The sequence below is a fragment of the Mesorhizobium sp. WSM3860 genome, assembly GCF_002294995.1.
In the GTDB taxonomy this organism is placed as follows: Bacteria; Pseudomonadota; Alphaproteobacteria; order Rhizobiales; family Rhizobiaceae; genus Mesorhizobium.
The window spans coordinates 1-57,056 of record NZ_NSGF01000027.1; the positions used below are offsets into that span (position 1 = coordinate 1).

Consider the following 57,056-nt stretch of genomic DNA (forward strand, 5'->3'; position numbering starts at 1 on the left):
TTCCCAGCCAGCATCTTGAATCTGATTTGCAGACCCTTGGGAATCCCTTCGATTCAATCCAAATTCATCCCGCTCTAGTCTTAGCGCCGCGCCGAAAACACCTTGAACATGCCATCGCGCGCGACCTCGGCGTGGCTGGAGAAGGCTCCCGCCAGCACCTGTTCGTAGGGCAATTGCCGGTTCGCCACCATGAACAGGCGTCCGCCTGGTTTCAGTGCCTTCGACGCCGCACGGATCATGCCGGCGCCGATGCCCGGGTCGGCAGCCCTGCCGCTGTGGAAGGGCGGGTTCATGACGATCGCGTCGTAACCTCGCTCGACCGTTTCGGTCAGAAGATCGGTCCAGAAGAAGCGCGGCTCGACAGCGGTTGCGCGGATATTGACCTTTGCCGCCTCCAGGGCCTCGAAATCCGCTTCGTAGAGGTCGAGACGGGAAAGCCCTGTCGAGCGCTCCATCAGTTCCGCCGCCAGATAGCCCCAGCCGGCACAGAAATCGGCGACATTGCCCGCAAGCCCCTGCGGCAGGCTGTCCAGCAGAAGCTTCGACCCTGCGTCGACGCGATCGAAGGAGAACATGCCGGGCGCGGTGCGGAAGCGGCCTTCGACGGCCAGATCGGGGCTGGCGGCGCGAAGCGCCCGAGCCGCATCCATGCCGGCCTGGCGGAACCAGAAGGCGACGCCGTGATGCTTCGGCAGGTGGGCTTCGAGCGACGCCAACGCGTCCACGCGCTTGCGCAGGCTGTCGATGCCGTCGTCCTTGCCGCCGGCGACGACGATCAGCCCGCCCGGCGCAACGCGCTCGATGGCTTCGGCGATGCACAGCTCGTTATGGCCGCGATGCCGGCCGGCCAGCACAAGGGCAGCATCAAAGGCCGAGCCTTGCACCCGCGGCGTGACCGCATAGCCGGCTGCCTGCAGGGCACGAAAATGCGGCCGAAAGCCTTGCACGAGATGCAGCGCCGCAGCGAAGCCGCCGGGCAAACGGAAACCAGGCTCAGCGCCAAGGAACAGAACGCGAGCGTCCCTTCGCGGCAAAGGCAGCGCTTCGGCCTCGAACGGATAGAACAGCGTCTTCAGCGGCTCAGCGGCCATTCACCTACCCTTGAAGGGCGCTTGAAATAGAAACGGGCGCGACCTTGCGGCGCGCCCGTTTCAATCATGCAGTCAGGCCGATCAGGCGGCGTCTTCCTCGCCTTCCGGCTTCTTCTTCTCCTGAACGATTTCCTTGCCGGTCGCCTGGTCGACGACCTTCATCGACAGGCGCACCTTGCCGCGCTCGTCGAAGCCCATCAGCTTGACCCAAACCTTGTCGCCTTCCTTGACGACGTCGGAGGTCTTGGCGACGCGCTCATTGGCGAGCTGCGAGATGTGGACGAGACCGTCGCGTGGGCCGAAGAAGTTGACGAAGGCGCCGAAGTCGGCCGTCTTGACGACCGTTCCTTCGTAGATCTCGCCGACTTCCGGCTCGGCGACGATGGTGTGGATCCACTTCTTCGCCGCCTCGATCTCCTTGGCGTTGGCCGATGCGATCTTGACCGTGCCGTCGTCCTCGATGTTGATCTTGGCGCCGGTCTTCTCGACGATCTCGCGGATCACCTTGCCGCCGGAGCCGATGACGTCGCGGATCTTGTCGGTCGGAATGTGCATGACCTCGATGCGCGGCGCGAACTCGCCAAGCTCGGCGCGCGAAGAAGAGATCGCATTCGCCATCTCGCCGAGGATGTGCAGGCGGCCGTCCTTGGCCTGCGCGAGCGCGATGCCCATGATCTCCTCGGTGATGCCGTCGATCTTGATGTCCATCTGCAGCGAGGTGACGCCATTGGCGGTGCCGGCGACCTTGAAGTCCATGTCGCCGAGATGATCCTCGTCGCCGAGGATGTCGGAGAGCACGGCGAAGCGTTCGCCTTCCTTGATCAGGCCCATGGCGATGCCGGCCACGGGCTTGGCGATCGGCACGCCGGCATCCATCAGCGCCAGCGAGGTGCCGCAGACGGTCGCCATCGATGACGAGCCGTTGGACTCGGTGATCTCCGAGACGACGCGCAGCGTGTACGGAAACTGGTCGGCGGAGGGCAGCATCGGGCGGATCGCGCGCCAGGCAAGCTTGCCGTGGCCGATCTCGCGGCGGCCCGGCGAGCCCATGCGGCCGGTTTCACCGACCGAATAGGGCGGGAAGTTGTAGTGGAGAAGGAACTTCTCCTTGTACATGCCGGTCAGCGAGTCGACATACTGCTCATCCTCGCCGGTGCCGAGCGTGGCCACGACCAGCGCCTGAGTCTCGCCGCGGGTGAACAGCGCCGACCCATGAGTGCGCGGCAGGACGCCGACCTCGGAGACGATCTTGCGGACGGTCTTCAGGTCGCGGCCGTCGATGCGCGCGCCGGTGTCGAGGATGTTCCAGCGCACCACCTTGGCCTGGAGTTCCTTGAAGACACTGCCGATCTGCTCGCTGGTGTACTTGGCCTCCTCGCCTTCTGCCGGCGCGAACGCAGCCTTGACCTTGGCCTTGACGGCGTCGACGGCGGCGTAACGCGACTGCTTGTCGGTGATCTTGTAGGCCTCGCGCAGCTCGTCGCCGACGATCTTCAGCATCTCGCCTTCGAGCGCGGAATAATCCGGAGCGGTGAAGTCGCGCGGCTCCTTGGCGGCGACCTCGGCCAGCTTGATGATCGCTTCGATCACCGGCTGGAAGCTCTTGTGGCCGAACACGACGGCGCCGAGCATCAGGTCCTCCGAGAGCTCCTTGGCCTCGGATTCGACCATCAGCACGGCGTCGGCGGTGCCAGCGACGACGAGGTCGAGCTTCGATTCCTCCATCTCGTCGATATGCGGGTTGAGCACATACTCGCCGTTGATGTAGCCGACGCGGGCGCCACCGATCGGGCCCATGAAGGGCACGCCAGAAAGCGTGAGCGCGGCTGAGGTGGCGACGATCGACAGGATGTCCGGATCGTTCTCGAGATCGTGCTGGACGACGGTGACGACGATCTGGGTGTCGTTCTTGTAGCCGTCAGCAAACAGCGGGCGGATCGGGCGGTCGATCAGGCGGGAAACCAGCGTTTCCTTCTCGCTCGGACGGCCCTCGCGCTTGAAGTAGCCGCCCGGAATCTTGCCGGCGGCATAGGTCTTTTCCTGGTAGTTGACGGTGAGCGGGAAGAAATCGAGGCCGGGCTTCGGCTCCTTCATCGAAACGACGGTGGCGAGAACCACGGTCTCGCCGTAGGTGGCGAGCACCGCGCCGTCGGCCTGGCGGGCGACCTTGCCGGTTTCCAGGATGAGCGGACGGCCGCCCCATTCGATTTCCACTTTGTGTTGATTGAACATATCTTGTCCTTCATGTGCGGAAAGGGCCGCGCCGTTCCAACGGTCGCGGAGCATCCCTTCCCTGGCTTCCTTCGGGCAGCCACGGGCAAGACAACGGGAAGCTCGACAGGTGGCGATTGCCGAGCGAGCATCCTGCAATCCTGCCCCATGACCGTCCATGGGCGGTTCCGAACGGCCCTTTGCGCTTCCGGAACCGGGTCTGGCCGACCGGTCGGCCGACCTTGCGCACGACGCCGGAAACCCCTGTTTCCGAGACGCGCCATGCGCGAATGCGAATTTCGAGAGCGCGTCGCGCTCCACTGCGGCATCGGGCATCGGAGCGACCGATGCGCCAATGCGAGACCGGCGGGCTCTCCGCAGAGAGCCCGCCGGTCAATTCGTCAGCGACGGAGACCGAGCTTGTCGATCAGCGTCTGATAGCGCGTGTCATCCTTGCGCTTGAGATAATCAAGCAGGCTGCGGCGCTGGGAAACGAGAGCAAGCAAACCACGGCGGGAATGGTTATCCTTCTTGTGGTCCTTGAAGTGCTCCGTCAGGTTCTTGATGCGCTCGGAAAGGATGGCAACCTGGACTTCCGGGGACCCGGTATCGCCCTTCGCGGTCGCGAATTCGGCCATCAGTTCTTGTTTGCGATCGGCAGTAATCGACATCGTGTTTTTCCTTATCTGTTCGAGGAAACGGGACGCCCTCAGCCGGGATGTCGTCCAGCAGGGGCCGGTGCAAGCAACGCGTCAGGGCGCGAAGCTGCCGCGCATATAGTGCAATTTCCCACAAAACACCAGCCTAATTGTCAAGCCGGCTTGTCGCAGGTCTTGCCGCAAAAACAGAGGGTTCTGCTGCTACAGCCACTTCTTCCATCTGAAGAAGGCGACAAGCCCGACAGCAACGACCAGCATGAACAAAAGTGCCGCCGGGTAGCCGTAATAGGCCTTGAGCTCCGGCATGTTCCAGGGCGAGCTATCCGGGTCGAAGTTCATGCCCCAGACACCGACGAGGAAGGTGAGCGGCATGAAGATCACCGAGACGATCGTCAGATAGGAGATGACGTCGTTGGTGCGTCCCTGGGTCAGCGACAGATGCATTTCGATCAAGCCGGTCAGCATGTCGCGCTGGGTCTCGACCAGCTCGATCAGCCGCAGCGCATGGTCGAGCGTGTCGTTGAAGAATATCTTGGTCTCGGCCTTCACGAAGGGCACGTCGTTGCGGATCAGCGTCGCCAGTGCGTCGCGCATCGGCCACAGCACGCCCTTCAGCACATTGGCGTCGCGCCGTAATTCGTGCAGCTGCCGCATCTGGTGCTTGTGGGGCGTGTTGAGCATCTGGTCTTCGATGCCGTCGACCAATTCGCTCACCGTCTCGATCGGCGGGAAATAGCTGTCGACGATGGCGTCGATCAGGGCATAGGCGAGATAGTCGGCGCCGCGCGAGCGCAGCCGGTTGGGCATGGGAGCCGCGATGCGCTTGCGCACTGGATCGAACGGGTCGCCCTCGCGCTCCTGAAAAGTGACGACGAAATTCTCGCCGAAGAACACCGCGATCTGCTCGTAGCGATGCGCGGCGACATCGTCGATCATGCGCATGACGACGAAGGCATGGTCCTCGAAGAAATCCACCTTCGGCCGCTGGCCGGTGTTGACGACATCCTCCAGCGCCAGCGGATGGAGGTCGAAAATCCGCCCGATCTCTTCGATCAGCGGGATGTTCGCAAGCCCCGTGCAATCAAGCCAGACGATCGGCCAGCGGTCGCAATGGGTGTTGAGCTCGTCGATGCTCGCATTGTCGATGGTTTTGTATTTCTCCGGCGAGATCAACGTCAGCCGAAGCTCGCTGCGCCGCGCCGCCGGATCGGCGATCAACGTGCCGGGCGAAGCGCCGACCGGCGGCCGGCGGATTTTCGGCGGCGCCCGCTTTCCGACGGTCTCAGCCATTGCCATGATTCCTCTGGGCCATGAGCTCCCCCTGGGGCGCGACGTCATAGCAGTTCGGGGATCGCTGAACTGCTCTAACCGTCTGTTTTCATGCAATTCCGGCGGGAACCGTTACACGCTTTCCTGGAACTGCGGGCCGAAACTAGCCGAGTGCCGTCAACCGGCAAAGACCCGCTTGGGCTTGAACATGCCCTGTTCGATGGCGCCGATGGCGACGAGCTTGCCGCGCGCAGTGGCACAGGCCTCGTCGGCCTCGACCGGCGCGTCGCGCCCACGAATGATGACGGGATTGCCGAGGCGAATCTTGGTCGCGGCGTCGTCGCTGACGGCGACCTGCGGCAGGCAGTCAAGTGCTGCGGCGGTCTCGACCAGCAGCGCATCGATGGCGCTGAAATCGACCGGCACCTCGGCTTCTTCGTCCGAATTCTCATCGTTCTTGCCGCCAAAGCGCGCCGCTTCGAGCTCGGCGACGGTGACGAAATCGTCCGCCGTGAACGGCTCGACCTCGACGCGGCGCAACTCGGAGATGTGGCCGAAGCAGCTCAGATCGCGACCCATGTCGCGCGCCAGCGAGCGCACATAGGTGCCCTTGCCGCACTCGACCTCGAAGACGGTTTTATCGACGCCATGCTCGACGATGTCCAAACGGCCGATTTCGATCTCCCGGGCTAGAATGTCCACCGTCTCGCCGTCGCGGGCAAGATCGTAGGCGCGCTCGCCGGCAATCTTGATGGCCGAGAATTGCGGCGGCGTCTGCATGATAACGCCGGTGTATTTCGGCAGCAGCGCCCGCACCTCGACCTCGGCCGGGCGCCGGTCGCAACTGTTCGTCACCGGGCCTTCGAGGTCGTCCGTCGAGCGCTCCTCGCCCCAGGCGACGGTGAAGCGGTAGACCTTGGCGCCATCCTGCACGTAAGGCACGGTCTTGGTCGCCTCGCCGAGCGCGATCGGCAGCATGCCGGAGGCCAACGGATCGAGCGTGCCAGCGTGACCGGCCTTCTCGGCCTGGAACAGCCATTTGATCTTGGAGACCGCTTCGGTCGAGCCCATGCCGACCGGCTTGTCCAGCACCACCCAGCCGGAGACCGGCCGGCCCTTCTTCTTGCCGCGGCGCGCCACTTATTCCTCGTCCCTGTCGTTTTTATTCTGGTCGTCGAGATCGCGCGCGACCTCGGGCGATTTCAGCAATTCGTTGATCTTGGCGAAATTGTCGAATGACGTATCGAGCCGGAAGCGGAACTCCGGCATGTACTTCATCTGCCTGAGCGCACCGGAGACGCGGCCGCGAATGAATTTCGCATGCCTGTTGAGCGCCTCGACCACGGCACCTGCATCGCCGGCACCAAGCGGCGAGACGAAGGCGGTGGCGATCTTGAGGTCCGGCGACATGCGCACCTCGGAGACCGAGACGACGGTGTTCTCGATCACCGGGTCGATGATCTCGCCGCGCTGCAGGGCTTCGGATAGGGCGTGACGCACCTGCTCGCCGACGCGCAGCATGCGCTGGGAGGGGCCTGATGTTGTCGAACGGGACATTTTTCTTCAGTCCTGAAATCGTGAAGCGCGGGATGGGACCGCGCCACATGTCTCAACTACGAAACGAGGATCTCGAGCGGCAGCCTTGCGGCCGCCGCCCGGTGAATTCCGGCAGCATATCCGAATTTAGAGCGTCCGGCTCACCATCTCGACGCGGAAGCACTCGATGACGTCGCCGACGCGCATGTCCTCGTAGTTCTGGAAGGCCATGCCGCATTCCTGACCGCCCGGCACTTCCGAAACCTCGTCCTTAAAGCGCTTCAGCGTCTTCAGCGTGCCTTCGTGGACGACGACGTTGTCGCGGATCAGGCGAACGCCCGCGCCACGCTCGACCTTGCCTTCGGTGACGCGGCAGCCGGCGATCTTGCCGACCTTCGAGATATCGAAGATCTCGAGGATCTCGGCATTGCCGATGAAGGTCTCGCGCCGCTCGGGCGAGAGCATGCCGGAAAGAGCTGCCTTCACATCATCGACGAGGTTGTAGATGATCGAATAGTAGCGGATCTCGATGCCGGCAGCGGCAGCAGCCGTGCGCGCCTGCGCATTGGCGCGGACGTTGAAACCGATGATCGCAGCGCCCGAGGTCTCGGCAAGCGAGACGTCGGTTTCTGTGATGCCGCCGGCGCCCGAATGGACGATCCGTACCCTGACCTCGTCGTTGCCGAGCTTTTCGAGCGCAGCGTTGATCGCCTCGATCGAGCCCTGCACGTCGCCCTTGATGACCAGCGGAAACTCCTTCAGCCCGCTCGCCTGCAACTGCGACATCATCTGTTCGAGCGAGCCGCGCTGGCCGGCATGCTTGGCCACCGCCTTCTCGCGCGCCAGGCGCTGGCGATACTCGGTGATCTCACGCGCACGCGCCTCGTTGTTGACGACGGCGAAGCGGTCGCCTGCCTGCGGCGTGCCCTGGAGGCCGAGCACCTCGACCGGCATTGCCGGCGGCGCCTCCGGCACATGCTCGCCGCGATCGTTGACGAGCGCGCGCACACGGCCCCACTCGTTGCCGGCGACGATGATGTCGCCCGGCATCAGCGTGCCGGTCTGCACCAGCACGGTGGCGACCGGACCGCGGCCCTTGTCCAGCTGCGCCTCGATGACGGCGCCTTCGGCGGTGCGGTCGGGATTGGCCTTGAGGTCGAGGACTTCGGCCTGCAGCAGGATCGCTTCCAGCAGCTTGTCGAGATTGGTGCCCTTGGTCGCCGAAACCTCGACGTCCAGCACCTCACCGCCCATCGATTCCACGAACACTTCGTGGCGCAGCAGTTCAGTGCGCACCTTCTGCGGGTCGGCGTCACGCTTGTCGATCTTGTTGATCGCCACAATGATCGGCACGCCGGCCGCCTTGGCGTGATTGATCGATTCGATCGTCTGCGGCATCACGCTGTCGTCGGCCGCCACCACCAGCACGGCAATGTCGGTCACCTGGGCGCCGCGGGCGCGCATCGCCGTGAAGGCGGCGTGGCCGGGCGTGTCGATGAAGGTGATCTTCTGACCGTTCTTCTCGATCTGGTAGGCGCCGATATGCTGGGTGATGCCGCCGGCCTCGCCGGAGACGACATTGGCGTTGCGGATTGCGTCGAGCAGCGAGGTCTTGCCGTGGTCGACATGGCCCATGATGGTCACCACCGGCGGACGCGACACCAGGTCTTCCGGGCGATCGGCGATGTTGAACAGGCCTTCCTCGATGTCGGACTCGGCGACGCGGCGGACCGTGTGGCCGAATTCGGAAGCGACCAGCTCGGCCGTGTCGGCGTCGATGACGTCGCCCGGCTTCAGGATCTGGCCCTGCTTCATGAAAAACTTGACCACGTCCACGGCGCGCTCGGACATGCGCTGCGCCAGTTCCTGGATGGTGATGGTTTCGGGCAGGATCACTTCGCGCATAACTTTCTCGCGCGGCTCGTTGTGCATCGCGCGCTTGAATTTTTCCTGGCGGCGGCGCATCGACGATAGCGAGCGGCCGCGCGCATCTTCATCCGACAGCGCGGTGTTCAGCGTCAGCTTGCCGCGGCGACGGTCTTCCTCGCCCTTGGTCGGCTTGGCTGGCCGCGCAACTTCCGGCGTGGCCAGACGGCGCACAGGCGCTCCGGCGCCGGCACCACCAGGGCGCCGCGGCTTGACCTCCTCTTCCTCGTCGACCGTGGCCAGCTCGGCGGCTTGCGGGGCGCGGCGTCGCGCTTCTTCCTCGGCGCGGCGGCGGGACTCGGCCTCGGTTTGCAAACGCGCCTCTTCTTCGGCCTGACGGCGGGCGGACTCCTCACGCTCGCGCTTGCGGCGCTCTTCCTCCTCGGCGCGGCGCTTGGCCTCTTCCTGGGCGCGCTGACGGTCCTCGACCTCACGCGCCTTGGAGCCTTCGAGCGCCCTGCGGCGCGCTTCCATCTCGCCCCGCGACAATTCGTTCAGCACCATGCCGGAGCGTTCCGGCTGCGACGGCGCCTTCGGCGCTTCCTGCACGGCGGGCGCGGGTGCCGCGGCTGCGGGCTTCGGCGTGAAGACGGACGGCGCCACCGGCTCCGGCTTGTCGCCGGGCAGCGAGAACTTGCGCTTCTTGGTCTCGACCACGACCGACTTGGTGCGTCCGTGCGAGAAATTCTGGCGCACGGTGCCCTGCTCGAGGCCAGGGCGCTTCAGCGTCAAGGTCTTCTTCGGCGTAACGCTCAACGTCTTGTCGTCGCCCGATTTCGTATCGCTCATTCCATATCCTCTGCGGCATCATCATCGTCAGCAACGGCCGCAAGCATTGCCAAATCGTCCGGGGTTCCGCCCCGATAACGGTCCAGCGCAACCATGCGCTTCTCAACCGCCTTACCCGCATCCTGCGCGAGGACGGCAGCATGTATCACATTTGTACCCCCCAATGCCAAGCTCAACTCGGCTTCGGGGAAAAGTTTGTAGGCCGGTGTAGCGGGGCCGCCGAGATGAACGGTTGCCCGCCGCGCCTGACTGATCTTGCGCACACCATCGTCCGAGGCTTCCCTCGCGTGCAGCACGAAGAGCGCCTGCCCGTCGCGCACAGCAGCCTCTACCTTGGCGGCGCCCAGAACGACCGCTCCGGCCTTGCGAGCAAGACCCAACATGCCCAGGGCGGATCTGGAAAGCAGCCCGTCGACCATGTCGCCGAGTTCGGCGGGAACGGTGACCTGCGCCTTGAAGGCGCGGGCAAACAGGTTCTTCGCCGCTGCCTTGTCGATATGTAGGCGATCGGCGGTGACCCAGCAACCGCGGCCGGGCAGATTTCTCTTGATGTCCGGAACGACGGCCGAATCCGGGCCGACGACGAAGCGGATCAGCTCATCCGCTTCGGCCTGCCTGCGCGTGACGATGCAAGTGCGATCGTTCATCTCGTCCACGGGCCTTGCGATTGGTGGTCACCTCACGCACCGACGGTTTCACCGGCCGCGGCTTCATCCGCGGCCAGTTCGTCCTCGGAAATCCAGCCGGCCTTCCTGCGAGCGGTCAGCACCATCTGCTCGGCATCGGCGCGCGAGACGCCGTGATCGGCGAGCACACCGGGATAGACCTTGGTCTCGCCGTCCTTGCGTTCCTTCCAGCCGATCAGGTCATCGGCGGCATAGCCGGCGAAGTCCTCGATCGTCTTCACGCCGTCCTCGCCGAGGGTCACCATCATGGCCGTGGTGATGCCGGAAATCTCGCGCAGCTCGTCCTCGACGCCGAGCGCCTTGCGCTTCTCATCGTGCTCGGCCTCGATCTTCTCGAGATATTCGCGGGCGCGCGACTGGATTTCCGAAGCGGTGTCCTCGTCGAAGCCGTCGATCGACGAGATTTCGCCAGAATCGACATAGGCGACTTCCTCGACGCTGGTGAAGCCCTCCGAGGCAAGCACCTGGCCGACCATCTCGTCGACATCGAGGGCTTCCATGAAGAGGGCCGAACGCTCGACGAATTCCTTCTGGCGGCGCTCGCTCTCTTCCTGCTCGGTCAGGATGTCGATGTCCCAGCCGGTGAGCTGCGAGGCAAGACGAACATTTTGGCCGCGGCGGCCAATGGCCAGCGACAGCTGGTCGTCCGGCACCACCACCTCGATGCGCTCGGCATCCTCGTCGAGCACCACCTTGGCGACTTCCGCCGGCTGCAGCGCGTTCACGATGAAGGAAGCGGCCGAAGGCGACCACGGAATGATGTCGATCTTCTCGCCTTGCAATTCGCCGACCACCGCCTGGACGCGGCTGCCGCGCATGCCGACGCAGGCACCGACCGGATCGATGGAGGAATCGCGCGAGATCACGGCGATCTTGGCGCGCGAGCCCGGATCGCGGGCGACCGACTTGATCTCGATGATGCCGTCGTAGATTTCCGGCACTTCCATGGTGAAGAGCTTGGCCATGAACTGCGGATGCGTGCGCGACAGGAAGATCTGCGGGCCGCGCTGCTCGCGGCGCACGTCGTAGACATAGGCGCGGACGCGGTCGCCATATTTGTAGTTCTCGCGCGGGATCAGCTCGTCGCGGCGGATGATTGCCTCGCCGCGGCCGAGGTCGACGATGACGTTGCCATATTCGACGCGTTTGACGGTGCCGTTGACGATCTCGCCAATACGGTCCTTGTACTCGTCATACTGACGATCGCGCTCGGCCTCGCGCACCTTCTGGACGATGACCTGCTTGGCCGACTGCGCGGCGATGCGGCCGAAATCCATCGGCGGCAGCTGTTCGGCGATGAAGTCGCCGAGCTGGGCGTCGGGATTGCGCTCGCGCGCCGTGGAAAGGGCGATCTGCGTCGCGTAATCCTCGACCTTCTCGACCACTTCCATCAGCCGCTGCAGCTTCATCTCGCCCGTATTGGGATTGATGTCGGCACGGATATTGGTTTCCTGCCCATAACGCGAACGCGCCGCCTTCTGGATCGCATCGGCCATCGCGGCGATGACGATCTGCTTGTCGATCGACTTTTCACGCGCGACCGCATCGGCGATCTGCAGCAGTTCGAGCCTGTTGGCGCTTACAACCATTGTCTTTCTCCCGACTTCGCTCCGGGCATCGGCCCTGAAGCTCGATCAACTTTCCTGTTCGGTTTCGTTTTCTTCGCCGGCGACCGCATCTTCTTCCGCTTCGCCTCGGCGTTTTTTTGCTTCCTTGCGCGCCCTGTTGTCCTTCGACAGGGCCTCGCGGATAAGATCGTCGGTCAGCACCAGGCGCGCCTCGGCAATCGCGTCATAGGGCACGCGTAGCGTCGGCTCTTCGCCATAGGCCGCCTTGTCGCGCTCCAGCAGGATGCCGTCGGAGTCCGCGTCGGCGATCTTGCCCTTGAAGCGCTTGCGGTCGCCAATGAGAACCGATGTCTCCATCTTGACCAGATGGCCGGTCCAGGTGGTGAAATCCGACTTGCGCACCAGCGGCCGGTCAATGCCCGGCGACGACACTTCGAGATGATACGCCTTTTCGATCGGATCTTCGACATCGAGCGCGGGCGAAACCGCGCGGCTGACCTCTTCGCAATCCTCGACGGTCATGGTGCCGTCCTCGCGCTCGGCCATGATCTGCAGCGTCAGCCCGTTCTGGCCGGTCAGTTGCACCCGCACGAGGCGGAAGCCGATGGCCTTCAGCACCGGCTGTATGATCAGCGCAATGCGCGCATCGATGCCGCTTTCGCGGATGATACGGTCGTCGGCTTCGCTTGCCGCTGCGGTCATAAGTTTCCTGTCGCCTTGTCGCTCCGGCCGGCAGGTAACAAAAAAGAGCGGGACCGGGTGGACCCACTCTTCGTCATACCGACCAAGAATTTGAGGCTGATATAAACGATCCCGGCCGGGGTTTCAAGCCTGACGATGCCATCGACCAAGCCGCGTAGCAGCGTTGCGTGCCGAGCATGGCGGCCATGCGCCGGTGCCCCTGTAATCTCCGCCTGCCAGAACCCATCTATGTTGCAGCGCAGAAAGAAAGGTCGCGCGTTCGCGCGCGAAGGTATTTGTCATGGACCGTGGATTGTTTTTTGTGATTGGCGATTTTCTTGGCACGTTTGGCAGCGCGGCTGCCGCATCGCGGGCCGTCGAGGCGAACCGCAAGCCGCGCCGCATCGACCTGAAGAAACTCGGCATTGACCCGACCGCCTTCGATAAGATCGGGCGCTTTTAGACGGCCCACGGACGAAACGGACAATAACTGAGTCCGAGCTTTGGCGGCGATAAGGCTCAAGGCCCGGAACGCCTTGACCGTCGCGGCTTCTCCGCGGGAGAAAACAGCCCAGGCCGTCCGAAGCCGGGTTCTCTGCGACCGGAAAGATCACTTTGGCAAGATCACCCGCTGCTGAGCGGCTGATTTACCGGTGCTCAGGAACTTAGTGCTCGATAGCGTCCGGCCTACTTCCGGATGAAGGTCAGATAGGCGGGCCGCCTCCCCTCGCGGATGGCCTTGGCCTCGTAGCGCGTGCCGGGCCAGCCCGCATAGGCCCGATGCCAGTCGGCGGCCTCGCTCGCCTGCCAGGCGAAACTGCCATTGGCGCGGCAGGCGAGCAGCGTCCAGTTCACATAGCTGTCGATATCGGAGGCGAAGCGGAATCTCCCGCCCGGCTTCAGCACCCGGGCGAACCGATCGAGATTGGCGGGGCTGACAAAGCGCCGCTTCCAGTGCCTCTTCTTCGGCCAGGGATCGGGATAAAGCAGGTCGATGCCGTCGAGCGAGGCTGGCGGCAGCCAGTCGAGCAGACGCGTGGCGTCGTCGTCATAGACTCTCAGATTGGCGAGCGGGCGCTTGTCGAGCGCCGTCATCATCTTGGCCATGCCGTTGACGAAGGGCTCGACGCCGATGAAACCAGTCGCCGGAGCCTCCGTCGCGCGATGCAACAGATGTTCGCCGCCGCCGAAGCCGATCTCGAGCCGACAGGCTGAAACCTGCGCCTTGAACAGCGTTCCAAGGTCCGCGGGTGCCTCCGCCGTCAGGTCGAGGCGATAGGCGCGCAGGCCACGTTCAAGCGCCGCGGCCTGCTGCGGACGAATGGTCTTGCCGTGCCGGCGGCCGAAGAATCCTTCGGTCGCGCGGCTTGGCCTGTCGTTTGGCTCCATGAACAGGTTTGGCGACGCCGTCAGGCGGCAATCGCATCGGCAACCGCGTCCTTGAGCGCCTTGGCGAGATCCGTCTTCTCCCAGGAGAAGGAACCGTCGCGGCCGGCCTTGCGGCCGAAATGGCCATAGGACGAGGTTTTCGCGTAGATCGGCTTGTTGAGATCGAGATGACGGCGGATGCCGGAAGGCGAGAGGTCCATCACCTTGCGCAGCGCCTCCTCGAGCCTTGCCTCGTCGACCTTGCCGGTGCCGTGCAGATCGACATAGACCGACAGCGGCTGGGCGACGCCGATGGCGTAGGAAAGCTGGATGGTGCAGCGGTCGGCCAGCTTGGCCGCTACCACATTCTTGGCGAGATAGCGCGCCGCATAAGCAGCCGAACGGTCGACCTTCGTGGTGTCCTTGCCGGAGAAGGCGCCGCCGCCATGGGGCGCCGCACCGCCATAGGTATCGACGATGATCTTGCGGCCGGTGAGGCCGGCATCGCCGTCGGGCCCGCCGATCACGAACTTGCCGGTCGGGTTGATGTACCAGTTGCAGTCGTCGGCGACCCTGAGTTCGCCAAGCGCCTCGCGGACGTAAGGCTCGACGACATTGCGGACCTTCTTGGAATCCCAGCTCGAGTCGAGATGCTGGGTGGAAAGCACGATCTGCGTCACTTCCGCCGCCTTGCCGTTGGCATAGCGCACGGTGACCTGGCTCTTGGCGTCCGGGCCGAGCTTGGCGGCCTCGCCATTGCCTTCGTGGCGCGCGGCGGCAAGCAATTCGAGGATCTTGTGGCTGTAGTAGATCGGCGCCGGCATCAGGTCCGGCGTCTCGCGGCAGGCATAGCCGAACATGATGCCCTGGTCGCCGGCGCCCTCCTCACCCTGGCGGTCGGCGGCATTGTCGACGCCCTGGCCGATATCCGGCGACTGGCCGTGCAGCAGCACCTCGATCTTGGCCGTCCTCCAGTGGAAGCCGGCTTGCTCGTAGCCGATCTCGCGGATGGCCTTGCGGGCAACCGATTTGAACTTGGTCGGATTGACGACCGGGTGGCCCGCCGCATCCTTGAGGATGTTGCCTGCCTTGTCCTTCTTGAGCAGCGTCTCGGGAACCCTGACCTCGCCGGCGATGACGACGCGGTTGGTGGTGGCCAGCGTCTCGCAGGCTACGCGCACCTTCCACGGGTCCATGCCCGTCTTCCTGGCCTCGCGATAGACGAGATCGACGATCTCGTCGGAGATACGGTCACAGACTTTGTCGGGATGGCCCTCGGAGACGGATTCCGAGGTGAAGAGATAGTTCTGCCGCGTCACGGGTGTCCCCTCTTGAAAAGGATCGGCAAGGCTGCCGATTTTGGCGCGCCACGTGTTAGCGGTGCCGGGCGCCGCTCGTCAAGCGGCGCGACGGATCTGGCATGAATATCGGCACAATCAACTTGTGCCACCGGCGGCAGGGCACCGCCGGCGACATGAGCCTGGATTCACTCGGCGTCGTCCGGCGAAAGGGACTTCACAAGATCGATGATCCGGCGCCGCACCTTGACGTCGGGAATCTTGACGAAGGCACGATTGAGCTGAAGTCCTTCCGGGCTGCCGCAGAATTCGATCGCGAAGGCCATCGAGGCATCCTCGGCAAATCCCCGATTGCCGGTGACGGCCTCCTGACCCGGGGCGTCCTCGAAGAAGAAGGCGACAGGGACGCTCAGGATGGAGGCGATTGCCTGCAGGCGGCTAGCGCCGACCCTGTTGGTCCCCTTTTCGTACTTCTGTATCTGCTGAAACGTGATGCCGAGATTTTCACCCAGCTTTTCCTGGCTCATTCCAAGCATATTGCGACGCAGCCGAATACGACTGCCGACATGAATGTCGATCGGATTCGGCTTCTTCTTGTTCTCTTCTGTCATTTTTTCCTCGCCGAATTTTTCCGGCTTTTTCTATTTTTGCCGCCCAAACGAAACCGGAGCCACCTGCCCCAACAGACCCCTCCAACCGACTTCGAGAAAATTTTAGGCGTTACAGTATGAGTTTCTAATGTGCCGACTGTCAATTCACCCGTAGCCGCTGCCTTACATTCAGCGTGAAGGCCGCGAGGGCAAAAAGCAACATGATCAGCAATCCGTTAATCCGCCGCTGGTCGGCGGACAGCAGGGGTTGCCCGGAAACCGGCACATGCGCGTCGATGGCGCCGCGCGCATCGACCGCCAGGGCATCGACGATACGCCCACGCGAATCGACAACGGCGGAGATGCCGTTGTTGGCCGCACGCAACAAAGGCACTCCGTTCTCCACCGCGCGAATCTGCGCCTGCCTGAAGTGCTGGTAGGGGCCTGGCGTGTCGCCAAACCAGGCGTCATTGGTGACGTTCACAATAAGCTCGGATGACGCTGCATCGACTGCAACGAGGTCAGGAAAGATGACCTCGTAACAGATGAAAGGAACCGCCCTCAGGCCGTTCGGCACCGCGATCGGATGACGTTCGTTGCCGGCGGCGAAATTCATCGGCCCGGCGACGAGCTGGCCTATGCCGAAACGCTCGAACAGGCCGGCAAAAGGCAGATATTCGCCGAACGGCACCAGATGCACCTTGTCGACAGCATCGACGATCTCGCCCTTGTCGTTGATCGCCACCACGGAATTGTAGTAACGGCTGCCGGCATTGCCTGCGCCGCCCTCCTCGCGCACCACGCCGGCGATCAGCATCTGGCCGTCGCCCAGCATATCGCCCAAGGCCGTCAGCGCGTCCGGACGCTCCGTGAACAGGAACGGCACGGACGTTTCCGGCCAAAGGATCAGTTGCGGCTTGGCATGGCCTTGCTCCGGTGCCTTGGCCGATATCCCCACCAGCGTGGCGAAGATGCGGTCGCGCACCGAGGCATCCCATTTCTCGCTGAGATCGACGGCGGGCTGAACGATGCGCACGTCGACCGAGCGGGTGGCCGGCGGGGCCGGGACGGCAAGCCTGAAATAGCCGAAGCCGACGTGAGCGGCAACGAGAGCGACGAGCAAGGCCAAGCCCAGCCCGAGATGCCGGCGCGTCGCGGCAAGCGCCGGCAAGGAAAAGACAAAAACGGCGAGCGCGTTCATGCCGATCATACCCGTCACCGACACGCTCTGCATCAGGAGCGGCACCGGCATTGCGGCATAGCCGACGGCATTCCAGGGAAAGCCGGTGAACAGGAAATCGCGCAGCCATTCGGCAAGGCCGAAGCCGAAGGCAAGTGCGGCGATGCGGCCGATATCGCTGTTCCAGAAAAGCCGCGCCACGATCGTCGCAAAACCATAGAAGAAGGCTAGCCCAAAGGGGATGCCGACGACGGCGAAGGGCAGGGCCCAGGCGAAGCTGTCGGCCTCGACCAGAAGGGCCTGGCCGATCCACCAGAGCCCGGCGAGGAAATAGCCGAAGCCGAACCACCATCCGATGGCGAAAGCCGGGCGAAGGCGGCGCAGCCAGCCGTCGGAGGCTTCACCGGTGGCGCCGTCGAGCAGCCAGACAAGCACCGGAAAGGAGACGAAACAGACGGCGAAGAAATCGTAGGGCGCCTGGGCGAGAACCGCGAGCGCTCCCGCGGCAAACGCTATCAGCGACCGCCGCCACCCCCACAGCAGAATTATCCGGCCGGCAAAGCGCTGCATATAGCTTCCCAAGTCGCGCGAATCAGGCAGCCAGAGATTTAACAGGCCGAGCCGGATGCTCCAAACACGAGTGAGCGCAACCAAATTCGCGGTCGCACTATCGCCGCCACCCTTCAATGCTGAGGCCGCTCAGTCGCTCGGCCTCCTCTTTGGGCACAATGCGGCACGGTCTGCGTGGTCACCGACCGGCGTGAGGCGAATATCAGGCCTGCTCGGTGCGCGCCGCGCGGCGGCGCTGCCGTTCGCCCTTCGGGCTCTGCACGATGCGCACCCGCTTGACGCGGCGCGGATCGGCGTCGAGCACGTGGAATTCGAAGCCTGGTATGGCCTGCACCACTTCGCCACGGGCGGGAACCCGGCCGAGCGTGTTGAAGATCATGCCGCCGATGGTGTCGACATATTCGCCGTGCTCGCCGGCGGCGAAATCCTCTCCGATCATCTTGGCGACCTCGTCGATCTCGGCCTTGCCGTCGACAACGAACACGCCCTCGCCGGTCCGGGTGATCATCGGCTCGTCGTCATCGTGCTCGTCCTCGATGTCGCCGACCACCATCTCGACGATGTCCTCCAGCGAGGCCAGGCCGTCGGTGCCGCCGTACTCGTCGATGACCAGCGCCATCTGGGTGCGCGTCGTCTGCATGCGCCCCATCAGGTCGGAAGCAAGCATCGATGGCGGCACGAACAGCACCGGCCGGATCAGGTCGAGATCGCCGATGGTGCGGGCGAGATCGACCTGGGCGAGATCGAGAACGGTCGGCGCCTGGGTCTTTCTGTTCGCGCGGCCCTTCTTGACGCGGGCGACCTTGGTGATGTGGGCAAGAACGTCGCGTATGTGGACCATGCCGCGCGGATCGTCGAGCGTTTCGGAATAGACCGGCATGCGGGAATGGCCGGATTGTTCGAAGAGGCCAAGCAGATCGCCAAGCGAGGTGGCGATCTCGACCGCCTCGATGTCGGCGCGCGGCACCATGACGTCCTCGACACGCACTTCGCGCAGCCGCAGGATGTTGTTGAGCATCGCACGTTCGCCGGGGGAGAAGGATTCGGCATCGGTGGCCGTCTCGGCCAGCGCGTCGGCGATCTCCTCGCGCAGGTTGGTGCCGTTGCGGTGCCTGAAAAGGCCCAGCACGCGATCGAAGAGAGAAGGACCGGCATGCGAAGGCTCGGCGGCCACGCTGCCGGTGGGAATACTCGGACTGGAGCCCTCTTCCGATTTTTCGGAAGGCTTGGCCGCACTGCCGGCGTCCGGACGGGCGGCAGGTTCTGGTTTGTCGTTCATCGCCATCAGGTCAATTGGTCTTTTTTGTTACGCGTAGGGATCGGGAATGGCAAGCCTCGCAAGCGCCGCGCGCTCGATCGCTTCCATCTCCTCGGCCTCGGCGTCGGTCTCGTGATCATGGCCCAGAAGATGCAGCAGGCCATGGATGACGAGATGGGTGATATGGTTCGCCAGCGGCTTGTCTTCCAGTGCGGCCTCACGCGCAACCGTCTCGGAGGCAAGCACGATATCACCCAGCATCGGCGGCAGCTCGGCGCCTTTCGGGACGGAAAAAGCCGGGAAAGACAAGACGTTGGTCGGCTTGTCCTTGCCGCGCCATTCGGCGTTGAGGGCCCTGATATGGGCGTCGTCGGAAAAAACGACGCTGAGCTCCGAAGCGCCCCTCGCGCCGGTTTCGGCCAAGGCGGCAGCGACGGCATGATCGACCAGGCGCGCCAGCTCGGCCTCAGCGGGCCAGTCGCCGGCCTCGACGAAAATATCGATGTCGACCGGCGTCTTGCCGCTGGATCCCGGATTTTCAGCCATGGGGCTCGGATCAGCTTTCGGCGCCGAGGCCCCTGGCGAGCTTGCCGTCCCGGTCATAGGCCTTGACGATCTCGGCAACAAGCGGATGGCGCACGACATCGCCCTCGTTGAAGCGGACCGTGACGATGCCCGGCACCCCGTCGAGGATGCGCAGCGCCTCGACCAGGCCCGACTTGGTGTTGGGCGGCAGGTCGATCTGGGTCGGATCGCCGGTGACGATCATGCGCGAGTTCTCGCCGAGACGGGTCAGGAACATCTTCATCTGCATGGGCGTGGTGTTCTGCGCCTCGTCCAGGATCACCGCGGCATGCGCCAGCGTGCGGCCGCGCATGAAGGCTAAAGGCGCGATCTCGATGACCTCGGCGGCAATCGCCCGCTCGACCTTGTCGGCCGGCATCATGTCGTAGAGCGCATCGTAAAGCGGCCGCAGATAGGGATCGACCTTCTCCTTCATGTCGCCGGGCAGGAAGCCGAGCCGCTCGCCGGCCTCGACAGCAGGACGCGACAGCACAATGCGCTCGACCATGCCGCGCTCCAAGAGCATCGCCGCATGGGCCACCGCCAAGTAGGTTTTGCCGGTGCCGGCTGGGCCGATGCCGAAGACCATTTCGGAGCGCTCCAGCGCGCGCATATAGGCGTCCTGGTTGAGCGAGCGGGCATAGATCGTGCGCTTGCGCGTGCCGATCTGGGCGGCCGAGACCTTGCCCTTGCGTTCCATGGTCGGCAGCGTCAGCTGGTCGTCGGCGGCGATCGCCATGCGCACGGCGCCGTCGACGTCGGATTGGCCGATATCGACGCCCTTCTGCAAAATGCCGTAGAGCGTGTCGAGCGCGCGGCGCGCCTGCTCGGCGGCCGAAGCCGTGCCCTTGATCGCAAGCTGGTTGCCGCGCGAACGGATGTCGACGCCGAGCTTCTGCTCGAGACGGGCCAGATTCTCGTCGAACTGGCCGTATAGGGCGCTGGCAAGCTTGTTGTTGTCGAAGGTCAGTACGATGTGCGCCATGTCGGAGGCCCCGGATGCCTGGTTCTGGGGCGGATTCTTCAGTTCAGCAGCGCTCAACCGTCTCTCCTCATCTGCCGAGGCTTGTGGCTATGCATGTCGTTGTCCCAAAACCGCGAGCACTTTTTGGGCGACATGCATCAGGCCAACTCGGCGAACAGGCTGTTGGGACCTGTATTCGTGATTCGTACATCGATAATGTCACCGATTCCGCCGGCCTTGTCGTCAACAATAACCGGTTGCAGCCAGGGCGAGCGGCCGACGATCTGACCGGCACGGCGGCCGGGCTTCTCGATCAGCGTGCTGACGGTGCGGCCGACCAGGCTGGCGATGAATGCCTTCTGCTGCTCGTTGACTAGCGCCTGCAGGCGCTGCAGCCGCTCGTCCTTCACGGTTTCCAACACATGGCCGTCCATCTCGGCGCCCGGCGTGCCGGGACGCGGCGAATATTTGAACGTGAAGGCGGAAGCGTAATTCACCTCGCGCACCAGTTCGAGCGTTGCATCGAAATCCGCATCCGTCTCGCCGGGGAAGCCGACGATGAAGTCGCCGGACATGGCGATATCGGCGCGCGCGGCGCGGATGCGATCGATGAGGGCCAGATAGTCGCGTGCCGTATGCCTGCGGTTCATCGCCTTCAGTATCCGGTCGGAGCCAGACTGCACTGGTAAATGCAGATAGGGCATCAAGGCCGGCAGGTCACGGTGCGCTGCGATCAATTCGTCATCCATGTCGCGCGGATGGCTGGTGGTGTAGCGCAGCCGCGCCAGGCCGGGGATTTCCGCCAGACGGAAGAGCAGGCGGCCGAGGCCCCATTCCTCGCCGTTCTCGCCCTCGCCGTGCCAGGCGTTGACGTTCTGACCGAGCAGCGTCACCTCGCGCACGCCGGCCTCGGCGAGGCGCTCGGCCTCGGCGACGATCTGGGCCACCGGCCGCGAGACTTCGGAACCGCGCGTATAGGGCACGACGCAGAAGGTGCAGAACTTGTCGCAGCCTTCCTGCACGGTAAGGAAAGCGGTGACGCCGCGCTTTGCCAGCTCGGCTCGCTTCGGCTGCGGCAGATGCTCGAATTTGTCCTCGATGGCGTAGTCGGTCTCGACGATCTTCTCGCCGCCGCGCACCCTCGCCAGCACGTCGGGCAGCCGGTGATAGGTCTGCGGGCCGATGACGAGATCGACGGCCGGCGCCCGGCGTATGATTTCCGCCCCTTCGGCCTGCGCCACGCAGCCGGCGACACCGATCAGCAGCTCGCGGCCGGCCTCGGCGCGCTCGGCCTTCATGTCGCGGATCCGGCCAAGCTCCGAATAGACCTTTTCGGCCGCCTTCTCGCGGATGTGGCAGGTGTTGAGCAGCACCAGATCGGCGTCCTCGACGGCGTCGGTGGCGACATAGCCGTCGGCGGCCAGCGCATCGGTCATACGCTGGGAATCGTAGACATTCATCTGGCAGCCATAAGTCTTGACGAAGACTTTCTTCGCCGCCCCGGCCGGCACCGGCTTGCGCTCGGGCGCGGTGCCGATGTCGTGACTTTCGATCGTGTTCAGTTCCATCGGGCGGCTTCTAACGCCTTTCCGTGACAAAAAACAGCCGTTTCCGCCAGGCTACGCCCGCCGCGCGTCCGTTTTTCAAGCGATGCGCTGACGACTGGGGCGCGGATCGGCGAGCGCAGCCTGCATCATCTCGCGCACCCTAGCTTCCATCAATCTTGCCGTTTCCTTGCGGTTCGAGCCCTTGGAGAAGGGCACCGGATCACCGAAATGCACTTCGGCATCGAGCGAGCCTTCGGCAAGCAGACCCTTCAAATGCGGTATCAGGTCCTGATCGCCGATCCAGGCGGCGATCGGCCGGTGACGGCGGCCCATCGGCACGCCGTGCAGGCGCGTATAGGCGATCGCCACCGGCTGGATGAAGACCCGGTCCGCCGCCCCTTCCGAAATCGCCATCGAGGCAGCGCCGAACAAGGTGCTCTTGAACGGCAGCACCAGATTGCCGTCGCCGGTCGAACCCTCGGCGAACAGCACCATGGCATCGCCCTTGGCCATGCGTTTGGCGATCTCGCTCGCCTGGTCGCCGGAGGTGCGCTTGCGCTCGCGCTCGATGAAGACGGTGCGCTGCAGCTTGGACAGCATGCCGATCATCGGCCAGCCTTCCATGTCGGCCCTGGCGATGAACTTCACATCGACAAAGGAGCCGAGCACCATGATGTCGGTCCAGGAGATGTGGTTGGCCGCGATGAGCAAGGGCCTCTCCTTCGACAGCGCGCCTTTCACGTGCACGCGCATGCCGAGCGCCTTGAGGATCATGCTGTGCCAGATTCTGAGGACGACCGTCTCCGGCCAAAGCCTCGTCTTCATCGACAGGAGCTGCAGCGGCGCCAGCACCAGCGTGCCGGCGGCGACCAGGCCGAACGCCAGGAAAATCCGCAATTTCTTGATCATTCGCCTCCGGCCCTGTCCTTACAGCGCCGCGCGTCCTCTCGGGCGCGCAAAGGACGCTGTAAAACACCCCAATTTTGCGCATGATCCTTTCCGAAAATCGGACCGATTTCGGGGTCATGCGCCGTCTGGCTAGCGAAGATCGCGGCGCATGACAAGCGCGCCGGTCGGCCCGTGCTCGGTCGACCGGTAGTAGTTCGGACGCTGGCCGACCTGTCGGAAGCCGAGCCGGCGATAGAGCGCGATGGCCGGCGCATTGGTCTCGTCGACCTCGAGGAACAGCGCCTCGGCGCGCTGCGCATGCAGTTCGCGCAGCACCGCGTCCATCAATTGCCAGCCGAGCCCCTGGCGGCGATGGGCGCGAGCAACCGCGACCGTAAGGATCTCGCCCTCGCCTGCCGCGAGCCGCGCCAGCACGAAACCGACCGGCGGCTTCGCACCCTGCCCGGTTTCACGCGCGGCGTAGCCGAACACGGTGTCCTGTTCGAGCAATGCCGCGAACTCGCCATCGGTCCAGGGGCGAACGAAATCCTCGCGATGCAGCACCGCAACGGCGGCGCTGTCGGCAACCGTCAGCGGCTCCAGCGCATAATCCCTGCGGCGCGGCTGAAAGAAAGGTATGCGCATCAGGACTTTTTTCCCTTGGGTGCGTGATCCGCTCCAGAACGCGGCTTTCCGGCTTCATGGCCCTGCCTTGGCAGAATGAAACCAGCCTGCGGCTTGGCGTCGGCGCCGCGCAGATAGAGCGGCTTCGGCTTTTCGCCTGGCTCCTTGGCGGCGGCGAGCCGGGCATAGGTGGCTATGTCGGCTGTGGCTACGGCCGGCCCGGTGTCGAAACCATGTCCAGTCGCCGCAATCAGCGGCGCGGCGGTTCCGGTGACGACCGCTTTCGCATCGAGTGCCATTGCGGTCGCTTGGAAAAGCGTGGCCACAGCTGGTCCGTAAGCCATAACTAACGCTTCATCGAAAAGCGCCGCATGGAGTTCTTCGCGGCCGGCGTCGAGGGCCGCGAGCACGGCGCGACCGGGAAAGGCATTCGCGGCCTCCGCCGCCAAGGCTTCCAGCGTCGTCACGCCGATGGCCGGGATTTTCAGCGCCAGGGCCAGGCCGCGCGCGGTCGAGACGCCAACGCGCAGGCCGGTGAAAGAACCGGGGCCGATCGAGACGGCTACGGCATCCAAGCCTTGGTAGCCGATCCCGCTGACCTTTAGTGCCGCCTCGATGACAGCCATCAGATGCTCGGCATGCCCTTTGCCGAGGTCGAGCACCTGGCGGCCAAGCTCTATGCCAGCGTCAGCCTCGTAGACGCAAGCGGCGCAGAGATTGGCGGCGCAGTCGATGGCGAGCAGCTTCATAGGGCCGGTTAACCAACTGGATCGAAACACATTCCCTGTGCCCGGCATGGCCCGCCGCCGCAAGGGCCAAGCCCCATAAATGTTACGCGGCTAGGCTTTCGCAATGCCGGTGACTAGCCCGCAGCCGCGATACGCAGCACGTGGTTGTCCCAGACATAGTCAGGCTCAGCGCGCGTCGAGCCAGCACCGCCGACGATCTCGCCAGCGCCGGTCGTCGCCATGAAGCCGGCGCCGTCCGGCGCGAGACCGCAAACATCGACAAGCGACTTCGTTGCAATAACGCGTCCGCTGGCGGCATCGATGACGGCCAGCGAATTACCCTCCGGCGAGGTGACGGCGACGGTGCCGGTACCGGGATTGGCGGCAACCGAGCCGATGTAGTTGCGGAAGCCGGAGAGCACGTCTTGCGGCATCTCCAAAAGCTCGAGCTCCTTGCCGCGCGCGGCGCGGCCGACCAACGCCGGGCGGTCAGTCGCCGACCCCCGATACTGGCAGCCGAACCAGACGGTGCCGGCTTGGTCGCGGTCCATGTGGCGGATCGACAGCTGATGCAGCGCCGGCGGCAGCTCGTGCTTTTCGATCAGGTCGCCGGTGATGCGGTCGACCAGCGTGTAGGAAGGCTTCATCGTTGCGAGGTTGAGCTCGGCGCGGCCGAAATCCGGATGCGTTTCGATGCCGCCATTGGCAATGGCGAGCGTCCTGCCGTCACCGAGCAGCAGCAGTTCGTGCGGACCCATGCCATAGGTCGGGAACTCGCCGATGCGGCTGAACTTCGTCCGCGCGTCATAGACGCCGACGACGCCGACGGCATTGTCGAAATCGTTTTCGGTTGCATAGAGCAGCGCGCCGTCGGACGAGAACACGCCATGGCCGAAGAAGTGCCGGCCGGCGACGCTGGCTATAGTCAAAGGCTTCTCGCGACCGGTGTGGTCGAAGACGACCGCGAAGGTGCCGGGTTGGCGGGCGAAGACGACCGAGCGCTTCGCCACCGGATCGAAGGTGACGTCGTGGCCCCGGTCGGGCAGATCGAGCGTGTGCAGGATCTTGCCGGCCTCGGAGAGCACGGCGGCGCCGAAGCTGCCGTCGCGCCTGACGAAGGCCGTGGCGAAGACGGCGTCCGTGGCAAGCGTCTCCGCCCAGGCGCGCGGCGCCATCGCCGCTGCGAAGCCGGCGCCGGCGGCACGCAGAAAATCGCGGCGATCGATGAGCGGCGTCCTCACGAGCATCAGTCCCCATCCAGCGACGAAAAGCCGGCGGTCAGGCCGAACTCGGCGGTCATCCTGGTGCCGAACAGGGTCGAGAGGCTGGAGGTGATCAGCGCGAGATGCTCGAGCTTGTCGCGCGGCGCCGGATCGGCGAGCGCCTTGTCGATCGGGCCGGTCACAGACTTCGCCGTCGCCACGCCGTTGGTCAGCTGGATGTGGATGGACTCGGCCATCCACCGCGCATCGGCGGGCAGCGCATCGCCAAGCTTCGAGACCTGGAACAGCTTGTCGATGCCGGACAAATTTCCGGCCAGCGAATTCAGCGTGTTCTGCGAGCGCCAGTAGATCGCCTGCTTCGGCTTGTCAGCACCCGGCTTCGCGCCAAGAAAACCCTTGAGCCGCACTTCGCGGATCATTTCCAGCTCGTTGATGAAAACGCCGACCAGTTCCGTCACCGCTTCGGTGCCATCACGATAGAGCGGGTTCTTCGGCCCCGGATTGGCCCAGAGCGAGACAAAACCATCGGGCTTGCTCCACGCTTCGCGGACCTCGCCGGCGATCGCTTGGATGTTGCTGGCCACCGCCGCCCCGTAGGCGCAGCGATAGGGATCGTCCTTATTGGCAAGCGTTTCGGCGCCATCGCCGAACAACACATATTCGAGCGCGCCCAAACCCTGCATGGCGACGCTCTTGCCAGCAAGCTGCGCCGGATCGGCGGCAGAGGGATCCTTGGCAGCGAGGGTCGACTGCACCTGCCTCAATCCGATGCTCTTGCGGTCCGGCCAGTAAAGCATGCGCTCCAGCCGGTCGTTCTCCTTGACCGGCCCGAAGCCGATGATCTCGGCCACCGACCAGGCTTCGACTGTGGCCGAAAACTCGGTACGCGCCGCATCGAGATTTTGCTGGGAGGGCGCATTGCAGAGCTGGCGCATCGCCTGGGTCAGGGTCCCGGCATGGTCGTCGAGGCTGGCGTAGGCCGGGCGGACGAAGCCGTCGATCGCGCGTCCGACGACATCGGAGGCTTTGACCGCGGCCTGGGTCGGCAAGGCCGCGGCCAGCAAGAAAGGAAGGGCAAGCGCGGCGGCACGTCGGTTAAACATCAGAGCGACTCCAGGAATTTGATCAGCGCATCGCGGTCGGCGGCAGCTGCGCCGGCAAAGCGGTCGCGCGCCTTCTGGCCCTCGCCGCCATGCCACAGGATCGCCTCTTCGAGCGTCCGCGCGCGGCCGTCATGCAGATAGAAGCTGTTGCCGTTGACCGTGGCGGTCAGGCCAATGCCCCAAAGCGGCGGCGTGCGCCATTCGCTGCCGCTCGCTTCCCCCACGCGCTGCCCGTCGGCGAGACCTTCGCCCATGTCGTGCAGCAGGAAATCGGAATAGGGCCAGATCAGTTGGAAGGCTTGCGCCTTGTTGGGCGTGCCACGCATGGTGACGAATTTCGGCGTGTGGCAGGAAATGCAGCCCATCTCGTAGAATTGCTTCTTGCCGGAAAGAACCTCCGGCTTATCGAGGTCGCGCCGCGCCGGCACAGCGAGGTTCTGCGAATAGAAGGTGACGAGGTCCATGACGGGGGGCGGCGCTTCCGCGACGCCCAAGCGCTGCTGCACGCCATTCGGCAGGGCCAGGCAAGCCTTCTCAGCCTCGGTGCAGTCGCCCCAATGCTTCGGCACTTCCGGCGTCGAGATGCCGATATCGCCGGCAAAGGCATCGGCGGCCTGCTGCCGGATCGACGCGGCCTGCGCTTTCCAACCGAAGCGGCCCAAAGTTATCTCGCCGCTCAGCTCCTCGCGAACGATGTTCGGCCTGCCGGAGACGCCGTCTCTGTCGCGGTCATCCGGATCGGCTTGGGCGAGGATGTCGGCCGGGGCGATCTGCTCGATCAGGCCGAGCCCGATCATCGGCGGCGTCAGGCGCGGCGACAACGTCGTGCGCGGATCGAGCGGACCATAGCCCAGATTCTCGACCGAGTAGCGGGGCTTGCGCAGCGAAACGACGGCACCGTCGCCCAGCGTGACCTTCTCTTGCGAATAGTCGATGCGCATGCGGCCTTCACCCTTGAGGCGGGGAACCGCCAGATCCTGCAATTGCGAGCCATAGACAGGATCGGGGAAATTCAGCAGCTTGTGGTCGGCAAGTGCGGCTCTCTCCTCGGCATTGCTTGCATCGCGCGCCAACCGCAAGACCATCGACGTCGAGCCTGTGCCGCTTTCCGGCGGACGGCCGCGACCATCCTTCAGATGGCAGTTCTGGCAGGCGCGTTCGTTGAAGAGCGGACCGAGCCCGTCGGACGCCTGGGTCGACGACGGCGACGACACCCAGTTCTTACGGAAAAGCGCATTGCCGAGCTTGAAGGTCCCCTCCTCCTCAAAGGTGATGTTGGCGGCAGACTGCGAGAAGGCGTCCCGTTTGACCTCCTTCCTCGACGTGCCGGCGCCGCCCTGCATCAGCTCGAACGGTTCGGGCTTTGTAAAGTCGGTCGTAGGCTTGGTGACCGCCAGCACCCGCGCCTGATCCTCCAGCGTCAGATCTGTGCGGCTCGTCGGCAGACCTGCCGGCTCGCCCGCCATGGCGGGAGCAGAAAGCGTGATAGCCAGCAGGAGCGTGGCACCGCGAGAAATCCGGTATCGCGGGTTCCTCGGGAGCAGCAGGCCGGCTATCCCGGCCCGCCGCGAGCGGCGCGAAAAATCTATCGGGCGCCGCATTCCCGCATGTCCTTACTCCGCCTCGTTGGCCGAGTCGGCGTTGAGCTGGCCGTATTTCTCCTCGCCGATCGAGGCGAGCAGGTCGAGCTGACTCTCCAGGAAGTCGATATGGCCTTCCTCGTCTGTCAGCAGATCTTCGAACAATTTCATCGACACGTAGTCGCCCGCATCCTGGCAAATCTCGCGGGAGCGCTTGTAGGAGGTGCGCGCGTCATATTCGCCGGCGAGATCGGATTCGAGCACTTCCTTCACATTCTGGCCGATACGCAACGGCGCGACCGACTGCAGGTTCGGATGGCCTTCGAGGAAGATGATGCGGGCAACCAGCCGGTCGGCATGATGCATTTCCTCGATCGATTCCGCCCGTTCCTTCTTCGCCAGCTTGGTGTAGCCCCAGTCCTCGAGCAGACGATAGTGGACCCAGTACTGATTGACAGCTCCAAGCTCCAGAAACAGGGCCTCGTTAAGCCGCTCGATGACCTGCGGTTCGCCTTTCATGGGTTCTGCTCCCGTATTGGACGCGCAAGCCTCTCACGCGGTCCAGGTGTGAAACGATATCCGCGCCGCTCCCCTCGGAACGGGCGTGGTAGTTCTCGGTGACCCGAATGATCGTTTCCACCACATTTGGAAAGCAGCCGCAACAGCGGCCGCGCTTGCGCATGGCATGATAGACCTTGGCCGGCACGATAAGCTGCCAGGGATCTTCATCCAGCAGACCGATGATCGTCTGCTCGATCTCCTTCTCCGTGATGATGTTGCAATGGCAGATCAGCATTTACTTGCTCTGGTTAACGGCGCTGTGCCGGCGCCGTTGGGCAGTTAATCGCTCGACGATCTTACTTGAACACCTTGTCCGGAGCATCGAGGCTGTCGGAGCCCTCGAAGGCGATGGCATTGAGCTTGAGCGAGCCGACCGCGCGTTCGATCGACTTGGTCTGGTCGATGAGCGCGTCGATCGCCGCCTGCACCGTGGCGTTGCCTTCCGCATTGCCCTCGGCGATCTGCTGGTCATAGGCCTCGCCGGCCAGCGCCCGCGCCTTGATCGCTTCCATCTTAGCGACCGAAGTATCGAGCTTGTCCGACAGTTCCTTGTCGATCGCCGGATCAGTCGCCTTCACCATGTCCGACACCGACGGGCCGGAAACCACGGTGCCGTCGAGACGCGTATAGTTGGCGCGATAGGCGGCGCGGATGCCGATCGCATCATAGAGATGCGAGTTGTAGGTGTTATCGGAGAAGCAGTCCTGCTCCTCTTCCGGATCGTGCAGCAAAAGGCCGAGCTTCATGCGCTCGCCGGCCAGTTCGCCATAGGAGAGCGAGCCCATGCCGGTGAAGATGGTGGAGATGCCGGCATTGGGCTCGCCATCGACGAGGGTCTTGCGTGCGGCGCCGTCTTCCTTCCAGTTGTTGACCATCTCCTGCAGGTCGGAGACCAGAAGGTCGCTCGCCGACTTCAGATATTCGGCGCGGCGGTCGCAATTGCCGCCAGTGCAGTTCTTGAGATCGTAGTCGGTGTACGGGCGCTCGCCGGCGCCTGGCCCGGTGCCGTGCAGGTCCTGGCCCCAGAGCAAGAATTCGATGGCGTGATAGCCGGTCGCGACATTGGCCTCGACGCCGCCGGCCCCCTGCAGCGTGCCGGACAGGAATTCGGGCGTCAGCTTCGAGGCGTCGACCTTCTTGCCGTTGATCTCGATCTCCTTGTTGGCGATGACGTTCGCCGTATAGAGAGCGTTCTCATCCGATTCGGTGCCGTAGCTCTTGGCGACATAGTCGATCAGGCCTTCGTCCAGAGGCCAGGAATTCACCTTGCCTTCCCAGTCGTCGACGATCTTGTTGCCGAAGCGGTAGACCTCGGTCTGCTGGTAAGGGACGCGCGCCGCCTTCCAGGCGTCGCGGGCAGCGTTGAGCGTCTCTGCCGAGGGCTTGGCGAGAAGCGCGTCGACGGCCTTGTCGAGCGCCTGCGCGGTGGTCAGCGAATCCTCATACTTTGCCAGCGCGATATCGGCATAGGTCTTGATCACCGCCTTCGCGTCGGTTTCGGCTTTCGCCGGCAGCACGAACACGGCCGCCGTCAGCGCCGCGGTGGCGCCGATCGCGGCAAGCCTGCTGCCCCAACGTGGCGCAAGAGTTCGCGGCGTGATTATCGCTTTCATCAATCCCATCTCCTTAGAAATTCAATGGCATAGGCATGCGGCCGGCGCACGGCGCCAGCGCAAGCACGAATGACCGGAAAGGCAAAGTTGCCACGCAATGGCGCGGCCAATCAGCAAAAGACACCGAAATGCCTCCAATCGAAAGGGTTCAAGGCCCAGACATCAAAGGAATGCGCCAGGAGCGCAGCCCTCCATAAAGGGGCGGAGCGGCTGGAAGTCAACTGGTGGGTCAGAGAAAATTCAATTGAAACAACAGTTTAGAATTATTCTAAACTGCAATTATCAACTTTAAGCCGGGTAATGCCGCGAAACGTCCGGATTGACAGGCGGCCATCCTGGGTGCGACCCGGACCAAGGGCCTTGCGGCGGCGGCAGACAATCGCCACTTGGCGGAAGATCCTAGATTTGAAGGCAAAAAGGGCTGCGATGAAGAACGGGGTGGTGATTGTCGGTGCGGGTCATGCCGGCGTGCAGGCGGCCGCTAGCCTGCGCGAGGAAGGCTATGACGGACCGGTCATCCTGATCGGCGACGAGAACGAGCTGCCCTATCACAAGCCGCCGCTGTCCAAGACCTTTATCAAGGATGCCGAAGCCAAGCCGCAGCCCTTGCGCGGCGAAGCTTTCTATTCCGGCAATGCCATCGACTACCGGCCGGGCGTTTGGATCGACAGGATCGATGTTGGCGGGCGCAGGCTCGACGTTTCCGGCGGCGGCACAATACCCTTCGACCGGCTGGTGCTCGCCACCGGCTCGCGGCCACGTTTGCTGAAGCTGGAGGGCGCGGAACTGGCCGGCGTGGTATCGCTGCGCTCGCTGGCCGACGCCCGTCTGATCCGCGAATTGAGCGCGCAGAGCGAGGACATCGTCATCCTCGGCGGCGGCTTCATCGGCCTCGAGATCGCGGCGACGCTGAGGGCCGCCGGCCGCAAGGTCACCGTCGTCGAGGCGCTCGACAGACTTCTCGGCCGAGCCGTTGCGCCGGCGATCGCAGCGCATGTGCGCCAGCGCCTGGAAGCGATGGGCGTGCGCGTGCTCACCGGCACCACTGTTTCCCGCCTCGAAGGCGAAGCCGGCCGCGTCTCGGCCGCTATCACGTCAGGCGGCGAACGCCTGCCGGCGCAAATGGTGATCATCGGCATCGGCGTGGTGCCCAATGTCGAATTGGCGCAAGCCGCCGGCATGGCAATCGCCAACGGCATCCGTGTCGACCAGCATATGCAGAGCTCGAGCCCGGAACTCCTCGCAGTCGGCGATGCCGCGTCCTACCGGCACTGGTTCACCGGCGGCGACGTGCGGCTGGAATCGGTGCAGAACGCCACCGACCAGGCGCGGCTCGCCGCGCGCACCATTATTGGCCACACAGATGCCTATTCGGCGGTGCCTTGGTTCTGGTCGGATATCGGCGACATGAAGCTGCAGATGGTGGGCCTCACCCAAGGCGGCGACAATCATGTCGTGCTGGGCGAGCCCGCCGAGAACAAGTTCTCGATCTACCACTATGCCGGCAACCGACTACTCGGCATCGAATCCGTCAACCGCCCGGCCGACCACATGCTCGGCCGCAAGATGCTCGGCGCCCGCTTCTCGCCCGCGCCGCAGACGGTCGCGGCCGGGCCGGACGCGCTGAAGGCGGCGCTTGCAGCCTTCAGCGGCAGCGAGCCGGTCAGGGCGACCGGCTAAATCAGGCCGCGCTGGCCTCGCGAATCGAGCTCTCCAGAATGTCCAGCGCTTCGGTCATGACGCCGTCCTGAATGGTGATCGGCGACAGGAAGCGGATGACGTTGCCATAGACGCCGCAGGTCAGCAGGATGAGGCCCTTGTCGAGCGCCTTCAGCCGCACTGCATTGGCTAATTCCGCCGAGGGAAGGCCCTTCTTCACATCGTTGAACTCGACGGCGTTCATGAAGCCCGGGCCGCGGATGTCGACGATCTCCGGCACGTCCTCGCGGATCGACGCCAGCCGCTGCTTCAGCCTGGCGCCGAGCGCGTTGGCGCGCTCGCACAGCTTTTCTTCCTCGATGACGTCGAGCACGGCATGCGCCGCGGCGACGCCGATCGGGCTGCCGCCATAGGTGCCGCCAAGCCCGCCCGGTCCAGGCGCGTCCATGATCTCGGCGCGGCCGGTGACGGCCGACAGCGGAAACCCGCCGGCGAGGCTCTTGGCCATGGTGGTGAGGTCGGGCGCGACATCGTGATGCTCCATCGCGAACATCTTGCCGGTGCGGGCAAAGCCGGTCTGCACCTCGTCGGCGATGAGCAATATGCCGTGCTGGTCGCAGATCTTGCGCAGCGCCGTCATGAAATCGCGCGGCGCCTCGTAGAAGCCGCCCTCGCCCTGCACCGGTTCGACGATGATGGCGGCGACCCTGGCCGGATCGACATCGGCCTTGAACAGCTTGTCGAGCGCGGCAAGCGAATCCGCGACAGAGACGCCGTGCAGCGCGACCGGGAACGGCGCATGGAAGACATCGGCCGGCATGGCGCCGAAGCCGACCTTGTAAGGCACGACCTTGCCGGTCAGCGCCATGCCCATGAAGGTGCGGCCGTGGAAGCCGCCGGAAAAGGCGATGACCGCCTGGCGACCGGTGGCGTTGCGCGCGATCTTGATGGCGTTCTCGACCGCCTCGGCGCCGGTGGTGACGAAGACGGTCTTCTTGTCGAACTTGCCGGGCAGCATGCCGTTCAGCCGCTCGGCGAGGCGCACATAGCTCTCGTAAGGAACGACCTGATGGCAAGTGTGGGTGAAGCGGTCCAGTTGCGCCTTGACCGCCTCGATCACCTTCGGATGGCGGTGGCCGGTGTTGACCACGGCGATGCCGGAGGAGAAGTCGATGTAGCGGCGGCCCTCGACGTCCCAGATTTCCGAATTCTCGGCGCGATCGGCATAGATCTGTGTGGTCATGCCGACGCCGCGCGAGATCGACTGGTTCTTGCGTTCGGAAATGGCTGAATTCTTCATCTCACACCTCATCGGGCAGGCGCCCGCTCTGTTTTGATGCCGTCAAAACCTCTTCTGACCTTATTTCAGGTTTTCCTCAAGTCGGCACATTGGCCCAGTCGATTGGGCCTGCCGCAACGGCCAGCACGTCGACCAAGGGGCGGTGCTTGCCCGAATCGACCCGCAGGAACAGGAAGCGGACCTGCGCTCGGCTCAGGCCGACCTCGACGCCGCGCAGGCGCAGCTCACCCAGGCCGCGGCCACGTCGTTGCTGCGGTGACTTAAAAGCCAGGTCGCACTCCGTCGCGCCCCCCTCTGTCCTGCCGGACAGAGGGGTCGCGAAGGAACGCGACTTGCGAGAGAAAACTACGCCCTCACAAACCCCTCGCTCGCCCGAAGCAGGTTGCGCGTATAATCCTCGCTGACGCGGTGGCCAATCAGCTGGCTCGCGGTCAGCGTCTCCACCGCTTCGCCGTTCTGCATCACCATCAGCCGCTCGCACATATGGGTGATGATGGCGAGGTCGTGACTGACCATCAGGAAGGTGAGCTTGCGCCGCCGCCGCACCTCTTCGAGCAGGTTCAGCACCTCGGCCTGGACAGAGGCATCGAGCGCCGAGGTCGGCTCGTCGAGCAAAAGGATCGAAGGTTCGAGGATCAGCGCGCGGGCGATCGCCACGCGCTGGCGCTGGCCGCCGGAGAGCTGGTGCGCGTAGCGGAAGCGGAAACCCTTGCCGAGGCCGACTTCGTCCAGCGCGCGCTCGATGCGCTTCTCGCCGTCCTGGATCCCGTGAATGGCGAGCGGTTCCTGCAGCAGCCGGTCGACGGTCTGGCGCGGATGCAGCGAACCGTAGGGATCTTGGAAGACCATCTGCACGCCGCGGAAAAAGGCCTTATCGCGGGTCTTGCCTAATGTCCTGCCGTTGACAGCGATGGTGCCGGCAGCGACAGGCGCAAGGCCGGTGATTGCCTTGAGCAGGGTCGACTTGCCTGAGCCGCTTTCGCCAACCAGCCCGTAGGACTCGCCTTCCCTGACTTCGAGGTTAACGCCCTTCAGGGCGCGGAAGCGGTCGAAAACCACCTCCAGCCCTTCGATGGCAATCGCCGCCGTCATGCCGCCCACTCAGGCTTGCGCTCGAGCACCGGCAGCGGGTGACGCTCGAAGCCGATCCTCGGCATGCAGTTGAGCAGGCCGCGCGTATAGGGATGCTTGGCCTCGCGCAGTTCGGACGCTTTGAGCTGCTCGACCACCTTGCCGGCATACATGACGACGACACGGTCGCAGAAGGACGAGACCAGGCGCAGATCATGCGAGATGAAGATCAGCCCCATACCGCGCTGGGCCACCAGCCGGTCGAGGATGTTCAGCACATCGAGCTGCACGGTGACGTCGAGCGCGGAGGTCGGCTCGTCGGCGATCATCAGCTCAGGGCCGGCGATCAGCATCATGGCGATCATCGCGCGCTGGCCCATGCCGCCCGAGACCTCATGCGGGTGAAGGTCGAAGACACGGGCGGGATCGCGGATCTGCACCGCCCGCAGCATCTCCAGCGCGCGCTCGCGCGCTTCGGCCTTTCCGACCTTCTCATGCGTGCGCAGCGTCTCGACGATCTGGCGGCCGATGGTCATCACCGGATCGAGCGAATATTTCGGGTCCTGCAGGATCATGGCGATGCGGTTTCCCCGCAGCGCACGGCGCCGGCTGGATGACACTGAGAGCAGATCGATGCCGTCGAAGCACAGCTTTTTCGCCGACACCTCGGCCTGCGGCGGGGTCAGGCCCATGATGGCACGGCCGGTCTGCGACTTGCCGGAGCCGCTCTCGCCGACGATGCCCAGCCGCTCGCGGCCGAGCGAGAAGGAAACGCCGCGCACCGCCTGCACGATCCCGGTGCGCGTCGGGAAAGTGACGCGCAGATCGTCGACTTCGAGCAGCGTGCCTTTCGTTTGCTTATCGGAATTGCCACTCATCGGTCACCGCTCATTGGTCGCCACTCCGGGGATCGAGCGCGTCGCGCAGGCCGTCGCCGAGCAGGTTGAAGCCGAGGCTGACGATGAGGATGGCAGCACCTGGTGCGGTGGCCACCCACCACTGGTCGAGAATGAAGCGGCGGCCGGACGCAATCATCGCGCCCCATTCCGGCAGCGGCGGCTGCGCGCCGAGGCCGAGGAAGCCGAGGCCGGCGGCGGTGAGGATGATGCCCGCCATGTCGAGCGTCACCCGGATGATCAGCGAGGAGATGCAGAGCGGCATGATGTGGCGCAGCACAATGCGGAAGGGCGAGGCGCCCATCAGCTGCACCGCCTTGATGTAGTCGGAGTTGCGCACCGTCAGCGTCTCGGCGCGCGCGATGCGCGCGTAAGGCGGCCAGGAGGTGATGGCGATCGCCAGCACCGCGTTCTCGATGCCGGGGCCGAGCGCCGCAACGAAAGCCAGCGCCAGCACCAGCTTCGGGAACGCCAGGAAGATGTCGGTGATGCGCATCAAAATGGCATCGGTCCAGCCGCCGGCATAGCCTGCGACGGTGCCGACCAGCAGGCCGATAGGCGCGGCGATGATGGCAACGAGAATAACGACATAGAGCGTCCAGCGCGAGCCGTAGAGGATGCGGGAGTAGATATCGCGGCCTAGGTCGTCAGTGCCGAACCAATGCGCGGCGCCGGGCGCCAGCAGACGGGCATTCTTCAGGTCACCCACGGTCGGCGAATAGGGTGCCAGCACGCCGGCAAGGGCGGCTACCACCACCAGCGCGAGGATGATGAGCAAACCGATCAAGGCCAGCCGATTGGCCGAGAAGCGCCGCCAGGCAACATAGGCGCGGCCGAGCCTTGCCTGCATGCGCGAGGCCGGCCGTTCCGACAGCAGCCATTCGCGACGGGAGACGGAGCCGGCGTCAGAGGCGGTCATGAGGATGCCTCTTGAAGCTGTCGACCCCCATTCCGGTCTGTCTCGCAGACCACCTCTCCGCCGTTCGACGGGGGAGAGGAAAGACGCCAAGCGTGCGACCCGCTGTTCCTCTCCCCCGGGCAGGGGGAGAGGTGGCCCGAAGGGCCGGAGTGGGGGTGATTGGCCGCAGCCGAGGCCAAAAGTGCGATACCTCTGCTCATCCGGGTTTCGTCCGTGGATCGAGGAGCCGATAGAGCAGGTCCGACAGCAGGTTGATGGCGATGAAGACCGAGCCGATGATGATGGTGCCGCCGAGCACCGCGTTCATGTCGGCGTTCTGCAATGAATTCGTGATGTAGAGACCGATGCCCGGCCAGGAGAAGACGGTCTCGGTCAGCACCGAGCCTTCGAGCAGGCTGGCATAGGAAAGCGCGATCACCGTCACCATCGGCACAGCGGCGTTGCGCAGCGCATGGCCCCAGATGATGCGCGTCTCCGACAGGCCCTTGGCGCGCGCAGCGACGATATACTCCTGCGCCATCTCGTTCAGCATGAAGGAGCGCGTCATACGGCTGATATAGGCGAGCGCGAAATAGCCGAGCAAGGAGGCCGGCAGGATGATGTGGCGGTAGGCGTCGTAAAAGACATCCCACTGCCCCTGCATCGCCGCGTCGAGCAGGTAGAAGCCGGTGATCGGCGTGAAAGTGTATTCGTAGACGACGTCGAGTCGCGCCGGAAAGGCGACCCATTGCAGCTTGGCGTAGAACAGGACGAGGCCGAGCAGCCCCAGCCAGAAGATCGGCACGGAATAGCCGATCAGGCCGATGATGCGCACGATCTGGTCGATGAGACTGCCGCGCCTGACAGCAGCGAGCACGCCGAGCGGCACGCCGATGACGGCGCCGATGATCGTGCCGAGCGTCGCAAGCTCGATGGTCGCCGGGAAGACCCGGCGGATGTCGGACATCACCGGATTGGTGGTCAGCACCGAAGTGCCGAAGTCGCCGCTGAGCGCGTTTTTGACATAGATGTAGAACTGCTCGATCAGCGGCAGGTCGAGCCCCATCTCGCGACGCGTGCGCTCGACGACGGCCGTCGGGGCCCGATCGCCGAGCACGGCCAGCACCGGATCGATAGGGATGACGCGGCCGATGAAGAAGGTCACCGCGAGAAGACCGAGATAGGTCGTCACCGCGATGACCAGGAAGCGGCCGATCGACGACAAGATAGCGACGGCACGGGCGCCGCCGCGCCCCGCCGCCGCCTGGTTCTCAGCTACGCTCACGCGGCGCGTCCGAAAGCGCTATTCCTTCGAGACCGGCCAGACGAAGTTGGTGTCGAAGCTCGGGCCGAGCTTGAAATCCTTGAGGTTCTTGCGCAGCCCCGCCACCTCCAACTGCTGATGGATGATGACGAAGGGGCTGGTGTCGAGGATCTTCTTCTGCAGGCCCTTGTACATGTCGGCGCGCTTGGCCGAATCCTTCTCGAGCAGCGCCGCCTCGGTCTCCTTGGTCAGGTCCGGAATATCCCAGGCATTACGCCACGCCAGCGTCTTGATCTTGGCGCTGTCGGAATTGTCCGGGTTCGAGGCGAAGGTCTGCGCGTTGGAGTTCGGGTCGAAATAGTCCTGGCCCCAATTGCCGATATAGATGTCGTGATTGCGGGCGCGATATTTTGTCAGCGTCTGCTTGCCGTCCCCCGGGATGATCTCCAGCTTGATGCCGGCCTGGCCGAGCGTCTGCTGGATCGATTCGGCCATGCCTGTCTCCGGCTGTTTGCTGCGCACGTCCATGGTCACCTTGAAGCCATCAGCCAAGCCGGCCTTGGCCAGCAGTTCCTTGGCCTTGGCGACGTCAAGCTTGAACGGATTGTCGTCGATCGCGCCCAGGTCGCCCTTGGGCAGGAAGGACTGGTGTATCTCGCCGATGCCCTTCAGGATGGTCGAGGCCATAGCGTCGTAGTCGATCAGATATTTGAACGCCTGGCGCACCTCAGGCTTGGCGAGGTTCGGGTTCTTCTGGTTGAGGCTGATGTAGTAGACCGTGCCCTTCGGCGCGCTGGTGGTGGCGAGATCGGCGTTCTTGGCAATGGCATCGAGGTCGTTCGGCTCGAGGTTGCGGGCGACGTCGATGTCGCCGGCCTCCAGCGCCAGGCGCTGCGCCGAGCTCTCCTTCATGAAGCGGTAGATGACGCGGGCGAGCTTGGCCTTCTCGCCATTGTAATTGTCGTTGCGCTCCAGCACGACGGCTTCGTTGGCGCGCCACTCACGCAGCTTGTAGGGGCCGGAGCCGGCATAGCCGGTCTTCAGCCAGGCGTTGCCGAAGTCGTTGTCCCATTTGTAGTCGGCGCTCGGCGTGACGGCGGCGACATGTTCCTTGACCAGCTTGCTGTCGACGACGGAAGCAACCGTGGCCGACAGGCAGTTCAGCACGAAGCTCGGCGCATAGGCCTTGTCGACGATGAACTGGAAGGTGGTATCGTCGACCGCCTTGGCCTTTTCGGTGACGTTGTCGCCGCTGATGCCGAACTGATTGATGATGAAGGCCGGGCTCTTGTCCAGCTTGATGGCGCGCTCGAAGGAATAGGCGACGTCGGCCGCGGTGATCGGATTGCCGGAGGCGAACTTCATGCCGGGCTTGAGCTTGAAGGTGTAGGTCAGGCCGTCGTCGGAAATGCTCCAGCTCTCGGCGAGGTCGCCCTTGACCTCGGAGGTGTCGCTGAGGTCGAGACGGACCAGCAGATCATAGGTGTTGCCGGTGACCTCGGCGGTCGACAGCTCGAACGCCTCGCCCGGGTCCATCGAGATGATGTCGTCGAAGGCGAAGCCTTCGACCAGCGTGTCGGCAGGCGTGACCGCAAAGGCCGGCACCGCCAGCAGCGCCGACATCGCCACACCCGCGAGCAAGCCACGAGAGCGAAGAGCAAACCTTTCGAGCATCATGGTAGTCGTTCCCTGTTTTGTTGATTGTGACCTGAGTTCCCGGCTCAGGGCTGCAGAATTCCTTGGACCGGTCGACGGCCCGCCGACCTCTTACCGTCGTGGTTTTTGTCCAGTTGGTCAACACCCTATTCGGCGGCGTTCGAACCCGCAACGCGCATTTTGTGAGACAGCTTATTGGGCCAGAATGGGCCGCCGCGAGTCGACCCATGGCCGGCCAATCGAAGCCGCCGATCGGAAAAAATCTGCTAAACTTTTGCCGCTTGGAGGTCGCCCGTCATTTCAGCTGCGCAACCAGGTTCGCGTCAGGAAAACAGGTGGCGGCCTTGCCGTTCTTCGCCTGCCAGACGCCGATCGAGCGGCGTGTCTTGAAGCCGGGCAGGCCGTCGGCACTGCCGACATCGTAGCCCTTCGCCTCCAGCGCCTGCTGGAGGGCAGCGATATCGGACCGGTGGAGATCGCCCACCGGGCCCCAGGTGCCGGCAAAGGTGGCGTCGACTTTGGCGATGCGATCGGCGGCGTGGCCGATGAACAGCGCATAGAGGTCGCTGGTGTTGTATTGCTTCAGCACATAGAAATTCGGCGTGACGATGAAAGCCGGGCCGCTGCGTCCGGCCGGCATCAGCAGGAAACCCTCGGCCTTGAGTTCGCTGGCCGGAAACGCCTTTCCGTCGGCGCGCCTGATGCCCATTGCCACCCATTCGGAAATCTTCTTGCCCTGGTCGGGGCCCTCGAGCGCGCAGGAGACATTTGTCGGCGCAATCACCTCGGTCCCCCAGCCGCGGCCCCTCACCCAGCCATAATGGACAAGATAGTTGGCGATCGAGGCGAGCACGTCCGGCGTCGAGTTCCAGATGTCGGGCCGGCCGTCGCCGTCGAAATCGACGGCATGCTTCAGGAAGGACGTCGGCATGAATTGCGGCTGGCCGAGCGCGCCGGCCCAGGACGACTTCATCGCATTGACCGGGGCGAGCCCGCGCTCGACGATCTCCAGTGCGGCCAGCACCTCGGTGCGGAAAAAGTCTTTCTTGGTCGACATGAAGGCCTTGGTGCCCAGCACCTCGAAGGCGTCGTAAGGCATCTTGGCGGCGCCGAAGCCGGTCTCGCGGCCCCAGATCGCCAGCACGATCTCGCCAGGCACGCCGTAGCGCTTCTCGATGAGCCCGAGCACGCGGGCGTTGGCGCTCTCGCGCGACCGTCCTCCACCGGTGACGGCTCGAATGATCTTCTCGGCGAAATAATTTGCGGGCGGACCGAACTCGGCCTGGTGCTGTTTTTGCGGCGTGGTCGGCTTCTCGCCAGGCATGACGAGGTCCGGCAATTTCAGGTTCGGCTTCACGCCGATGAAGGCGGCGTCGAAGGTCTTTTTGGAAATGCCTTCGGCCTTGGCCTCGGGCCAGAGGTCGTTTTGCAGCCAGGCCTGGAATTGGTTGTCGATGGGCGCGGCGCGAGCGGGAATAGCGAGGAGGACGACAAGCGCCGCAAGGAAGGAGAGCACAGCCAATCTGAGAGGCTTGCACTCTGTCCCACCTCCCTCTGTCCTCCCGGACAGTCCGGCAGGACCGAGGGGGGTGGGACGGAGTGCGGCCTTTCCGGGAAAAACGCCTGTCACCAATCCCCTCCCCTCAAAATGCCGTCCTCGAGCGCAGCGCCGCGGCAAGCGTGCCTTCGTCGAGATAGTCGAGCTCGCCGCCGACCGGAACGCCATGCGCGAGCCGCGTCACCTTGACCTCGAATCCCGAGAGCTGATCCGTTAGATAATGCGCCGTGGTCTGGCCCTCGACGGTGGCGTTTACGGCGAGGATCACCTCCTTCACCTCGCCGCCGGCGACACGGTCGACCAGTGAGCGGATATTGAGCTGGTCCGGGCCGATGCCGTCGAGCGGCGACAGCGTGCCGCCAAGCACGTGATAGCGCACGTTCATGGCGGCGGCGCGTTCCAGCGCCCAGAGGTCGGAGACGTCCTCGACGACGATAAGCGTGCTGGCATCACGGCGCGGATCGGTGCAGATCATGCAAGGGTCGGAGGTGTCGACATTGCCGCAGGTCGAGCAGATGCGCACCTTGTCGAGAGCCTCGCCCATGGCGGCGGCCAAAGGCTCGAGCAGTTGCTCCTTCTTCTTGATGAGATGGAGAGCCGCGCGCCTTGCCGAACGCGGCCCGAGCCCCGGCACCTTGGCCAGGAGCTGGATCAGGCGTTCTATCTCTGGACCGGCGATTCTTTTCGACATCGCTCTGATCTAGAGCAATTCCGGGAAAAGTGCGAAACGGTTTTCAGAGCGCTTTGGGACATCCGCAACAGCAAATGATCCGCCATGCTGTCACGGCGGATCATTTGATGGCGGGTTGGCTCAGTAGGCTTCGAGCGGCCGGGACTGGCTGACGATCAGCGCGCCGATGGCGTCGGTGTTCTCAGGCGTAGACTGGAACCCCATCGCCGCTTCCTGCGGAGCGCTCGGAACGGAGGTGATGTAGCGGCCTTTCAAAGTGCCGCCGAAGCGGGAGGCATCGGGCTCCTCCATCGGCTCCTGCATCGCCACCATGATCGGCTTCGCCGTCACGCGGCCGGCCTTCTGCGCCGGCGCGGCGGAGGCCGTCACATAGGTCTGCTGGGCAGAAACGGTTGTGGTCTTGGCCGGAAGCGCCGGCGCGGCAGCCGCGGTCATGGTGGCCTGCTTGGCCGGATCAGCATGCACGATCGTCTTGACCACCGGCTCGGCGGAAGCGACGAGGACCGGAGCGGTGGGGTCGGTCTTCTGCGACTTGCCGGAGGCCATGGCGACCATGGGCTCATCCGGCAGCGGCTGCCAGTTGCGGCCGCGCTTCTCATAGAAGGCATTGCCGCCGGCCACCATCGTGTAGTGCATGTTCTTGTAGGGGAAACGCAGGCCGGCGGTGTGGAAGAACATCGTGTTCTTGAGCTTGGCCTTGCGCTCGCCTTTCAGCACCGCCTCGGCGGCTTCCTCGACATCGGGCAATGCCCGCGAATTCATCGGGCGGGTCAGCACGCCTGGGGCGAACTGGCCCCTCTCGCCGACGACCTCGCAGATGGTGCTGCCATGCTGGCCCGAGCGCAGCCGGTTCATCACGACCGTGCCGACGGCGATCATGCCGTCACGGCTCGACCGGTTGGACTCGAAGAACATCGCCCTTTGCAGGCATTCCTTGTCCTTCATCGAATATTTGTAGGAACGCGAGCTGAGGAAGCTCGGGGTGACGGCGTCGGTCAGGCTCGCCACCGACATGCCATGTGAAGCGGTCTGGCTGCAGCCGGCCAGGAACAAGGGGGAAGTGGCGATGCCGATAAGCAGCAGCGGCGTCTTCCATCGCGTCGCGATCAACAAAAAAGCCTCATTTCCAGATGCCAGCCCGCCCCGAGATGTGGCAAGAATGAGACTCTTTCAGGCAAAAAGATGGCTAGATGGTTAGCAACCTCTGGACTTGGGTAAAACTTTATGAATGTCGCGAAATGAGCCCGTGAGCATGCCGGCAAAATGGTTAATATTGGGGCCCGGGCTCAATTTTCGTTCACAATCAATTAACTGGCGCCAATGCCTCAGAACGGCAATTTCATTCCAGGCGGTATAGGCAGGCCCGCAGTCAATGCCTTGGTCTTTTCCTGCATGACCTGCTCGACCTTATTTTTGGCATCATTGTGAGCGGCCAACAGCAAGTCTTCGAGGATCTCCGCCTCGTCGTCCTTCAGCAACGACGGATCGATCTTCAGCGCCTTCATTTCGAACTTGCCGGTCAGGGTCACGCTGACCAGGCCGCCACCCGCCTGTCCGGTGGCTTCCAGGGTGGCGATCTCGTCCTGCATGGCCTGGAACTTGGCCTGCATTTCCTTCGCCTTGCCCATCAGGCCGAGAAGATCCTTCATCGCAAAACTTCCTCTTGTTGAAATCTACGTCAGCGCGAGCATGGTCTTGACCGAAACCGGTCCCTACTTTTCTCTGACGCGGTCGTCATGCTCTAAATCTCTTCGTCGTCGGCAGCCGGCTCGACGGGCAGGTCGGCGTCCGTGCCTTCCACATCCGGCACCTCTGGAATACGCACGTCGATAATCTTGGCGCCGGGAAAGCGGGCGAGGATGGCGGCGACCGTTGGATCGCTCCTGGCATCCGAGAAGGCGTTCTCGCGCTTCGTCGTCTCCATCTCGGCCAGCGTCTGGCTACCCTCTTCCTTCGACAGCGAGACCAGCCAGTTGCGGCCGGTCCAGGCACGCAGCTTGGAGGTCAGGTCGTTGAGCAGCATCTTCGGCGCATCGTCGGTCAGGCTGACGTCGATGCGGCCAGGCTCGATGCGAACCAGCCGCACGCAGCGCTTGACCAACACCTTGAAGGCGATGTCGCGGTTGGCGTCGGCAAGGGCCGCGATGTCGGCCAGCGACTTCACCGGAACGGCGGGGGTTTCGATGACCGGTTCGGGCGCCGGAACGAAGGCGGTGGGCGCGGGCTGCACCTCGACCAGCCGCATGGTCTGTGCGCCTCCGGTAGAGGCCGGCATCCGCGCCGGCGCCACCGCACTTGTGCCGCCGCCATTGCCTGGACTTGCCGGCGCTCCATTGGCGCGCGGAGCGCCAGTCGGCACAGGGGCCGCGCCTTCCAGCGATTTCAGCGCTTCGTCCAGCGTCGGCAGGTCGGCGGCATGCGCCAGCCGGATCAGCACCATCTCGCCGGCGCTGACCGGACGGTTGGAGGACTGCACCTCGGGAATACCTTTCAAGAGCATCTGCCAGGTTCGCGACAGCACGCGCACCGACAGCGTGCTGGCAAATTCGGCGCCGCGCCGCCGCTCGTCCTCGGAGAGCGAGGCATCATCGGCCGCGGCCGGGACGAACCGCAGACGCGTAACGAGGTGGTTGAATTCAGCCAGGTCGGTGAGCACCGCGGCCGGATCGGCGCCGGTATCGTATTGCGCGCGGAATTCGGCCAATGCCGCCGCCACATCGCCCTTCATGACATGCTCGAACAGGTCGATGATGCGGGCGCGATCGGCCAAGCCCAGCATGGCGCGCACGGCGTCGGCGCTGACGGTACCGCTGCCATGGGCGATCGCCTGATCGAGAATGGAGAGTGAATCGCGCGCCGAGCCCTCGGCGGCCCGCGCAATCATCGCCAAAGCCTCATCATCGACGGAAATGCCTTCCTTGGCGGCGATCGAGGAAAGATGCGCGACGAGCGCGCCGGCATCGATACGCCTCAGGTCGAAGCGCTGACAGCGCGACAGAACCGTGATCGGCACCTTGCGGATTTCGGTGGTGGCGAAGATGAATTTGACATGCGGCGGAGGCTCTTCCAGCGTCTTCAACAAGCCGTTGAAGGCCTGGGTGGAGAGCATGTGCACTTCGTCGATGATGTAGACCTTGTAGCGGGCCGAGACCGGCGCGTAGCGCACGCGGTCGATGATGTCCCTGATGTCGTCGATGCCCGTGTGGGAAGCAGCGTCCATCTCGATGACGTCGACATGGCGGCCCTCCATGATCGCCTGGCAATGCTCGCCCGGGATCGAAAGGTCGACCGAAGGCTGGTCAACGGCCGCGGTTCTGTAGTTGAGCGCCCGTGCCAGGATGCGCGCGGTCGTCGTCTTGCCGACGCCGCGCACGCCGGTCAGCATCCAGGCCTGGGCGATGCGGCCGGTGGCGAAGGCATTGGTGAGCGTGCGCACCATCGGCTCCTGGCCGATCAGCTCGGAGAAATTGGAGGGGCGGTATTTGCGCGCCAGCACGCGATAGGCGCCGGCCTTTCCTGTCTCCAGGCTTTCTGGCCCCGAATTTCCGGCTTCGCTCATTCGCCGTCAAAGCTCCAAGGACCGCGACGGAAGGCGGCCGATTCCTGCGCATAGTCTCGCCCGCACGGCTCGGCGCCGTCAATGTCGCGGGAGAAAGGCGAAGAGGCGGGAGGCTGGAACAATGACCCGTTCCGGGCTCGTTAGGGCTGCTTCCTTCCGGACCTGACCCGGTTGGCGAGTGGATCGTCCACCACCAACCTCCCAAGCTCCATATCGGCAATTCGGCGGCGAAATGCAAGGGTCGTGGTGGATCACGGCCCAGGGCATGCGACGGAGAAGGCCTTCAAATCCGCAGGAGCGGTCAATGATTCGCTTGCAGCCACCTTGCCGTCGCTCTAGCGTTCAGGGTTTGAAGCATTCTCGAAAAGTGAGGGAAACGCCCATGCTGCCGGGCCTAGAGGCCGGTTTCACACTGGACGCCCGATTGGAGGCGGACAGTGAGCAGCTCATGTGGCTCGGTCTGTGCGAGCTCCGGCTGATGAACGATCGCCGCTGGCCGTGGCTGGTCCTTGTGCCGCAGCGGCCGGGCGTGGAGGAAATCCACGACCTGACGCCGCTCGACCAGACGATGCTGACCTTCGAAACCAACATGGTGGCGCAGGCGCTGAAGCGGGTGACCGGCTGCACCAAGATCAACACCGGGGCGCTCGGCAACATCGTGCGCCAGCTGCATGTCCACGTCATTGCCCGCAGCGAGAGCGATCCCGGCTGGCCGGGGCCGGTCTGGGGGCATGGCATGCGCGAGCCATATGAGCGCTCCGACATCCGTCGGTTTGCCGAAAAGATCAAGGCAGCGCTATAAGCCCATCAGTGTCCACTCTGCGCTTTCCTCGAGTCTCCTATGAGCTTTCATCTGTTTGACGCGCCTTTGCGCGAGCCGAGCCAATTCGTCGGTTTCGCCGGCAACCGGATCGACCGGCAATCGGAAAACCGCGCCGACGACGCGGTCGAGAAGGCGCTTGGCGAGCGATCGGCGCGACTGATGCTGATGCATGGCGGCAGGCTTTATCTGAAGCTGGACGACGGCAAGTTCGACCCATGGTTCGAGGCGGCGGAAAGCCAGGCCTTCGAGGTTTCGCTCGACGCCGGCGTGCTGCTCGGCCTTTCGGAGAGTGGCCCGGTGCTGGCGGTGCCCGCCGGCATCGAACCGGAACATCTGCCGGAAACGGTGAAGGCGATCGACTACCGCTCCGTCTATATGCAAGGCTTGATCGACGAAGCGGCGGCCGGCGCACTGGCGCAGGGTGCTGCGCTGCTCGCCTGGCACGCCAGCCACGCTTTCTGCAGCAAATGCGGCAATCGCTCGGAGATGCGCGCCGGCGGCTACAGGCGGCATTGCCCGGCCTGCGGCACCGACCACTTCCCGCGCACCGATCCGGTGGCGATCATGCTGACGGCGACTCGCGAGAAATGCCTGCTGGGGCGCGGCCGGCATTTCGGGCCGGGCATGTATTCGGCTCTTGCCGGCTTCATCGAGCCCGGCGAGACGATCGAGGCGGCGGTGCGCCGCGAGACGCTGGAGGAGGCCGGGATTCGGCTCGGTCGCGTCGTCTATCACGCCAGCCAGCCCTGGCCGTTCCCCTATTCGCTGATGATCGGCTGCTTCGGCGAGCCGCTCAACGAGGACATCCAGGCCGACCTCAACGAGCTCGAAGACTGCCGCTGGTTTTCGCGCGATGAGGTGCGCTCGATGCTGGAGAGAACGCATGCCGGCGGCCTGATCACGCCGCCGAAAGGGGCGATCGCCCACCACCTCATCCGCGCCTGGGTCGACAGCGAATAGGAGCCGAAAAATGATCCGTCACACCGTCGTGTTCACGCTGAAGCATCCGCCGCATTCGCTGGAGGCGAAGCGGTTCCTCCACGATGCCAAGAAGATCCTGACGGGGATCAAGGGTGTGACGCATTTCGAGCAGCTGCGCCAAGTGAGCCCCAAGAACGACTATCAATTCGGCTTCTCGATGGAGTTCGCCGACCAGGCCGCCTACACCAGATACAACGAGCATCCCGACCACGTCGCGTTCGTGCGCGACCGCTGGGTGCCGGAAGTCGAGGCGTTTATGGAAATCGACTACGTGCCGTTGGGCTTTGGCTGAAATTAGGTCGAGCGTCGGCGTCTGTGATTGGCGCGAACCTCCATGACGTTCGTCATCCGAGGACGAAGCGACGCGAAGCGGAGCGCGGGCCCTGGGATCCATGCCGTGACTTTTACGAAGGCCGCAGCGGAGCAGAATTCTGGACCGTGGGGCGGCGCTCCAGCGTAGCGGCATGGATCCTCGGGTCTGCGCCGCGTCGCTTCGCTCCTTGCTCCGCCCGAGGATGACGAAGCAGGAGGGCTTCGGCCATCCTCGAAGGTGCAATCACGCTTTGAACGAGCCCGACGGCTGGCAGATCGGAAAAGCCAGCCTTAATCCGCCACCTTCCACTGCTCGCGCGACGCGCTTGCCGGATAGACGCCGAGGATGCGCATCTCGCGGGAGAAGAAGCGCAACTCGTCGAGCGCCAGCTTGACCAGCGGATCATCGGGATGGCCCTCGATGTCGGCATAGAACAGCGTCGCTGTGAAGGCGCCGAGCTGATAGCTCTCGAGCTTGGTCATGTTGATGCCGTTGGTGGCGAAGCCGCCCATGGCCTTGTAGAGCGCGGCGGGCACGTTGCGGACGCGGAAGATGAAGGTGGTCATCATCCTGGCGTCCAGCGACGGGCGCTCGGCCCATTGCTTGTTTTTTGTCAGCACGACGAAGCGGGTGACGTTCGAGTCGGTGTCCTCGACATTCTTCTCGATGATGTCGAGGCCGTAGAGTTCGGCGGCAAGCGCAGGCGCAAGCGCCGCCATGGTGCGGTCCTTGACCTCGGAGACCATCTTGGCAGATCCCGCCGTGTCGCCGGCCACCACCGGCTTCCAGCCGTTCTTGCGGATGTATTTGCGGCACTGGCCAAGGGCATGGATATGGCTGTGCACGGTTCTGATCTCGTCGCGCCTGACGCCCGGCAGCACCATCAGCTGGAAATGGATCGGCAGAAAATATTCGCCGACGATGTGCAGGCGCGATTCCGGCAAAAGATGATGGATGTCGGCGACGCGGCCGGCAATCGTGTTCTCGATCGGGATCATGGCGAGCTCGGCCTTGCCGGTTTCGACCGCGTTGAAGGCGTCCTCGAAGGTCGGACAGGGCAACGGCTCCATCGAGGGGAACATGTTGCGGCAAGCGGTATCGGAATTGGCGCCCGGCTCGCCCTGGAAGGATATTCTGTTGGTCTTTTCAGGCATGCGCCAAGGTCTCGCTTACGATGTCTCAGTTTGAAAGAATCTGCCTGGCGCGCTCGAGATCGTCGGGCGTGTCGACGCCGAGCGGCAGCGACCGGACGATCTCGGCATCGATGCGCATGCCGGCTTCCAGCGCCCGCAGCTGTTCCAGCCGCTCACGGCGTTCGAGCGGCGACGGCTTCAGCGCCACGAAGCGTTCCAGTGCCGCGCGGCGGTAGGCATAGAGGCCGATGTGGTGATAGAGCGGGCCCTCCCCCCACGGCGCCGTGGCGCGCGTGAAATAGAGCGCCTTCAGCCTTGTCGCGGAGAGCGGCGAGCCGACGATCTTGACCACGTTCGGATTGGTCCGTTCTTCGTCGCGCACAATCTCGACGCCGAGCGTGGCTATGTCGACCGACAGGTCGGCGAAGGGCCGCAGCGATGCGCCGATGATCTCAGGGTCGATGGTCGGCAGATCGCCCTGGACGTTGACGATGGTTTCGACCTTTTTCTCCGGGTCCAGCACGGTGAGGGCCTCGAAGATGCGGTCGGATCCCGATTGGTGGTCCGCGCGCGTCATCACCGCCTCGAGACCGTGGTCCCGTACCACCGCGGCAACCGCTTCGGTGTCGGTCGCCACCACCACGCGACCGAGCCCGGCCTCGGCGCCGCGGCGGGCGACATGGACGATCATCGGCGCGCCGGCGATGTCGGCCAGCGGCTTGCCCGGCAGGCGCGTCGAGGCCATGCGGGCGGGGATCAGGATCAATGTCGACATGGACTTTTAGGACAGCCGGGGAAGCAGATGGAAAAGTGGCAAAACGTCTCACTGGAAGCGCCCTTATAGGTGTTGCAAGGACGAAGCAAAAGACCTAGTTTCCGCGCGATTTAACGGGCCCGTTCGGGCCTTTCGCTATACCGACGGACGGAGTGGACGGGACGGTCCGCCGGAAAAGGGAGCAAGGGGCGTATGGATTCCAACGAAGTCAACAAGCTGCTCGCCGGATTCCTCGGAACCTGCTTCATCGTCTTTTCCGTCGGTATCGTTTCCGACGCGCTGTTTGCCTCCCCCGCTCCCGAGAAGCCGGGCTTCGCCATCGAGGCGGCCGAGCCGACCGAAGGCGGCGGCGCTGCCGCGCCGGCGGCCGAAGCCAAGCCGATCGCCGACCTGCTCGCAACCGCCAATGCCGAGACGGGCGCCGCCATCTTCAAGAAGTGCCAGGCCTGCCATTCCGGCGAAAAGGGCGGCCCCAACAAGGTCGGGCCGGACCTCTGGGACATCATCGATCGCCCTGTCGCCGAGCATGAGGGCTTCGCCTATTCGGCGGGCATGAAGGATTTCTCCAAGGGCGGCGCCGAGAAGTGGACCTACGACAACCTCAATCACTTCATCAACGCGCCGAAGAAGTTCGTGAAGGGCACTGCGATGGGCTTTGCCGGCCTGCCGAAGGACGAGGACCGCGCCAACGTGATCGCCTATCTGCGCACGCTGTCGGACAATCCGAAGCCGCTGCCGCAGCCGGGCGCTTCGGCGGAAGCCAAGCCCGCCGAAGGCGCCGCCCCGGCCAAGCCGGCCGCAGGTGCTGCGCCCGCCAAGCCGGCCGAAGGCGCCGCTCCGGCCAAGCCGGTTGCACCCGCGCAATAAACATTTCGTCATAAAGACACCTTGGAAAAGCCGGGTTCGTCCCGGCTTTTTTGTTAGGAAAGCCGCATATGCTGCGACAAAAGCCGCCGCTTGCGGTTTTCACCGGCGTCAAATGATCTAGATTGCCGGTGGGTACTGTTCGCGACGAGGAGAACGCATGACGGTCGGCCGTTCCCGGACGTTTTTCGCATCGATGCTGGCGGTTGTTTTCGCCGCCAGCCTGCAGGCCAGTGTCGCCGACGAATGGCACACGACATCCTCGCTGGTCGGCCCGTCCAAATATGGCGACAATTTCCAGCGCTACGACTATGTCAATCCGGACGCTCCGAAGGGCGGCGCCCACGACTCCGTCGTTGTCGGCACTTTCGACAGCTTCAACCCCTATATCGTGCCGGGGTCGCCGGCCGCGGGGTTCGCCGGGTTCGGCGGCGGCCTGCTCTACGACACGCTGATGGATCAGGCGACCGACGAGGGCAGCGTGAGCCACCCGCTGATTGCCGAGGCTTATAAATACCCGCCCGACTATTCCTCGGCGACCTACCGGCTCGACCCGCGCGCGAAATGGCATGACGGCCAGCCGATCACGGTCGACGATGTGGTCTGGTCGTTCCAGGTGCTGAAGGCCAACGCCCCCCAATACAACCGCTATTTCGAGAACGTCACCGACGCGGTGGCGATTTCCGACCGCGAGGTCGAGTTTCATTTCAACCAGAAGGGCAACCGCGAGCTGCCCAAGATTCTCGGCGATCTGGTCGTCCTGCCGAAGCACTGGTGGGAGGGCACCGATGCCAGCGGCAAGAAGCGCGACATCACTAGGCCGACGCTCGAGCCGCCGCTGGGATCCGCCGCCTACAAGATCGCCAGCTTCAAGCCGGGTTCCGAGATCGTCTGGCAGCGCGTGCCTGATTACTGGGGCGCCAAGCTGCCGGTGAAGATCGGCCGCGAGAATTTCGACACCCAGCGCTTTACCTACATCCTGGACGACAATGCTGCCTGGCAGGCCTTCACCAAGGGCGGGCTTGACGACATCAAGCCCGAAAACAGTTCGCGGCGCTGGGCGACGGCTTACAACTTTCCGGCGGTGAACGCCGGCGACGTGATCAAAAAGGAATTCAAGACCACTTCGCCGGAGCCGATGCAGGCCTTCATGCTGAACCAGCGCAGGCCGCTGTTCCAGGATCGCCGGGTCCGCGAGGCGCTAACCTATCCCTATGACTTCGAGACGATGAACCGAACGCTGTTCTTCAATTCCAACACGCGCACCCAAAGCTATTTACAAGGCACGGAACTCGCGTCGAGCGGTCTGCCGCAAGGCAAGGAACTCGAAATCCTGGAGAAGTACCGCGACAAGCTGCCGCCTGAACTGTTCACCCAGGAATTCAAGCTGCCGGTCTACGACTCACCACAAGCGGAGCGGAAATATCTGAAGCAGGCTGTCGACCTCTTCGCCCAGGCGGGCTGGGTGATCAAGGGCGGCAAGATGGTGAACGCCAAGACCGGCGCGCCGTTCAAATTCGAGATACTGGGCACGTCCGACACGGACCAGATCCTCTCCGGCAACTATATCGCCAATCTGCGCAAGATCGGCGTCGATGCAACGCTGCGCATCATCGACCCCAGCCAGTACGTCAACCGCGTCAACAATTTCGACTACGACGTCATCACCAACGTGCTGCAGCAGTCGGAATCGCCCGGCAACGAACAGCGCGATTTCTGGAGTTCGAAGTCCGCCGATTCACCCGGATCGCGCAATTACTCCGGCATCAAGGATCCGGTCGTCGACGCGCTGGTGGACCGCGTCATCTTCGCCACCGACCGCGACGATCTCGTCGCCGCCACCCATGCGCTCGATCGCGTGCTGTTGTGGAACTACTATACCGTGCCGCAATACTACCGCGCGGTGGTCTGGCTTGCCTACTGGAACAAGTTCGGCATGCCGGACAAGCAGCCCAGCTACCGTGGCGCCGATATCGATTCCTGGTGGATCGATACGGCGAAGGAAAAGGCGTTGGCCGCCAAATACAAGGGCCTCAACTGATGAGGCAGCCGGCGTTGCTTCCTCGTCGCGACTTCCTGGCGCTCGGCGCCGCGGCGGCGGCCACGTCGCTGCTCCCCGGCAAGGTCTTTGCCGCGATCCCGACCGGGGTGAAGGTGCACGGCCTCTCCGCCTTCGGCGACTTGAAATACAAGCCCGACTTCACGCATTTCGAGTATGTCAACGTCGATGCGCCGCAAGGCGGCACCTTCAATTTCTCGCCGCCCAACTGGGGCCAAAACCAGAGCCCTTTGACGTTCAACACGCTGAACTCCTTCGTGCCCAAGGGCGATGCGCCGCAGCGCATGGAAATGTGCTTCGATTCACTGATGGTGCGGGCGCTCGACGAGCCTGACGCCGTCTATGGGCTGATCGCAGACGGGGTCACGATTTCCGACGATCGCAACGGCTTCATCTTCTCGCTGCGGCCGCAGGCGCGCTTCCATGACGGCACGCCGCTCACCGCCGACGATGTCGCCTTCACCTTCAAACTGCTGAAGGACAAGGGGCATCCGGATTATTCGCTGTCGCTGACGCATCTTGAGGATGCGGTGGCGAAGGACGCCCACACGGTCGAGCTCAAGTTCTCCGGCAAGCACTCGGCCCGCACCATCCTGAACGTCGTCGCGTTTCCGATCCTGTCCAAGGCCTTCTTTACGGCCAACCCGTTCGATTCGTCCCAGCTCAACCCGCCGCTCGGCTCAAGCGCCTACAAGGTCGGGCGCTGGTCGGCCGGGGCCTGGATCGAGTACGAGCGGGTGGCCGACTATTGGGGCAACGACCTGCCGGTCAATCGCGGCCAGAACAATTTCGGGCGTATCCGCATCGAGTTCTATCAGGACCGCACGGCCGGCTTCGAGGCCTTCAAGAAGGGCGAGATCCTCTATCGCGAGGAATTCACCTCGCGCGTCTGGGCGACGGCCTACAACTTTCCGGCCTTTGCCGCCGGCAAGGTGGTGAAGCACGAATTCCCGGCCGAGACGGTGCCGTCGATGCAGGCGACAGCCGTCAACCAGCGGCGCGCGCAGTTCCAGGACCCGCGCGTGCGGCAAGCGATCGCGCTCTGCTTCGACTTCGAATGGACGCGGCGCAACTTCTTTTACGGCTCCTATCAGCGCTCGCAATCCTGCTTCGAGAAATCCGACTTTCGCGCCGAAGGCATGCCCTCGCCGGCAGAACTCGCGCTGCTGGAGCCGCTGCGCGACAAGCTGCCGCCGGAGGTCTTCGGCGAAGCGGTGACGCAGCCAGCCTCGGACGGCTCGGGACGCGACCGCAAGCTGCTTGGCAAGGCGGCGAAGCTGCTTGCCGAAGCCGGCTGGAAACGCTCCAGCGATTTCGTCGTCAACGACAAGGGCGCGCGGCTGCCCGCCGAGTTCCTGGTGGAAGACGAGACCTTCGTGCAGGTCTATTCGCCCTGGGTCGCCAACATGAAGGCGATCGGCATCGACGCCTCGATCCGGCTGGTCGATTCCGCCCAATACCAGCTCAGGCAATCGACCTTCGATTTCGATCTGATCTCGGCCGCCTTCTCCTTCAGCGCCACGCCGACACGCGACGACCTCGAGATCTTCTTCCATGCGCGAAGCGCGTCGGTTTCGGGCTCGCGCAACCTCCCGGGCATAGCGAGCCCGGCTATAGACGCGCTGATCGACGCCGTCGGCGCGGCCAAGGATCGCGAGAGCCTCACCGTCGCCATGCGGGCGCTCGATCGGGCCTTGCGCGCGCGGCGCGATTGGATTCCAAGTTGGTATCTGGCGAATCACCGAAGCGCCTATTGGGACATGTTCGGCTTTCCCGAGCAGAAGCCCGATTTCGGCTTTCCGGTCGAGGCGCTGTGGTGGGTCGACAAGGGCAAGGCGGCAAGAATTGGCAAAGCCTGACATTCCGCTCCGCGCAGGGCCGGCAGCCTGATGGGCGCCTATATCCTGCGCCGCATCCTGCTGATGATCCCGACGCTGTTCGGCATCATGGCGATCTCCTTCGCCGTCATCCAGTTCGCGCCGGGCGGCCCGGTCGAGCAGGTGATCGCCAAGCTCACCAATCAGGGCGGCACCGATCGCCTGGGCGGCGGCGGCGGCGACGCGGGCGCCACCAATTTCGACGTCGCCGGCGATGTCGGCTCGAAATATCGCGGTGCTCAAGGGTTGGACCCCGAATTCATCAAGAAGCTCGAAAAGCAGTTCGGCTTCGACAAGCCGCCGCTCGAGCGCTTCGGCATGATGCTGTGGAACTACGCCCGTTTCGACTTCGGCGACAGCTATTTCCGCGACATCTCGGTGCTCGACCTGATCCTGGAAAAGATGCCGGTGTCGATCTCGATCGGGCTGTGGATCACGTTGTTGTCCTACCTGATCTCGATCCCGCTCGGCATCCGCAAGGCGGTGCAGGACGGCTCGACCTTCGATGTCTGGACGAGCGGCGTGGTGATCGTCGGCTATGCCATCCCCGGATTCCTGTTCGGCATCCTTTTGATGGTGCTGTTTGCAGGCGGCTCGTTCTGGGATTGGTTCCCGCTGCGCGGCATCGTTTCCGACAATTGGGACCAGCTGTCCTGGCCGGACAAGATCATCGACTATTTCTGGCACATGACGCTGCCGCTGACCGCGCTTGTGCTGTCGGCCTTCGCCACGACGACGCTCTTGACCAAGAACTCGTTCCTTGAGGAGATCCGCAAGCAATATGTGGTGACGGCGCGCGCCAAGGGTCTGTCCGAGGGCAAGGTGCTTTATGGCCATGTCTTCCGCAACGCCATGCTGATCGTCATCGCAGGGTTCCCCGGCGCCTTCATCTCGGCCTTCTTCACCGGCTCGCTGCTGATCGAGAACATCTTCTCGCTCGACGGGCTCGGCCTGCTCGGCTTCAAGTCGGTGATCGACCGCGACTATCCGGTGGTCTTTGCCAATCTCTACATCTTTTCGCTGCTCGGCCTGTTCGTCGGCCTGCTGTCGGACCTGATCTACACCTGGGTCGATCCGCGCATCGATTTCGAGCGGAGAGACGTCTGATGACGGCAGCCTCGGCAGAAACCAAGCCGGCCCGCGCCGCCCGGCCGCGGCTGTCGCCGCTCAACCAGCGGCGGCTGCAGAATTTCAAGGCGAACCGGCGCGGCTACTGGTCGCTGTGGATCTTCCTGCTGCTGTTCGTGCTGTCGCTGTTTTCCGAATTGATCGCCAACGACAAGCCCATCATCGCCTCCTACAAGAGTGAGATCCTGTTTCCGGTGCTGGTCGCCTATCCGGAGGAGAAGTTCGGCGGCTTCTATGCCGTCACCGACTATCGCGATCCGGTCATCCAGGACGAGATCAATTCGAACGGCTGGATGATCTGGCCGCCGGTCCGCTACTCCTACCAGACGGTCAACAACGCCATCCCGGAAGCGGCGCCCGCCAAACCGTCCTGGCTCTATGACAAAAAGGCCCGCTGCAGCCAGTATCCGCAGGGCGAAGCCGATCCCAACTGCGTCGTCGGCAACTGGAATTGGCTGGGCACCGACGACCAGGCGCGCGATGTTCTGGCGCGCGTGCTTTACGGCTTCCGCATATCGGTGCTGTTCGGGCTGATCCTGACGCTCGGCTCCTCGCTGATCGGCGTCGCGGCCGGCGCGGTGCAAGGCTACTTCGGCGGCTGGACGGACCTTCTGTTCCAGCGCTTCATCGAGATCTGGTCGGCGATCCCAGTGCTCTATCTGCTGCTCATCGTCTCGGCGATCCTGCCGCCCGGCTTCTTCATACTGCTCGGCCTGATGCTGCTGTTCTCCTGGGTGGCGCTGGTCGGCGTGGTGCGGGCCGAGTTCCTGCGCGCGCGCAACTTCGAATATGTCAACGCGGCGCGCGCGCTTGGCGTGCCCAACCTCACCATCATGTTCCGCCATCTTCTGCCCAACGCCATGGTGGCGACGCTCACCTTCCTGCCCTTCCTGCTCTCGGGCTCGATCTCGACGCTGACCTCGCTCGACTATCTCGGCTTCGGCCTGCCGCCGGGTTCGGCCTCGCTCGGCGAATTGCTGAAGCAGGCGCAACGCAATCTCAACGCGCCCTGGCTCGGCATCTCCGGCTTCATCGTGATTTCGCTGATGCTGTCGCTGCTGGTCTTCATCGGCGAGGCGACGCGCGATGCCTTCGATCCGCGCAAGACGTTCAAATGAGCGAGCCTCTGCTTTCCGTCCGCGATTTGAGCGTCGCCTTCGCGCAAAGCGGCAAGCAATCGGCTGCCGTCGACCACGTCTCCTTCGACATCGCCAAGGGCGAGACGGTGGCGCTGGTCGGCGAATCCGGATCCGGCAAATCGGTCTCCGCGCTCTCGGTGCTGAAGCTGTTGCCCTACCCGTCGGCCAGCCACCCCTCGGGAAAGATCCTATTCCACGGCGCCGATCTGCTCCACGCCAACGAAAGGACGCTGCGCGGCGTGCGCGGCAACAAGATCACGATGATCTTCCAGGAGCCGATGACCTCGCTCAATCCGCTGCACACGATCGAGCAGCAGATCGTCGAGGTCTTGAAGCTGCATCAGGGGCTGGGCGATCGCCAAGCCCACGCTCGCACGTTGGAGCTGCTCACCGAGGTCGGCATACGCGACCCGCAGAAGCGGCTCGATGCCTATCCGCACCAGCTCTCCGGCGGCCAGCGCCAGCGCGTCATGATCGCCATGGCCTTGGCCAACGAGCCGGAACTGTTGATCGCCGACGAGCCGACGACGGCGCTCGACGTCACCGTGCAGGCGCAGATCCTCGAACTGCTCGCCGGCCTGAAAAGCCGCAAGGGCATGTCGATGCTGTTCATCACCCACGATCTCGGCATCGTCAGGAAAATCGCCGACCGCGTCTGCGTCATGACCAAGGGCAAAATAGTCGAGACCGGGCCGACCAAGGAGATATTCGCCAACCCGCAGCATGCCTACACCAAGCACCTCTTGGCCGCCGAGCCGAAGGGCAAGCCGCCGGCGGCGAATGCGGATGCCACGGCGGTGATGACCGGCAAGGACATCAAGGTCTGGTTCCCGATCAAGCGGGGCTTCTTCCGCCGCACCGTCGACCATGTGAAGGCGGTGGACGGCATCGACGTCACGGTGCGCGCCGGCCAGACGCTCGGCGTCGTCGGCGAATCCGGCTCCGGCAAGACGACGCTCGGCCTGGCGCTCGCCAGGATGATCTCGTCCACGGGCGCGATCAACTTCAACGGGCGCGACATCAACCAGCTTTCCTTCAGCGCCATGCGGCCGCTGCGGCGCGAGCTGCAGATCGTCTTCCAGGACCCGTTCGGATCCTTGAGCCCGCGCATGTCGGTCGCGGAGATCATCGAGGAAGGGCTCAAGATCCACGCGCCGAAACTGTCGCCCGATGAGCGCGACGACAAGGTCGTCGAAGTGCTCAAGGAGGTCGGTCTCGACCCGGAGACGCGTCACCGCTATCCGCATGAATTCTCGGGCGGCCAGCGCCAGCGCGTCGCGATCGCGCGCGCAATGGTGCTCAACCCGCGCTTCGTCATGCTCGACGAGCCGACCTCG

The 57,056-nt window shown here is 64.1% G+C and carries 51 protein-coding genes, 1 other RNA gene and 1 pseudogene (1 of these 53 running past the window's edge); 12 read left to right on the forward strand and 41 right to left on the reverse strand.

Annotation, left to right across the window (positions count from 1 at the left end; genetic code table 11):
* Window positions 1–80: 80 nt before the first annotated feature.
* The 10 genes from CK220_RS27995 to rimP form a co-directional block, all read right to left on the reverse strand.
* Entirely contained in the window at window positions 81–1,091 is a 1,011-nt protein-coding gene (locus CK220_RS27995) for a class I SAM-dependent methyltransferase (protein ID WP_095814624.1), read from the reverse strand.
* A gap of 81 nt (window positions 1,092–1,172) precedes the next feature.
* Window positions 1,173–3,323: a polyribonucleotide nucleotidyltransferase gene (gene pnp, locus CK220_RS28000; RefSeq protein WP_095814625.1), complete on the reverse strand. Its 2,151-nt coding sequence runs from the start codon at window positions 3,321–3,323 to the stop codon at window positions 1,173–1,175.
* 380 nt (window positions 3,324–3,703) lie between these two features.
* A complete protein-coding gene (rpsO, locus tag CK220_RS28005; RefSeq protein WP_280952766.1) occupies window positions 3,704–4,015 on the reverse strand; it encodes a 30S ribosomal protein S15 in 312 nt (103 codons plus the stop codon).
* Window positions 4,016–4,162: 147 nt separating this feature from the next.
* Entirely contained in the window at window positions 4,163–5,257 is a 1,095-nt protein-coding gene (corA, locus tag CK220_RS28010) for a magnesium/cobalt transporter CorA (RefSeq protein WP_095814627.1), read from the reverse strand.
* Between the two features lie 150 nt (window positions 5,258–5,407).
* Window positions 5,408–6,370 (reverse strand): tRNA pseudouridine(55) synthase TruB, encoded by a 963-nt coding sequence (gene truB / locus CK220_RS28015; protein WP_095814628.1) that lies wholly within the window; start codon window positions 6,368–6,370, stop codon window positions 5,408–5,410.
* Window positions 6,371–6,787 (reverse strand): 30S ribosome-binding factor RbfA, encoded by a 417-nt coding sequence (gene rbfA, locus CK220_RS28020; RefSeq protein WP_095814629.1) that lies wholly within the window; start codon window positions 6,785–6,787, stop codon window positions 6,371–6,373.
* Between the two features lie 126 nt (window positions 6,788–6,913).
* Window positions 6,914–9,481, reverse strand: coding sequence for a translation initiation factor IF-2 (gene infB / locus CK220_RS28025; RefSeq protein ID WP_095814630.1), 2,568 nt, complete (start codon window positions 9,479–9,481; stop codon window positions 6,914–6,916).
* The gene (locus CK220_RS28030; RefSeq protein WP_095777502.1) at window positions 9,478–10,128 is read right to left on the reverse strand and encodes an RNA-binding protein; all 651 of its coding nucleotides are present in this window, start codon (window positions 10,126–10,128) and stop codon (window positions 9,478–9,480) included. Before CK220_RS28030 ends, infB begins: the two co-directional genes overlap by 4 nt.
* A gap of 32 nt (window positions 10,129–10,160) precedes the next feature.
* Window positions 10,161–11,756 (reverse strand): transcription termination factor NusA, encoded by a 1,596-nt coding sequence (nusA, locus tag CK220_RS28035; protein ID WP_095814631.1) that lies wholly within the window; start codon window positions 11,754–11,756, stop codon window positions 10,161–10,163.
* 45 nt (window positions 11,757–11,801) lie between these two features.
* Complete coding sequence (gene rimP, locus CK220_RS28040; RefSeq protein ID WP_095814632.1) at window positions 11,802–12,437, reverse strand: ribosome maturation factor RimP; 636 nt, start codon at window positions 12,435–12,437, stop codon at window positions 11,802–11,804.
* A 280-nt stretch (window positions 12,438–12,717) separates the two neighbouring features.
* On the opposite strand from rimP, the gene CK220_RS32155 reads away from it, so the two are divergent.
* Entirely contained in the window at window positions 12,718–12,879 is a 162-nt protein-coding gene (locus CK220_RS32155) for a hypothetical protein (protein WP_095814633.1), read from the forward strand.
* Between the two features lie 224 nt (window positions 12,880–13,103).
* On the opposite strand, the gene CK220_RS28050 is transcribed toward CK220_RS32155, so the two are convergent.
* The 17 genes from CK220_RS28050 to CK220_RS28130 all read right to left on the reverse strand — a co-directional run bounded on the left by CK220_RS28050 (window position 13,104) and on the right by CK220_RS28130 (window position 30,075).
* Complete coding sequence (locus tag CK220_RS28050) at window positions 13,104–13,805, reverse strand: tRNA (guanosine(46)-N(7))-methyltransferase TrmB (protein WP_095814634.1); 702 nt, start codon at window positions 13,803–13,805, stop codon at window positions 13,104–13,106.
* A gap of 20 nt (window positions 13,806–13,825) precedes the next feature.
* Window positions 13,826–15,103, reverse strand: a complete 1,278-nt coding sequence (gene metK / locus CK220_RS28055; RefSeq protein WP_095814635.1) for a methionine adenosyltransferase — start codon at window positions 15,101–15,103, stop codon at window positions 13,826–13,828.
* A gap of 167 nt (window positions 15,104–15,270) precedes the next feature.
* A complete protein-coding gene (locus CK220_RS28060) occupies window positions 15,271–15,693 on the reverse strand; it encodes a helix-turn-helix transcriptional regulator (RefSeq protein ID WP_095814636.1) in 423 nt (140 codons plus the stop codon).
* A 139-nt stretch (window positions 15,694–15,832) separates the two neighbouring features.
* Complete coding sequence (lnt, locus tag CK220_RS28065; protein WP_095814637.1) at window positions 15,833–17,422, reverse strand: apolipoprotein N-acyltransferase; 1,590 nt, start codon at window positions 17,420–17,422, stop codon at window positions 15,833–15,835.
* A 202-nt stretch (window positions 17,423–17,624) separates the two neighbouring features.
* Window positions 17,625–18,701: a hemolysin family protein gene (locus CK220_RS28070; protein WP_095814674.1), complete on the reverse strand. Its 1,077-nt coding sequence runs from the start codon at window positions 18,699–18,701 to the stop codon at window positions 17,625–17,627.
* 27 nt (window positions 18,702–18,728) lie between these two features.
* Window positions 18,729–19,226: an rRNA maturation RNase YbeY gene (ybeY, locus tag CK220_RS28075; RefSeq protein ID WP_095814638.1), complete on the reverse strand. Its 498-nt coding sequence runs from the start codon at window positions 19,224–19,226 to the stop codon at window positions 18,729–18,731.
* A 10-nt stretch (window positions 19,227–19,236) separates the two neighbouring features.
* Entirely contained in the window at window positions 19,237–20,229 is a 993-nt protein-coding gene (locus CK220_RS28080) for a PhoH family protein (protein WP_245429426.1), read from the reverse strand.
* A gap of 137 nt (window positions 20,230–20,366) precedes the next feature.
* The gene (gene miaB / locus CK220_RS28085) at window positions 20,367–21,776 is read right to left on the reverse strand and encodes a tRNA (N6-isopentenyl adenosine(37)-C2)-methylthiotransferase MiaB (RefSeq protein WP_095814640.1); all 1,410 of its coding nucleotides are present in this window, start codon (window positions 21,774–21,776) and stop codon (window positions 20,367–20,369) included.
* Window positions 21,777–21,851: 75 nt separating this feature from the next.
* Window positions 21,852–22,664: a 1-acyl-sn-glycerol-3-phosphate acyltransferase gene (locus tag CK220_RS28090; protein ID WP_095814641.1), complete on the reverse strand. Its 813-nt coding sequence runs from the start codon at window positions 22,662–22,664 to the stop codon at window positions 21,852–21,854.
* Window positions 22,665–22,793: 129 nt separating this feature from the next.
* On the reverse strand, window positions 22,794–23,288 hold the full coding sequence (rimI, locus tag CK220_RS28095; protein ID WP_095814642.1) for a ribosomal protein S18-alanine N-acetyltransferase: 495 nt from the start codon (window positions 23,286–23,288) through the stop codon (window positions 22,794–22,796).
* Entirely contained in the window at window positions 23,288–24,016 is a 729-nt protein-coding gene (tsaB, locus tag CK220_RS28100; RefSeq protein WP_095814643.1) for a tRNA (adenosine(37)-N6)-threonylcarbamoyltransferase complex dimerization subunit type 1 TsaB, read from the reverse strand. The genes rimI and tsaB overlap by 1 nt, the downstream gene beginning before the upstream one ends.
* A 113-nt stretch (window positions 24,017–24,129) precedes the next feature.
* Window positions 24,130–25,236: a DUF1513 domain-containing protein gene (locus CK220_RS28105; protein WP_095814675.1), complete on the reverse strand. Its 1,107-nt coding sequence runs from the start codon at window positions 25,234–25,236 to the stop codon at window positions 24,130–24,132.
* Between the two features lie 5 nt (window positions 25,237–25,241).
* A complete protein-coding gene (locus CK220_RS28110) occupies window positions 25,242–26,321 on the reverse strand; it encodes an imelysin family protein (RefSeq protein WP_095814644.1) in 1,080 nt (359 codons plus the stop codon).
* On the reverse strand, window positions 26,321–27,922 hold the full coding sequence (locus CK220_RS28115) for a di-heme oxidoredictase family protein (protein WP_095814645.1): 1,602 nt from the start codon (window positions 27,920–27,922) through the stop codon (window positions 26,321–26,323). The genes CK220_RS28110 and CK220_RS28115 overlap by 1 nt, the downstream gene beginning before the upstream one ends.
* A 12-nt stretch (window positions 27,923–27,934) precedes the next feature.
* A complete protein-coding gene (gene bfr, locus CK220_RS28120) occupies window positions 27,935–28,420 on the reverse strand; it encodes a bacterioferritin (RefSeq protein ID WP_067324504.1) in 486 nt (161 codons plus the stop codon).
* Window positions 28,386–28,697: a (2Fe-2S)-binding protein gene (locus CK220_RS28125; protein ID WP_095814646.1), complete on the reverse strand. Its 312-nt coding sequence runs from the start codon at window positions 28,695–28,697 to the stop codon at window positions 28,386–28,388. The genes bfr and CK220_RS28125 overlap by 35 nt, the downstream gene beginning before the upstream one ends.
* A gap of 61 nt (window positions 28,698–28,758) precedes the next feature.
* Window positions 28,759–30,075: an imelysin family protein gene (locus tag CK220_RS28130; protein ID WP_095814647.1), complete on the reverse strand. Its 1,317-nt coding sequence runs from the start codon at window positions 30,073–30,075 to the stop codon at window positions 28,759–28,761.
* Between the two features lie 426 nt (window positions 30,076–30,501).
* Here CK220_RS28130 and CK220_RS28135 point away from each other — a divergent pair, with 426 nt between their 5' ends.
* On the forward strand, window positions 30,502–31,755 hold the full coding sequence (locus CK220_RS28135) for an FAD-dependent oxidoreductase (protein WP_095814648.1): 1,254 nt from the start codon (window positions 30,502–30,504) through the stop codon (window positions 31,753–31,755).
* Between the two features lies 1 nt (window position 31,756).
* Here the strand turns inward: CK220_RS28135 and CK220_RS28140 are convergent, their stop codons facing one another.
* The gene (locus tag CK220_RS28140; RefSeq protein WP_095814649.1) at window positions 31,757–33,034 is read right to left on the reverse strand and encodes a 4-aminobutyrate--2-oxoglutarate transaminase; all 1,278 of its coding nucleotides are present in this window, start codon (window positions 33,032–33,034) and stop codon (window positions 31,757–31,759) included.
* Window positions 33,035–33,122: 88 nt separating this feature from the next.
* Here CK220_RS28140 and CK220_RS28145 point away from each other — a divergent pair.
* Window positions 33,123–33,275 (forward strand): annotated as a pseudogene (locus CK220_RS28145) (biotin/lipoyl-binding protein); the annotation flags it as partial.
* A gap of 104 nt (window positions 33,276–33,379) precedes the next feature.
* On the opposite strand, the gene CK220_RS28150 reads toward CK220_RS28145, so the two are convergent.
* The 11 genes from CK220_RS28150 to ffs form a co-directional block, all read right to left on the reverse strand.
* Window positions 33,380–34,126 carry an ABC transporter ATP-binding protein gene (locus CK220_RS28150; RefSeq protein ID WP_095814676.1) on the reverse strand — a complete coding sequence of 249 codons (747 nt, stop codon included), beginning with the start codon at window positions 34,124–34,126 and terminating at the stop codon, window positions 33,380–33,382.
* Window positions 34,123–34,983, reverse strand: a complete 861-nt coding sequence (locus tag CK220_RS28155) for an ABC transporter ATP-binding protein (RefSeq protein ID WP_095814650.1) — start codon at window positions 34,981–34,983, stop codon at window positions 34,123–34,125. Before CK220_RS28155 ends, CK220_RS28150 begins: the two co-directional genes overlap by 4 nt.
* A gap of 10 nt (window positions 34,984–34,993) precedes the next feature.
* On the reverse strand, window positions 34,994–35,920 hold the full coding sequence (nikC, locus tag CK220_RS28160) for a nickel transporter permease (protein WP_095814651.1): 927 nt from the start codon (window positions 35,918–35,920) through the stop codon (window positions 34,994–34,996).
* Window positions 35,921–36,116: 196 nt separating this feature from the next.
* On the reverse strand, window positions 36,117–37,184 hold the full coding sequence (locus CK220_RS28165) for an ABC transporter permease (protein ID WP_095814652.1): 1,068 nt from the start codon (window positions 37,182–37,184) through the stop codon (window positions 36,117–36,119).
* An 18-nt stretch (window positions 37,185–37,202) separates the two neighbouring features.
* Window positions 37,203–38,840: an ABC transporter substrate-binding protein gene (locus tag CK220_RS28170; protein ID WP_095814653.1), complete on the reverse strand. Its 1,638-nt coding sequence runs from the start codon at window positions 38,838–38,840 to the stop codon at window positions 37,203–37,205.
* 274 nt (window positions 38,841–39,114) lie between these two features.
* Window positions 39,115–40,341, reverse strand: coding sequence for a lytic murein transglycosylase (locus tag CK220_RS28175; protein WP_348629682.1), 1,227 nt, complete (start codon window positions 40,339–40,341; stop codon window positions 39,115–39,117).
* Window positions 40,342–40,462: 121 nt separating this feature from the next.
* Window positions 40,463–41,068: a recombination mediator RecR gene (recR, locus tag CK220_RS28180; RefSeq protein ID WP_095814655.1), complete on the reverse strand. Its 606-nt coding sequence runs from the start codon at window positions 41,066–41,068 to the stop codon at window positions 40,463–40,465.
* 120 nt (window positions 41,069–41,188) lie between these two features.
* Window positions 41,189–42,178, reverse strand: coding sequence for a cell wall hydrolase (locus CK220_RS28185; protein ID WP_095814677.1), 990 nt, complete (start codon window positions 42,176–42,178; stop codon window positions 41,189–41,191).
* Between the two features lie 215 nt (window positions 42,179–42,393).
* Entirely contained in the window at window positions 42,394–42,717 is a 324-nt protein-coding gene (locus CK220_RS28190; RefSeq protein WP_095814656.1) for a YbaB/EbfC family nucleoid-associated protein, read from the reverse strand.
* 92 nt (window positions 42,718–42,809) lie between these two features.
* A complete protein-coding gene (locus CK220_RS28195; RefSeq protein ID WP_095814657.1) occupies window positions 42,810–44,627 on the reverse strand; it encodes a DNA polymerase III subunit gamma/tau in 1,818 nt (605 codons plus the stop codon).
* 105 nt (window positions 44,628–44,732) lie between these two features.
* An RNA gene (gene ffs / locus CK220_RS28200) (signal recognition particle sRNA small type) lies at window positions 44,733–44,829 on the reverse strand.
* A 180-nt stretch (window positions 44,830–45,009) separates the two neighbouring features.
* Here ffs and CK220_RS28205 point away from each other — a divergent pair.
* From CK220_RS28205 to CK220_RS28215, 3 genes are read left to right on the forward strand one after another with little or no spacing between them, the layout of a single operon-like run.
* Window positions 45,010–45,429: an HIT family protein gene (locus CK220_RS28205; protein WP_095814658.1), complete on the forward strand. Its 420-nt coding sequence runs from the start codon at window positions 45,010–45,012 to the stop codon at window positions 45,427–45,429.
* A 39-nt stretch (window positions 45,430–45,468) separates the two neighbouring features.
* A complete protein-coding gene (gene nudC / locus CK220_RS28210) occupies window positions 45,469–46,410 on the forward strand; it encodes an NAD(+) diphosphatase (protein WP_095814659.1) in 942 nt (313 codons plus the stop codon).
* Between the two features lie 10 nt (window positions 46,411–46,420).
* A complete protein-coding gene (locus tag CK220_RS28215) occupies window positions 46,421–46,723 on the forward strand; it encodes a Dabb family protein (RefSeq protein ID WP_095814660.1) in 303 nt (100 codons plus the stop codon).
* 311 nt (window positions 46,724–47,034) lie between these two features.
* On the opposite strand, the gene CK220_RS28220 is transcribed toward CK220_RS28215, so the two are convergent.
* Both CK220_RS28220 and CK220_RS28225 read right to left on the reverse strand, forming a co-directional pair.
* Entirely contained in the window at window positions 47,035–47,898 is an 864-nt protein-coding gene (locus CK220_RS28220; protein WP_095814661.1) for a prephenate dehydratase, read from the reverse strand.
* A 25-nt stretch (window positions 47,899–47,923) separates the two neighbouring features.
* Window positions 47,924–48,652 (reverse strand): 3-deoxy-manno-octulosonate cytidylyltransferase, encoded by a 729-nt coding sequence (locus tag CK220_RS28225; RefSeq protein WP_095814662.1) that lies wholly within the window; start codon window positions 48,650–48,652, stop codon window positions 47,924–47,926.
* A gap of 192 nt (window positions 48,653–48,844) precedes the next feature.
* Here CK220_RS28225 and CK220_RS28230 point away from each other — a divergent pair, with 192 nt between their 5' ends.
* From CK220_RS28230 to CK220_RS28255, 6 genes are all read left to right on the forward strand, one after another.
* Window positions 48,845–49,519, forward strand: a complete 675-nt coding sequence (locus tag CK220_RS28230) for a cytochrome c family protein (RefSeq protein ID WP_095814663.1) — start codon at window positions 48,845–48,847, stop codon at window positions 49,517–49,519.
* A 157-nt stretch (window positions 49,520–49,676) separates the two neighbouring features.
* Complete coding sequence (locus CK220_RS28235) at window positions 49,677–51,557, forward strand: extracellular solute-binding protein (protein WP_095814664.1); 1,881 nt, start codon at window positions 49,677–49,679, stop codon at window positions 51,555–51,557.
* Window positions 51,557–53,434 (forward strand): extracellular solute-binding protein, encoded by a 1,878-nt coding sequence (locus tag CK220_RS28240; RefSeq protein WP_095814665.1) that lies wholly within the window; start codon window positions 51,557–51,559, stop codon window positions 53,432–53,434. Before CK220_RS28235 ends, CK220_RS28240 begins: the two co-directional genes overlap by 1 nt.
* Before the next feature lie 30 nt (window positions 53,435–53,464).
* The gene (locus CK220_RS28245) at window positions 53,465–54,559 is read left to right on the forward strand and encodes a microcin C ABC transporter permease YejB (protein ID WP_095814666.1); all 1,095 of its coding nucleotides are present in this window, start codon (window positions 53,465–53,467) and stop codon (window positions 54,557–54,559) included.
* Window positions 54,559–55,698 carry an ABC transporter permease gene (locus tag CK220_RS28250; RefSeq protein WP_095814667.1) on the forward strand — a complete coding sequence of 380 codons (1,140 nt, stop codon included), beginning with the start codon at window positions 54,559–54,561 and terminating at the stop codon, window positions 55,696–55,698. The genes CK220_RS28245 and CK220_RS28250 overlap by 1 nt, the downstream gene beginning before the upstream one ends.
* Window positions 55,695–57,056 carry the 5' portion of an ABC transporter ATP-binding protein gene (locus CK220_RS28255; RefSeq protein WP_095814668.1) on the forward strand. Its footprint extends 267 nt past the window's final position, so 1,362 of the gene's 1,629 nt are visible here — the first part of the coding sequence; its start codon is at window positions 55,695–55,697; its stop codon lies off the right edge, out of view. The genes CK220_RS28250 and CK220_RS28255 overlap by 4 nt, the downstream gene beginning before the upstream one ends.

Bases quoted from the DNA above. Each gene is read 5' to 3' on its own strand.
- CK220_RS27995 (WP_095814624.1), bottom strand. From the start codon at position 1,091: ATGGCCGCTGAGCCGCTGAAGACGCTGTTCTATCCGTTCGAGGCCGAA.
- pnp (WP_095814625.1), bottom strand. From the start codon at position 3,323: ATGTTCAATCAACACAAAGTGGAAATCGAATGGGGCGGCCGTCCGCTC.
- corA (WP_095814627.1), bottom strand. From the start codon at position 5,257: ATGGCAATGGCTGAGACCGTCGGAAAGCGGGCGCCGCCGAAAATCCGC.
- rbfA (WP_095814629.1), bottom strand. From the start codon at position 6,787: ATGTCCCGTTCGACAACATCAGGCCCCTCCCAGCGCATGCTGCGCGTC.
- infB (WP_095814630.1), bottom strand. From the start codon at position 9,481: ATGAGCGATACGAAATCGGGCGACGACAAGACGTTGAGCGTTACGCCG.
- CK220_RS28030 (WP_095777502.1), bottom strand. From the start codon at position 10,128: ATGAACGATCGCACTTGCATCGTCACGCGCAGGCAGGCCGAAGCGGAT.
- nusA (WP_095814631.1), bottom strand. From the start codon at position 11,756: ATGGTTGTAAGCGCCAACAGGCTCGAACTGCTGCAGATCGCCGATGCG.
- rimP (WP_095814632.1), bottom strand. From the start codon at position 12,437: ATGACCGCAGCGGCAAGCGAAGCCGACGACCGTATCATCCGCGAAAGC.
- CK220_RS32155 (WP_095814633.1), top strand. From the start codon at position 12,718: ATGGACCGTGGATTGTTTTTTGTGATTGGCGATTTTCTTGGCACGTTT.
- CK220_RS28050 (WP_095814634.1), bottom strand. From the start codon at position 13,805: ATGGAGCCAAACGACAGGCCAAGCCGCGCGACCGAAGGATTCTTCGGC.
- CK220_RS28060 (WP_095814636.1), bottom strand. From the start codon at position 15,693: ATGACAGAAGAGAACAAGAAGAAGCCGAATCCGATCGACATTCATGTC.
- lnt (WP_095814637.1), bottom strand. From the start codon at position 17,422: ATGCAGCGCTTTGCCGGCCGGATAATTCTGCTGTGGGGGTGGCGGCGG.
- CK220_RS28070 (WP_095814674.1), bottom strand. From the start codon at position 18,701: ATGAACGACAAACCAGAACCTGCCGCCCGTCCGGACGCCGGCAGTGCG.
- ybeY (WP_095814638.1), bottom strand. From the start codon at position 19,226: ATGGCTGAAAATCCGGGATCCAGCGGCAAGACGCCGGTCGACATCGAT.
- CK220_RS28080 (WP_245429426.1), bottom strand. From the start codon at position 20,229: ATGGCGCACATCGTACTGACCTTCGACAACAACAAGCTTGCCAGCGCC.
- miaB (WP_095814640.1), bottom strand. From the start codon at position 21,776: ATGGAACTGAACACGATCGAAAGTCACGACATCGGCACCGCGCCCGAG.
- CK220_RS28090 (WP_095814641.1), bottom strand. From the start codon at position 22,664: ATGATCAAGAAATTGCGGATTTTCCTGGCGTTCGGCCTGGTCGCCGCC.
- rimI (WP_095814642.1), bottom strand. From the start codon at position 23,288: ATGCGCATACCTTTCTTTCAGCCGCGCCGCAGGGATTATGCGCTGGAG.
- tsaB (WP_095814643.1), bottom strand. From the start codon at position 24,016: ATGAAGCTGCTCGCCATCGACTGCGCCGCCAATCTCTGCGCCGCTTGC.
- CK220_RS28110 (WP_095814644.1), bottom strand. From the start codon at position 26,321: ATGTTTAACCGACGTGCCGCCGCGCTTGCCCTTCCTTTCTTGCTGGCC.
- CK220_RS28115 (WP_095814645.1), bottom strand. From the start codon at position 27,922: ATGCGGCGCCCGATAGATTTTTCGCGCCGCTCGCGGCGGGCCGGGATA.
- bfr (WP_067324504.1), bottom strand. From the start codon at position 28,420: ATGAAAGGCGAACCGCAGGTCATCGAGCGGCTTAACGAGGCCCTGTTT.
- CK220_RS28125 (WP_095814646.1), bottom strand. From the start codon at position 28,697: ATGCTGATCTGCCATTGCAACATCATCACGGAGAAGGAGATCGAGCAG.
- CK220_RS28130 (WP_095814647.1), bottom strand. From the start codon at position 30,075: ATGAAAGCGATAATCACGCCGCGAACTCTTGCGCCACGTTGGGGCAGC.
- CK220_RS28135 (WP_095814648.1), top strand. From the start codon at position 30,502: ATGAAGAACGGGGTGGTGATTGTCGGTGCGGGTCATGCCGGCGTGCAG.
- CK220_RS28140 (WP_095814649.1), bottom strand. From the start codon at position 33,034: ATGAAGAATTCAGCCATTTCCGAACGCAAGAACCAGTCGATCTCGCGC.
- CK220_RS28150 (WP_095814676.1), bottom strand. From the start codon at position 34,126: ATGACGGCGGCGATTGCCATCGAAGGGCTGGAGGTGGTTTTCGACCGC.
- CK220_RS28155 (WP_095814650.1), bottom strand. From the start codon at position 34,983: ATGAGTGGCAATTCCGATAAGCAAACGAAAGGCACGCTGCTCGAAGTC.
- nikC (WP_095814651.1), bottom strand. From the start codon at position 35,920: ATGACCGCCTCTGACGCCGGCTCCGTCTCCCGTCGCGAATGGCTGCTG.
- CK220_RS28170 (WP_095814653.1), bottom strand. From the start codon at position 38,840: ATGATGCTCGAAAGGTTTGCTCTTCGCTCTCGTGGCTTGCTCGCGGGT.
- recR (WP_095814655.1), bottom strand. From the start codon at position 41,068: ATGTCGAAAAGAATCGCCGGTCCAGAGATAGAACGCCTGATCCAGCTC.
- CK220_RS28190 (WP_095814656.1), bottom strand. From the start codon at position 42,717: ATGAAGGATCTTCTCGGCCTGATGGGCAAGGCGAAGGAAATGCAGGCC.
- CK220_RS28195 (WP_095814657.1), bottom strand. From the start codon at position 44,627: ATGAGCGAAGCCGGAAATTCGGGGCCAGAAAGCCTGGAGACAGGAAAG.
- CK220_RS28205 (WP_095814658.1), top strand. From the start codon at position 45,010: ATGCTGCCGGGCCTAGAGGCCGGTTTCACACTGGACGCCCGATTGGAG.
- nudC (WP_095814659.1), top strand. From the start codon at position 45,469: ATGAGCTTTCATCTGTTTGACGCGCCTTTGCGCGAGCCGAGCCAATTC.
- CK220_RS28215 (WP_095814660.1), top strand. From the start codon at position 46,421: ATGATCCGTCACACCGTCGTGTTCACGCTGAAGCATCCGCCGCATTCG.
- CK220_RS28220 (WP_095814661.1), bottom strand. From the start codon at position 47,898: ATGCCTGAAAAGACCAACAGAATATCCTTCCAGGGCGAGCCGGGCGCC.
- CK220_RS28225 (WP_095814662.1), bottom strand. From the start codon at position 48,652: ATGTCGACATTGATCCTGATCCCCGCCCGCATGGCCTCGACGCGCCTG.
- CK220_RS28230 (WP_095814663.1), top strand. From the start codon at position 48,845: ATGGATTCCAACGAAGTCAACAAGCTGCTCGCCGGATTCCTCGGAACC.
- CK220_RS28235 (WP_095814664.1), top strand. From the start codon at position 49,677: ATGACGGTCGGCCGTTCCCGGACGTTTTTCGCATCGATGCTGGCGGTT.
- CK220_RS28240 (WP_095814665.1), top strand. From the start codon at position 51,557: ATGAGGCAGCCGGCGTTGCTTCCTCGTCGCGACTTCCTGGCGCTCGGC.
- CK220_RS28245 (WP_095814666.1), top strand. From the start codon at position 53,465: ATGGGCGCCTATATCCTGCGCCGCATCCTGCTGATGATCCCGACGCTG.
- CK220_RS28250 (WP_095814667.1), top strand. From the start codon at position 54,559: ATGACGGCAGCCTCGGCAGAAACCAAGCCGGCCCGCGCCGCCCGGCCG.